The organism is Aquimarina agarilytica ZC1 (genome assembly GCF_000255455.1).
Taxonomy (GTDB): Bacteria; Bacteroidota; Bacteroidia; order Flavobacteriales; family Flavobacteriaceae; genus Aquimarina; species Aquimarina agarilytica.
On record NZ_JH621246.1, the window covers coordinates 1 to 56,286 of the forward strand.

Consider the following 56,286-nt stretch of genomic DNA (forward strand, 5'->3'; position numbering starts at 1 on the left):
CAAATTTTGGATTTTTTATGTATAATTTATGAGAATTAGGCTATTCTCTGAATGCGCCTTTTTAGAAGCTAAAAGCGAGAATAAACCTAACCAATTATCATTAGCTTATGCTATTACAAAAAAAAGAGTGCTTATAGCAATTTGCTATAAGCACTCTTTTTTTTACTTATCCGATGCTGTATTTAAAATAAGCTTTTTATAATAGTTTCCATACTTACGCCTTCGGCTTCAGCCTTATAATTTTTTAATATACGATGTCTCAAAATTCCTATGGCTACTGCTTGTACATTTTCTATATCTGGCGAAAATTTACCTTGAATAGCTGCATGAGCTTTAGCTGCTAAAATTAAATTTTGTGATGCTCTTGGCCCCGCTCCCCAGTCTACATATTTTGCAATCATTTCGGTTGCAGCATCTGTATTTGGTCTGGTTTTGGCTACTAAACCAACAGCATACTCAATCACATTATCAGCCACAGGAATACGTCGTATTAATTGTTGCATTTCAATAATTTCTGCTGCTGTAAATAAAGCTTGCAGTTGTTCAACTTGTACTCCTGTCGTACTTTTCACTACAGTTACTTCCTCTGCAAATGAAGGATAATCTAATTGAATAGCAAACATAAAACGGTCCAACTGAGCTTCTGGTAACGGATATGTCCCTTCTTGCTCAATAGGATTTTGAGTAGCCAACACATAATAAGGTTTTGACAATTCGTAACGCTTTCCCGATACGGTAACCGATTTTTCCTGCATAGCCTCTAATAAAGCTGCTTGTGTTTTAGGTGGTGTTCGGTTAATTTCATCGGCCAAAACAATATTCGAAAAAACAGGCCCTTTAATAAACTTAAACTGACGTGAATCATCTAAAATCTCACTTCCTAAAATATCACTTGGCATCAAATCGGGTGTAAATTGAATACGTTTAAAATCCAAGCCTAACACTTCCGAAATAGTATTTACCATAAGTGTTTTTGCTAAACCCGGCACTCCTATTAACAACGCATGACCTCCTGCAAAAACAGAAAGCAGTATCTGATCGATAACTGCTTCCTGGCCTATAATAACTTTTGAAATTTCTTTTTTTAATTGAGCGTGTTTCTCTACAAGTTGCTCAACAGATTTTACGTCTGACATTCAGTTTATTTTTTTACCCAATCACTATTATAATCGCAATCAAGGTAAGGTTCGTTAATTTTAACGTAAGTATCTACAATTTTTTCGTCTTGCCATTTCTTTACTGCCTTTAATTGTTTTTCTTTTAAAGCCAATTCTTTTATTTTCAAATAATCCTTAGCATAATCAGCCTCATGCTCAGGGTATTTCTTAGAAACAGTTACAATTTTAAAAAATTTACCTCCAGTTCTATTTCGATCTTCAATCACATTCGAAACTTCACCTTCCTTTAAATTAGACACTTGCCCGTACAATATAGGATCAATTTTTGTAAGTTCAAAACGCGTATCTTGAGTTACTGGATTAATCAGCTTTCCGCCATCAGATTTTGTCTCCTTTTCATCACTATATAGCTTAGCAGCCTCATCAAATTTTATTTTCCCCTCAGCTATTCGTATACGAACGCTATCTGCATGAGCCTCGTATTTTTCCAAATCTTTACTACTCACCTCTGGTATCAATAAAATATGACGTACATCTACTTGCTGTCCTTTTATTTTATCAACGGTAACAATATGATAACCAAAATCTGTTTTAAAAGGCTTACTCACCTCTCCTACTTGCAAACTAAATGCAGCATCTTTAAATTCTTTTGCAAAAGGATCCGTTCTTGAAATCGTATATTTCCCTCCATTAGAACGTGAACCAGGATCTTGAGAATACAATACAGCTTTTGTTGCAAAACTTGATCCATTTTCCAGCACATCAGTTCTAAATTGATTTAAACGATCTAGAGTTGCTTTAATTTCGGTTGCAGAAGGCTGAGGCTTTATAACAATTTGAGAAATTTCTATTTCCGTATCGATCAATGGTCTTTCGGTTTCTGGTATGGTATTAAAAAACTGTTTAACCTCATCTGGAGTTACCGCTACCTCTTCCACCACTTTCTGCTGCATTAACTGCGACAAACGTTGGTTTTTACCCAAATCAAATAATTCCTTTTTAAAATCAACTATATTATCCTTACGGTAAAACTTCAACACCTTTTCCTCATTCCCCAGCTGTTTTTTCATATAGTCTAACTGCTGCTCTACTTGTTGTTGGATTTGCTGATCAGATACTGGGATACTATCCTGTATAGCATGGTGCGTATACAACTTTGTTTCCAACAAACTACCTACTAATTCGCAACGGCTAATTTCGGCAATGGAAACCCCTTGATTTTTAAGATCAATATAAGCTTTATCTACATCGCTATCCAACACTATAAAATCACCTACAACAGCAGCTATACCGTCAATTTTTTGACGTCTAGTTGCCACTTCCTCCTTATCCTTTTTGACTCCCTCACTCGGCGACTCAATCACAATTGTTTTCTCCTCTGCTGGTATTCCCTCTTTTTTCTCCTTTGCCGCTTCACTTGGTGATTCAATCACAATTTCTTGTGCAAAAGTTGAAAACCCAAAACAAAGACCTACAAATAAGGCTGTGTTATTCAAAAATTGTGTAGTCTTTTGTTTGTAATGCATCCTTAACGATTTCTTTTTCAAGTTGTTTTTTTAATTGAAGCTTTCGCTTATTTAATACTATTTGCTTTATAGTTTCTTTTACATATTCCACTGGTGCAGGTTGACCTACCAACAGTACTTCTTTAAACTTTACTAAATATTTACCCTTAGTATCTTTGTACTGAAAAAACTTGTTAGCCACTAAAAACGAACTTTTTTTAAAGTTCCCTACACTAGGAACTGCAGTAAGCAATTCATCAAAAGTACTCCAAGAATTTTCTAAATTTAAATCTACTTTTTTAAAACTTAGTTTAATTTTTTTCAACTCCAGCTTGTCCTCTACTGAAAAACGAGTAAACAACTTTTTTGTGGCAGCAGTATTTGTGTAACTCAATGGTAAATGAATATAGCGCGCTTGCACCAAGTCTTCCTTTAACAAAAAGCTTTGTTGATGCTCCTCATAATATTCATTTATTTCATTATCGGTAATTACTGTATTCAAATTTTTCTGCACATAGCCATTCTCATAATCACTAACAAACAAATCTGTTTTATAATCATCCACAAGCTTATCATATTGAGCTTGCTTTTTTTGTGTCATATTTTGTTTAGACTCATATAACAGTAATTGCTTAGTCGCCCAATTATCAATATACTCGGTTAACAATGCTACACTATCTTTTTCGGTCAAGCCAGAAGGAATATTAAAATCACTTAGCTGATCCTCATACAAAAAAGCATCATGTACTTTTGCTATAACTCGAGCATCCGATTTACTTTCGAACAACTGACATGACGTCATTATCATCGAAACCAAAATCACCAATAAAAATTGAACTTGCTGTCTTTTCACTAAAAAAATTCCTAACTAATTAATCGTACAAAAATAGTAATATTCGTAGGTTTGACAAGTCGAATACAACTTGCATTATACTTAATAAACTTATTTACACCTTAAACTATTACAAACACAGGCATTTTTATGATTAATAATGAATTTTAATCGCAAATAGACCCTGCAAAAAGAAACACTTATGAACAGAAAACTTAAACTAATTTGGGATTTTAGAGGACCTACAGCTAACAAAACCGCACTACACCATGAAATCCACCTTAAAGAATATGCTATTTCCGAAAAGCTTTTACTTCAAATCACAGGAACAGAAACCCTATCTGACATGCATAGTATCGCTTTTTTAGTTGTTGAAGAAAATGAAATGAAACCCGTACGTGACGCACTTAAACCACACAGAGGACAGGTTTATGGAGGTTAAGGCAAACAAGTCTGCAACTTTATTAGTATTGACGTTACCTTATTTTTTTTACGAAATTAGATGAGTGCTATTAATTTATAAGAATTCAATCCTAAACAAACTACAGCTTCTTTAATTGGCAACTTCCGAAATAAATTTGATACGATACAAACGAAGTTCTTCTTCTTCATAATCCCCATCAAATTCCTCTTGAGCCTCTTGTATACTGTCCGTTTCTGCTTCTAAAAAGTAGTCATGTATTTCTTCTTGTTGATCTTCATCCAAAATATCCTCTAACCAATAATCAACATTTAACTTCGTCCCGCTATATACAATAGCCTCCATTTCGGTAATAAAATCCTCCATATTCATGCCTTTTGCATCAGCAATATCTGTTAAAGGCAGCTTACGGTCAACATTTTGAATAATATATAACTTAAGTGCACTATTTACTCCTGTTGTTTTTACCACAAAATCATCTGGGCGCACAATATCATTTTGATCTACGTATTCTGAAATTAATTTTAGAAAATCTTTTCCATATTTTTTTGCTTTCCCTTCACCAACTCCATGAACATTTGACAACTCATCAACGGTAATGGGATACTTTAGGGTCATATCTACTAATGATGGATCCTGAAACACTACAAAAGGTGGCACACTAAGTTTTTTTCCAACCTTTTTTCTTAAGTCCTTAAGCATTTTCAATAAAACCTCGTCGGTACTTACTCCTCCTGACTTTACCGATGTTGAAATCGTAGCATCTTCAAAACAATGATCTTCAGTCATCATAAAACTTTGAGGTTTTTTGATGAATTCGTCTCCTTTGGGTGTAATTTTTAACACCCCATATGTCTCAATATCTTTCTTTAAAAAACCCGCTACTAACACCTGACGAATTAGCGCCATCCAATACTTATCTTCATTTTTCTTACCACTTCCAAAAAAAGGCTGTGTTTGTGTTTTATGCGAAACTATAATCGCATTTTCCTTTCCAATAAGCGTATTTACAACTTCTTTAGATTTATAAATACCGCCTGTTTTTGAAACTACATGCAGTAATTGAGCTACTTGCACTTTAGCTTCAATTTGTTTTTTTGGATTACGAACATTATCATCCATATCTCCTCCATCCCCAGTCACTTCGTCAAATTCTTCTCCAAAATAATGAAGTATAAACTTTCTACGTGATATTGATGTTTCTGCAAAAGCAACTACTTCTTGCAAAAGCGCATTTCCAATTTCCTGCTCGGCCACAGGCTTACCACTCATAAATTTCTCTAACTTTTCTATATCCTTGTAAGCATAATAAGCCAAGCAATGTCCCTCACCACCATCACGTCCCGCTCTTCCAGTTTCCTGATAATAACTTTCGATACTTTTAGGAATATCGTAATGTACCACAAAACGCACATCCGGCTTATCGATTCCCATACCAAAAGCAATGGTAGCCACAACCACATCAACATCTTCCATAAGGAACATATCTTGATGCTTTGCACGTGTTTTAGCATCCAATCCCGCATGATAAGGCACGGCATTTATACCATTCACTTGAAGCGCTTGCGCTAACTCCTCTACTCGCTTCCTACTTAAACAATAAATAATTCCACTTTTTCCAGTATTCTGCTTTACAAAACGAATGATATCTGTTTCAACATTAGCCGTTTTTGGGCGTACTTCATAAAACAAATTAGGTCTATTAAAAGACGCTTTGAATGTATTTGCTCCTGATATTCCTAAATTCTTCAAAATATCCTCCTGTACTTTGGGTGTAGCAGTGGCTGTTAAACCTATGATAGGTATGTTATCCCCTATACTTTGTATAATTCGTCTTAAATTACGGTATTCGGGCCTAAAGTCATGCCCCCATTCACTAATACAATGTGCTTCATCAACAGCTAAAAAAGAAATTGTTTGAGATGCTAAAAATTCTGCATACTCTTCTTTCACCAAAGATTCTGGTGCCACATACAATAATTTGGTAATCCCATTTGAAATGTCCGCCTTAACTGTAGCCACATCTGTTTTATTCAAAGATGAATTCAACACATGTGCTATACCATTTTCTGAAGAAATACTTCTAATTGCATCAACTTGATTTTTCATTAATGCAATTAAAGGCGATACCACTATAGCTGTCCCCTCACTCATTAAAGCAGGCAACTGATAACACAAGGACTTCCCCCCACCAGTTGGCATAATAACAAAAGTATCCTCTTTTTTAAGTAAACTTTTTATTACTTGCTCTTGCAGTCCTCTAAATTGACTGAAACCAAAATATTTTTTTAAAGCCTTCTGTAGTTCGCTCTGATTCACGGTACCTTATATATATTCTTATTTAAAATAATCTTACATCTATTAAAGATAGCAAAAAACTTTTTTAAATTCACAAGCCCCGTCCATAATGAATATCAATTGTTTAACTTTTAATAAGATTTTCACTCATCAACGGCTTCCCAATAAAGCCCTAGCTAAATTTTGACATTTGTTTAACATCAAATTAACAAAAAAAAAATTTAGTATACAAATTATCGAAAAGCCTATCTTTACCCCGTTTTTCAGCCTACAAAATCAATTCATGAAGCAACTAGAGTCCAAAAACCCACAACAAATGTCTTTTTTAGATCATCTTGAAGAGTTAAGATGGCATTTAATAAGAGCCACATTAGGAGTGTTAATTGCTGGAATCATCGCTTTTCTTGCTAAAAGTTTTATTTTTGACACGATTCTTTTTGGTCCTAAAAAAGTAGATTTCTTAACCTATCGCATATTTTGTAACTTATCAAAATCACTTGGTTTTGACGAAAGCTTTTGCTTAGACAAACTCCCTTTCATTATACAAAGTCGAACTATGGCTGGACAATTTTCGGCACATATTTGGACTGCAATCACAGCAGGTTTTATTATATCATTTCCCTATGTTATTTATGAATTTTGGCGCTTTATTAAGCCTGCTATGCATAGCCACGAACAAAAAACTGCTAAAGGTTTCATTTTTATTTCGTCACTTTTATTCTTTTTAGGCGTCCTTTTTGGGTATTACATTATTACTCCTTTATCTATAAATTTTTTAGGAAGTTACAATGTTAGTAATGAAGTTTTAAATGAATTTGACCTTTCGAGTTACATATCACTTATTAGAGCATCTGTACTGGCGTGTGGGTTGGTTTTTGAGCTTCCTATTATTATTTATTTTTTATCAAGAGTTGGAATTGTAACCCCTGAAATATTGAGAAAATACAGAAAATTCGCCTTGGTAATTGTACTTATTTTGGCAGCTGTAATAACTCCACCAGATATTGCTAGTCAAGTTATTGTCACTATACCTATTTTAATTTTATATGAAATAAGTATTTTTATATCAAAGTCTGTACTAAAGAAACAAGAAAATTTAAAGTAATTTCACCCCATTAAGCAACGCATTATGAAACTACGAGCCGAAAATTTAATGAAGTCCTATAAAGGGCGAAAAGTAGTAAAGGGAATTTCTTTAGAGGTAAACCAAGGGGAAATTGTAGGCCTACTTGGACCTAATGGAGCAGGAAAAACTACCTCTTTTTATATGATTGTTGGTTTTGTTAAGCCTAATGGAGGTAATATTTATTTAGAAAACACAAACATTACCAATTATGCCATGTACAAACGAGCTCAAAATGGAATTGGCTACTTGGCGCAAGAGGCATCGGTTTTTAGAAAATTGAGCATTGAAGAAAACATTCTTAGCGTATTGCAATTAACTAAACTTTCAAAAAAAGAGCAGCACTTAAAAATGGAATCTCTTATTGATGAATTTAGTTTAGGTCATATCCGAAAAAACCGTGGTGATTTATTAAGTGGTGGTGAACGACGTAGAACCGAAATTGCTCGCGCCTTAGCAACAAGTCCAAATTTTATTTTACTCGACGAACCTTTTGCGGGTGTTGACCCCGTTGCCGTAGAAGATATTCAACGTATTGTTGCTCGCTTGAAAGATAAAAATATTGGCATTTTAATTACTGATCATAACGTACAAGAAACACTTGCTATTACCGACAAAACCTATTTAATGTTCGAAGGTAGTATTTTGAAATCTGGTGTCCCCGAAGAATTGGCTGAAGATGAAACTGTGCGTAGGGTATATTTAGGTCAAAACTTTGAATTGCGTAAAAAGAAATTAGAGTTTTAACATTTATGCATAACTATGAAACACTTTATTTTGTTAACCAATTAAACAACTAACATTTAAATTACGTTTTTTTTACTCAATACAACATAATTCATTTTTTATTGAAAAACAACTCAATATAATGTTCCTGTAACAATCGCTTTTCTATAAAGTTTTAATTAGTAAATTCGCTCAACTAAATTTAGCTAATTTTATGAAAGCTTTTGATTTCAAAAAATGGAACATCATCATTGGATGGATTGTATTCATTATTGCATTCACCACATATAGCCTTACTGTAGAACCTACTGCTAGTTTTTGGGACGCTGGAGAATACATTTCCACTTCATCAAAATTACAAGTAGGACACCCACCTGGGGCCCCTTTATACCAAATGCTTGGTGCCTTTTTTTCTGTTTTTAGCCCAGACAAAGCAAACATTGCTTTAATGGTAAACATGATGTCCGTATTTGCTTCGGCATTTACCATTCTTTTTATGTTTTGGTCTATCACTTATTTATTAAAAAAATTAGTTTCTCAGATTTCAAAAAAAGAAGATACACGTGCTGAACAATTCATGATTTTAGGAAGTGCTGCCATAGGAGCATTAACCTTTACTTTTACAGATAGCTTTTGGTTTAATGCCGTGGAAGCCGAAGTTTATGCTATGGCATCCTGCATTATGTCCATTCTGTTTTACCTAGGCTTACGTTGGGAGAACGATATGAATACTCCTAGAGGCAATAAATGGCTCGTATTACTTGCTTTTGTTATCGGATTATCCTTTGGTGTACACTTTATGGGATTACTTACCATACCTGCCATTGGTTTTCTGTATTATTTTAAAAACTACAAAGTCACATTAAAAAGCTTTTTAATAGCAAACGTAGCTGTGGTTTCTGTTTTAATGTTTATTTTCAAATTACTACTCCCGTACAGTCTTTCATTTTTTGGTGTGGCCGAAGTATTTTTTGTAAACACCATCGGTCTTCCTTTTAACTCTGGAACCATCATTGTGGGATTACTTGCAATTACTCTTTTCTATTTCGGATTAAAATTCACCCGTGCTAAGGGCTACTTCCAAATAAACACACTCATCCTATGTATTGTTTTTATTTTTATCGGCTTCTCTAGTTGGCTAATGCTTCCTATTAGAGCCAATGCAGGAACAGTGATTAATGAAAACAACCCCAATAATGCTCGAGAACTACTTGCTTACTACAACCGTGAACAATATCAAGAAACTCATTTGTTTTATGGACCTCAGTTTACTGAAATTTATGGTGGTCTAGATCCCGTAAACCCCTACTATGATGGCAAGCCCAAATATGAAAAGGACTTAAAAAAAGGCAAATACATTATTGTAAATAAATATAAAAACGCCCAACAAAACTTTGAAGACAAACACAAAGCGATTCTTCCCAGAATGTGGAGCAGTGAAAATGCCGAAAATTACTTGCGCTTTACCGGTCCTTTAAAATTTACTATTAAAAAAGAATATGCGAAGGATAAAGATTTAAAACGTGTTGTTGGCGAATTCAAGAAAGATTTTAACAGCAAACGTATTGGGTTGGAAGAATATTCCAAGTTCTTAAGTCAATTTAGCGACTATATTAATGTTGAAAAACCTTCACTATTTGCCAATCTTGGATATATGTTTGAATACCAATTCGGGTATATGTACTGGCGCTATTTTATGTGGAACTTTGTAGGAAGACAAAATGACAACCAAGGTAAATATACAGATACCGACGGGAACTGGATTAGTGGTATCCAAGCCATTGACACCATGCGACTAGGAAATCAAGAATTTTTAACTACCGATGACTTAAAAAATAAAGGAAGAAATACTTATTATTTTATCCCGCTATTAATTGGGTTATTTGGTTTCATTTTCCAACTTCAAAATGATAAGAAAAACTTTTGGGTATTATTACTTTTCTTTTTATACACTGGATTAGCCTTAAAAATATACTTAAATGAGCGCCCTTTTGAACCTAGAGAGCGCGATTATGCCTTAGTAGGTTCCTTTTATGTGTTTGCCATATGGATTGGGTTTGGTGCCTATGCTATTTTTGATAATATTAAAAAATACATTTCTGCAAAAGCTGCAGTTCCTGCTGTGTTTGCCATTACACTACTAGGTTCACCTGTATTACTAGCCTCGCAGAACTGGGATGACCATGATCGATCTGACCGATATACAGCTCAAGCTATGGCAAAAATGTATTTAGATTCTTGCCAGAAAAACGCCATTTTATATACCATTGGTGATAATGACACTTTTGCCCTTTGGTACGCACAAGATATAGAAGAATACCGCACCGATGTGCGAACTATTAATACAAGTTTATTTGCTACCGATTGGTATATTGACCAGATGAAGCGCGCTGCTTACAAGAGTGCTCCAATCCCTTCTCAGCTCCCACACAAATTTTACCGTTGGGGAAACAATGATGTGATCTTTTTTAGACAAGCCACAGAGGATACTCTTGATATAAAAACTTGGTTAGATTTTATTGAAAGTGATGACAAACGTACACAGGCAGAATTACAAAGTGGTGCTTTTACAAATACGTTTCCTTCGAAACATATCCGTATTCCCGTTGATAAAGAAAAAGTGCTTAGAAATGGCATAGTCGCGCCAGAAGATGCCCACTTAATTGTTGATCATATTGACATTACTATTAAGGATGAGATTCTAACTAAAAACAGGCTACTTATGCTTGATTTATTAGCGAATAACGACTGGGAACGCCCTATCTACTTTACTGGAGGTAGTTTTGGAGATGATGATTACTTGTGGATGAAAGACTATTTACAGCTTACTGGTCTCACCTATAAGTTAGTCCCTATAAAAACTCCTTTGGACAAAAACAATCCTTTTGATATGGGCCGTATTAACACCGATCAATTGTATGATATTGTAATGAAATGGGATTGGGGTAATGGTGATAGTCCAGACATTTATCACGACCCAGAAACACGTAAAAATGCCATTACTTACCGTAGTACTTTAGCACGATTGTTTGAAAACTTAATTAAAGAAGGCAAAAAAGGCAAAGCCAAAGATATTATTGAATTAGGGGTTACCAAACTACCTATTGAATATTATGAATATTACACCCTTGTTGAGCCCTATGTAAGTGGCTACTACCAAGTAGGCGAAAAAGAAAAAGCACGTGTACTTTGGCAAAAATTAGCCCAAAAATACCAAGAAAAATTAGCCTACTATGCAAGTTTAGATATTGAAAGACAATATAAAAATGCCGAAGATATTATAACTCAAGTAGAACGCTATAGAGCTGTTGTTGACTTACTATTGATCAACGATGATACCGAAATATTAAAAGAAAAAGCAGCTGAATTTAATAGCTTTTTAGAGTTGTTTTCTAATTTTTACGACAAAGACGAAGCCTATAACGCGGATAAAAAAGAAGCAGGTGCCTTACCAGATAGCTTACTTAATATTGATAATAACGAGGAAGCTACACCAACTCCATAAAAATGGCCCCTAGCAGCTAAACAAAAAATGCTTGAGACTAGAATCTCAAGCATTTTTTGTTTATTATTATTTTATTTGTGTGCTGCTACTAATACCTAGCGAGTCAAGACATTTTTAATATGGCTGCTCCATTAGTATTAAAAGAACTATTTTTCACAATACACCAGCGTAGCGTTACACATATTCTATCATTAAAGCAATAAGCGTATTAGCATCCTGTTCTCCATTTTGACGCCATACCATTTCCCCATTTTTGTAAATCATTAATGTAGGCACTCCATTAACACGTAAGGCACTGGCTAAATCTTCATTCTTGTCTACATTAATTTTTATCACCTTACCTTTATCTCCTATGGCAGCTGCCACATCCCTTAATACAGGATGCATTGCTTTGGAGGCCTCACTCCAATCGGTAAAAAAATCAAGCAATACTGGCGATGTAATATCTATTAAATCTCCAAATTTTGACATTTGTATCGTATTAATTTAATTAATGTTGTAAATATAAGTTTTTTTTGTAATGCAGTAATAAGCCATTCTTTAGCCTTATTTTGCCCAAAAATATTCTACTAACAACGAAATATCTACAAAAATAGTATGATTTAACGTTATATTATGACTAAACCTTCCGTTTCAGCTCCAAAATGCTTATTTCCGGCCAGATCCCTACCCTTCCTGGAAAAGCATGAAATCCAAATCCCCTATTGACATTAATGTAGCGATCAGCATGAGCATATATACCTGCCCATTGTTTGTACACGTATTGTATAGGACTCCACTTGAAAATACCTGGAATTTCAATTCCGAACTGCAATCCATGTGTATGCCCACTCAGCGTTAATTGATAATTCATTGGATGCGCTTTAACCTCATATTCCCAATGTGAAGGATCATGACTCATTAACACTTTAAAATCATTTTGAACAAGCCCTTCTGATGCTAGCTTTAAATCACCCGCTTTTTTAAAGTTCTTTCCCCAATTTTCAACACCTATCAATTGTATTTGAGCTTCTCCTTTTTTTATAGTTCTATTTTCGTTACACAATAAATCAAAATTTACTTGTTTGTGTAATCCTTTTATGCTTTCAAAATTATCTTGTTTTGCTTTGTCTGAAGGCCAGGTTACATATTCCCCATAATCATGATTCCCTAATACGGAAAATTTTCCATGTGGAAATTCTTTTAACTTATTAAAAGTAGTAAGCCACGGGTGAAATTCTTCGGCTTTTGTATTTACAATATCTCCAGTAAACAGGAACAAATCTGCCTCTTGTTTGTTTATTAAATCTATGGCGTACTTAATTTTATCAGCATCATCAAAACTACCTGAATGTAAATCTGAAATTTGTAGAATTTTAAAACCATCAAAAGCCTTGGGCAAATCTGCAAAAAAAAGTTGCTTTTTAATTACTTTAAAATTATACTTCCCTTTCCATAAACCATGAATAATTCCTACTAATGGCAGCGCAGCAATACCCAAACCTAACTTTCCTATAAATTTACGTCTACCTTGTATTACTTCTGCGGAAGCGTTAACATTAACAACCAACATCACTAAATAACTTACTATCAAAAATAGTATCACTATTAATTTAGGTACCACATGGAGCACCATAAAACCAACTCCCCAATAAAAACTATGACTTGGACCTATTGACCTATCATAGGAAAACACTTGAAAAACAAAAAATAAATAAGCAAAAAAACTATAACTTAATATCCCCCAAAACAAAAAAGAAGGCAACTTAAATACCTTTACTGCTAAAACAAAAAAAATAAGCTCAAGCACCAAAAAAACACTCCCAAAAACCAACAAAAATTTAATCATAAAAAATTAATCATTTTTACATACTATTTACACAATAGAACAAGCTTTATGGAGTTATAGTACACAAATCTATTTAAGTCTGCTAAAAAAAGACAATTTTTAAATAAAAACACTAAAAATGTTAAATAAAGTAGTATATTTAACATGCTTTTTGAGAATATAATAGTTTCACAACTACAACGATATATAAAGCATTGATAACTAGTTGTTATCAATTTTATTTTGGGGCGAAATGCTGTCATTTATGGCAGCATTTCTTTTTTTAATGTATCTTCAATCCCTTAAAGTTAACTCCTGTATTTTTTTAAGATGGATTCCAATAAAAAACTGTTTTTACTAGACGCTTTTGCACTTATATTTAGAGGTTACTATGCCCTTATAAAAAACCCACGAATTACAAGTAAAGGAATGGATGTTTCGGCCATAATGGGCTTTACTAATTCACTTTTAGATGTAATTAGACGGGAACGCCCAGACTACCTTGCCGTAGCTTTTGATAAAGGTGGAAGTCAAGCTAGAACAGAAATTTTCCCAGAATATAAGGCAAATAGAGACGAAACACCTGAGGCGATTAAAATTGCGGTACCCTATATCCAAGAAATTTTAAAAGCCATGCACATTCCTATTATTGAGCAAATGGGAGTTGAGGCGGACGACCTTATTGGAACCCTAGCCAAACAAGCCGAAAAGGAAGGTTTTCAAACCTATATGGTCACTCCCGATAAAGATTATGCACAATTAGTATCGGAAAACATTTTTATGTATAAACCGGCCCGTATGGGTAATGGTATTGAAATTTGGGGAATACCCGAAGTACAGAAAAAATTTGAAGTAGCACACCCCGAACAAGTCATTGATTATTTAGGAATGATGGGAGATGCTGTTGATAATATACCAGGACTACCCGGTGTTGGCGACAAAACTGCTAAAAAATTTATTGCAGCATACGGTAGTATGGAAGGTTTATTTGAAAACCTACATGAATTAAAAGGAAAAATGAAAGAAAAAGTTACCGCTAATGCGGAACTTGGACTACTATCAAAACAATTAGCTACTATTAAAATTGATTGTGATGTCACCTTTGATGCTGAATCTTATAAACTATCGGCTCCAGATGCAGAAAAAGTAACTACTATTTTTGAAGACCTAGAGTTTAGAAGAATGAAAGATCAATTTTTCAAACTTTTTGATGCCGATGGTAATCCAGCAACCAAAGAAACTGTAAAACCATCTCAAGTAAAAACAAACACCACTGCTGGTGCTGGGCAATTTTCACTTTTTGATGCTGCTGGGGATACGGAAAACGCTTCTAAAACCACATCAAGACAAACTATAAATAGTACCGAACATCATTATCAAAGCATTCAAAATACGGGCTTAGGCTTACAATTGTTTTTACAAAATTTAAACCAACAAACTAGCGTCTGCTTTGATACAGAAACTACCAGTCTTGACCCGCTACTTGCTGAACTGGTCGGTATTGCTTTTAGTTGGGAAAAATCACATGGGTTTTATTTACCTTTTCCCGAAGATCAACAAGAGGCTCAAAGCTTAATTGCTCAACTTTTTCCTTTTTTTGAAAATGAATCTATTACAAAAATTGGACAGAACTTAAAATATGATATTAAAGTATTAGACAAATATGGGGTAACTGTACAAGGACCTTTATTTGATACCATGATCGCTCATTATTTGATTAATCCAGATATGCGCCATAATATGGATGTTTTGGCCGAAACTTATTTAAATTACACACCGGTTTCTATCACCGAACTTATTGGTAAAAAAGGAAAAAACCAACTGAGCATGCGTCAAGTTCCTGTTGATAAACAAACGGAATATGCCGTAGAAGATGCTGACATTACATTACAACTTGCCGCTCACTTTACTCCAGAACTTAAGGAAGCAAAAACACTTGAATTATTCAACAATATCGAATTGCCTTTGGTTAAAGTACTATCGGCTATGGAAATTGAAGGAATTAATTTAGATATCGATTTTTTAAATAGTCTTTCCGAAGAATTAAACCTAGATATCTCCAAACTAGAAGATAGCATTTATGAACAAGCAGGAGAAACCTTTAATATCGGATCTCCTAAACAATTAGGTGTGGTTTTATTTGAAAAAATGAAATTAGTTGACAAACCTAAAAAAACAAAAACTGGACAATATTCCACTGCCGAAGATGTCCTTTCGTCTTTAGCCAAGGAGCATCAAATTATTGCTGACATATTAACTTACCGAGGATTAACTAAATTAAAGAGCACTTATATTGATGCCTTACCCGCACAGGTAAATCCCAATACAAAACGCGTTCATACGGATTACATACAAACTGTAGCTGCGACTGGACGCTTAAGTTCAAACAATCCGAACTTACAAAACATTCCTATCAGAACTGAACGTGGTCGACAAGTACGTAAAGCCTTTGTTCCTCGCGATGAAAATCATGTGCTTGTTGCTGCCGATTATTCGCAAATAGAACTACGTATTATTGCCGCTTTAAGTAATGAAACGGCCATGATGGAAGCCTTTCAAAATGGAGAGGATATTCATGCCACTACTGCCGCTAAAGTTTTCCAAGTTCCCTTAGAAGAAGTTTCTAGAGAACAACGAAGTCATGCTAAAACAGTGAATTTTGGTATTATGTATGGTGTTTCGGCCTTTGGCTTAAGCAATCAAACCAATTTAACACGTGCTGAATCCAAAGAACTTATAGAAGCTTACTACAAAACTTATCCTAAACTAAAAGCTTACATGAGCGAACAAGTAGATTTTGCTCGTGATAATGGCTTTGTACAAACCGTACTTGGACGTCGTAGGTATTTAAAAGACATCAATTCGGCCAACGCCATTGTGCGCGGTGCCGCCGAACGAAATGCCGTAAATGCGCCTATACAAGGTAGCGCTGCTGATATTATTAAAATTGCCATGATTAACATTTACAATAAGCTAAATGAAGGCAATTACCATACTAAAATGCTCTTACAAGTACATGATGAATTGGTATTTGATGTTCCTAAAAATGAATTAGAAACTATTTCAAAACTTATTAAGCACGAAATGGAAAACGCCTTTACACTTGATGTCCCACTTGATGTAGAACTAGGAGTTGGTGATAACTGGTTGGAAGCACATTAAAGAGTTGTGAGTTGTGAGTTGTGAGTTGTGAGTTGTGAGTTAAAATTGAAAAAACACAATAAATACGACCATAGCATTTGCTAATTTTATTTAATAAAAATCAATACTAATGCTATTAAAGCCGGCAAGGCTTGTACAAAAAATATGTTACGTTCGGCAGTTACACTACCATAAATACCTGCTACAGCTACGCAACTTAGAAAAAATATGGAAACATTTGTTTTCCATGTAATATCTTGTATTACAAAGGTCCATAATAGACCTACTGTTAAAAAGGCATTGTACAAACCTTGATTGGCTGCATGGCTTTGGTTTTTGGAAATAAATCTTTTGAAAAACTTTTAAATACTTTTGACCCACGAGATGTCCATGCAAACATTTCAAACCATACGATATATAAATGAATCGCTATAATTAAACCTAATAATATATTGATTACTGTAGCCATAAAATGAGCCCTATTTGAGCTATAAATTACTCTTATTCAAACAGAAAAGCAAATTAAAGAAATCACATCCTATTCTGAATTTAGCAAGTATCCAATTTTACAAATAATACGACTCATCTTACTATTAAAATTAACTTAAAACAACTCATCTTAGCATTTAGCCTATTAATACGATTTACTAACAAAAATTTCGCATATATGCTGTTTCTTTTTCACTATTCTGGCGTTAAAAAAAGCAATCATAACTAAGGCTATGCTTGATTTTTTTGCCTTAGACTAACAAAAAATAATTCAGCATATTTATACGAAATTATTATCAGCAAATCGTATAACTTGCTGTAATACGATTTTCCAACATAGCCTATAACCTAATCCAAACACGATAACCACCTAAACTTCTATTTATATGGAATCAATACATAAAAATGCTATAATCAAAAATGAGCAAGAAATTTTGAATGCTATGAAAAATTCTGATGTATTAAAGTTAGATCAATTATTACATAAAGAGTTACTTTTCAATATCCCCAATGGAGAAACAATTACCAAAACAATCGATTTACAAAACTACAGCTCAGGAAACATGCAAATTAATGAAATTACAGCATCGGAACAGCAAATAAATATTATTGAAAATACCGCAGTTGTTTCTGTAATTACAAACCTAAAAGGACACTATGCCAACCACCCTATTGATGGCAAATACAAAGTTTTAAGAATATGGAAATTGTACAACAAACAATGGAAAGTTATTGCTGGAAATAGCACGCTACTGAAGGAAAATTCATAAAAAAAGCAGTAAAAAAAGATTTTTCACTACTTGAAGCAGAAATGAAGGATTTCTCTATAGGAAATAGTATAGAAAAACTAAATATTACCTAAATACAGAAAGCCTTCATTTTTTCATTATATATTAATAAAAATAATACACACTATTCTTATTCTGTAAAATCTAATTAATTGCTGGACAATTACAGTGGTAACGTTGTTTACGACATCCGAAATTGTACCCTATCGTTATTTGGTGGAATCCATCATTCGAAAAAACAACTTCATTTAATTGTTTTGTGTACGTATAAGCAAATTTCCATTGCCCTAAATCCACTCCAAACAAAGGACTCACATAACTCAATTGTTCTTGAACAATAATATTACGATCATCTTCAAAGGATGAATCATCCAAAGCCCTACGGTATGACACCCCTAAATAGGCTTTTCTGTTATTTTTAAGTGTTCTATACACCTTGATATTCATATCCACAGTAGTTTGCTGTAATGCCTGACGGTATTGCGCCATAAATGAAGGCTCAAATTGCCATGGGCTATTATACTTAGAAATCACTACTCCCATGGATAATAAAAACCTACGTAAATTACTTGTTAACTCTGCATTATTATTAACACCTGCATTTTCAATTAAATTTTTAGCTGTAAAGTGCGTATAAAAATCACGATAAAAATAAGACATCCCAAAGTCCATATTGAAATAAGAAGCACTATTTGTACTACCCCCCACTAACATATCACCACCAGCTATAAAACTAGTTTGATCCAATTGGTACTGCAATACACCTGCACTTAATCCAAATGACAACATATTTAAATCCACTTCATCACGAGAGAACATAAGGTGGTGCGCATAAGTTCCATATACTCCATTTTGTTTATGGAATCCATTAACATCTGCAAACGCATTCACACCCAAACCAGAGCTACGACCAATACGTCCATTAATGCTTAAAGTTTGTAAACCTGGCGCATCACTTTGCCCCAACCATGATCTACGAGCAGTTAACCTTACCTGTGAGCAATTTGACGCCCCTGCCATTGATGGGTGAATCAAATAATAATTATCGGTTAAATAATCAGAATACACTGGTAAACCCTCTTGAGAATAGTTTACAAAGGCTGAAAAAAGTAATGCAATCAAGACAACAATTGACTTGAATTTAAATTTTATTGCGTAGGTCATTAGTTATAATGTAGTATAGTTAGTTAAATTTAGGTGCTTATCTAAGTAATGCAAAGTGTCCACGATATTCCTCTCCATCATCTGTTTTTGCATAATACCAGTAGTCATCAGCTGGCATATGTAGGTCATTATAGGTTCCGTTCCAGCCACGAGATTCGGGATTAAAACTTGCCATTAATCTTCCATATCGATCGTAAATGCTAATTAAAATCTTTTTATCTCCAGGACTCCCTTTCACATTCCATAATTCATTATCCGTATCACCGTTAGGAGAGAAAAATTCTGGAAAACCGAAAACAGAAACATCCGCAGATAAAGAGTTACATTGATTTGAAACAGTAGCTAAGTATTCTCCAGGAGGAACTCCTCTAAATACATTTCCTACTTGGGTAACCAAATAATTATTATCGACACCAATTAACGTATATGTTAAATCATCCCCTTTGGTAACAAATAATTCAACGGTATTTAAACCTGCTTTAAAGGTTAAATTTTCTGGGGATTCAATTGGCGAAATAGTTGTCGTCCTCGAATCACTACAACCTGCAGTGGTTTTACTAGAAAATTCAATAGTATAATCTCCAATTTTTGTTGCTTCAATTTCAGGGTTAGTTTCACCTGCTAAATCCACTCCATTCAATAACCATTGCAAATCATAATCCGCAGTATTTAATGAAGTCGAGATAGTAATTGGATCCACATTCCCATCAGGATCAATACAACCATCTCCTCCTATTAAATCAAATTGAGGTAAATTTTCGATCGTTATCTTGAAAGGAATCTCTCCTTTACAGCCATTCGCATTTTCTTCAATTAAAAACAAATCACTTGTCGATGTTAATACTTGACCGGCACTAAGATCTACTATAACATTTGGATCTGTAGCTAGTGAAATAGTAGAATAAAATTGATTCGCAGGCAAACTTGGCAACGTAAAGGTTTCACATTGTGTAGCCACAGGTAATGTAGCTGGTAGTGTTGGTGTGGGTAAATCTTCAATAGTTATTTCTACTTTGTTTGAACTTGTACAAGTAGTATTACTTATACTGTAAACAAAGGTATAACTACCTGCTCCTAATGTACTAGGATCTATTTCATAACTACCATCACCTAAAACAGTTGTTGTATCGGTTTCGTTCACCCAAGTTCCATTATCGGTTGGACTTCCTCCCAATCCATTAATCAAGGTTACAGAACCACTATTTACACACAAATCAAGCTGCCCATCTGAGCCTGTATTACCATCTAATTCTTGGATGGTAATCAAAAATGACACTTCTGCACTACAATTTTTATCAGTAGTTTCTCTTATAAAAACCACTTGAGTTAATGTGATTTCTCCATTAGCAGTTCCTGGTATTAATTCGTCTCCACCGCCACTTGGTGCTGTAAAATATTGCTGATTGGCTGCTAATGCTGGGAGTTCATACTTTCCACACTCAACCACATCCATTGGGGCTGTTAATACCGGTATTGGATTTACAATAATTTCATATTCTTCTTCTGCTGGACATACTGTACTTCCAGATGTACTTTCAGCATAAATATACAATGTCCCTGATACCATTACTACATCTCCTCCTCTACCATCATATTTTGTACCTTTCCCTTCTTTTTCGGTATAGTAATCACCAACAGGCAATGGCTCTAAAACAAATTCCCCACAAGCTTCTCTTTTACTTGGTACCGTAATTACTGGTGTATTTACTCTGGTAACTATTACATTCACCGCATCACTTTCACAATCTGTTTTTATATCAACAGCTGTTACTGTAAAAACATTTTCTCCTTCTTTTAAATCTGCTTTCACAGGCGTATAGGTTAATGTGCTTTCTGCTCCAACAATTGGACTACCATTAGGGGCATACCAACGTGCTGTAAAATCAGTAGGATCATCAACAGTTACTCTTAATTCTGGAGCATCTTGTGTATCACAAAACGTAATATTAGCAATGGGCACTCCTGGCTTTTTTAAATCATCGGGACAATCACAATCTTTCTTTATAACATCCAAATCAAAATCACAAGTCCCGTTGGTTGCTGTTAATACGATATCCTGATCTTTGGGAATATCCGTAACTGTACCTGTTCCTGTCACTGTATCAAAAGTAACATTAGCTGTTGCTATATTACTAACTATAGCTACAGCATTAGTAAATGTAAAATCTATATTGTATACCGTTGCCGTTGGACCTGTAGCATCACATTTTTTTGTTGTAACGGATATCGTTGGAATTTCGTTTATTACAACTTCAACAATAACATTATCACTTGCACAAGTAGGGTTTGATGGATCGGTTACCGTATAGGTATAATTTCCTGATGTAAAAGCTAAATCAGAAGGAATTAAATTCCCATCAAATGTCGTACTATCGGGTCTAGTCCATACACCACCTGTTTGTGGTGAACCTGTTAATAACGCAAATAAATCTATAGCTGTTGTATTATCCCTACACTCAGTAATAGTACTTGGTGCAATACCTGCATTTGCTCCACCAACTGTGACTGTCACTGTTGCTGTATCTTCGGTACAACTAGCCGATGAACTATCCGTAACAGTATAGGTGTAAGTAAATGTACCCGCCATACCTGGTGTAAACGATCCTTTATCATCGGTTCCAAAAACCGTAGTAGTTGTTCCAACTGTCCATACACCGCCTGTATTTGGAGTAGTTCCATCTCCTCTATCTCCTAATTCATCAAATAAATCAAATGTCGCATCTGAAGTACATTTTGACACCGTAAGATTATCTTCCCCAGCAAAAATATCAATAATAACAACTTCCACATCTACTTCATCATCCGGACATGTAGCATCTGAAGAAGTCACTTTATAATTATACGTCCCCGATATAAATTTAACATCCGATGGCGTTATCACCCCATTAAATGTTGTAGTTCCACCTGGAACCGGCATAGTCCAAGTTCCAGTAGTTTCAGGACCTCCTGTTAATTCACTAAATAAATCTATAGTTGTTGTGTCATTCCTACACAAAATTAATGGATCAGCTGGAGCTACACCTGCATTTGCCCCTCCTATTGTTATTGTCACTGTTGCTGTATCAACTCCACAACCTGCTCCACCACTTACCGTGTAAGTATATACCCCAAAAGCATCCTTACTTGGATCAAACGCTCCTTTGTCATCGGTTCCAAAAGTAACTGCGGCACCTCCAACTGTTGTAGCTGCTATTGTCCATTCACCACCTGTACTGGGTTTAGTCCCATCCATTTTATCTCCTAACTCATCAAATAAATTGAATCCTCCATCTGAGGTACACTTAGGAACAGTTTTATTTTCTCCTGCAAATGGCACAGGCATTACCTCCACGGGGAGCGTATATTTTCTTTCTGGACAAGATCCTATTAACGGTAGCGTATACACATAATCTAATTCTTTCATTTCAGTGGCAGGGTCCAATGTTCCTAAATGTCCACCTGTTAATGCAATCCCCCCTCCTGTAGGCACTGTCCATGTTCCTGTTGTGGCCAATCCAGCTGGTAACTGATCAAACAAATTAACAGGAGTTCCCCCTGCACATGTTTCAAACTTTGTTAATGGAGCTGCAGAAAATTCAAATTCTTGTCTCCAATCACGATCCCCACCTGGGTTATGTACATCGGGAAACAAACTTGGTTCTTGTCCGTCATTTGTTCCATTGGTATCTTTTGTCAATCTTCCAAGAACTACCGTATCGTAATCATCATCAAAACCATCATTATCAGCATCATTAAATGCCGCATTCAATATATCAGACACCCCATCCTGATTTAGATCATAAGCTTCAACAGTATCATCCAAACAATCATCATCTGAGTTATCATCCAAGTAATCTGGTGTTCCATCTGCATCTGCATCTGAAAGAACAATAGGTGTTCCATTGGTATCATAACTATCATCTACCCCATTAAAATTCCCATCAACTCCACTAGGACCAATATAACTAGCCGTTTCCATAGCTTCTACATGGTCAATAATACCATCATTATCCGAGTCAACATCTAAATAATCTGGATTACTATCACCATCACTATTAACAATAGTTGTAATGCTACCAGAATCCGCTTGATTATCTACGCGACCATCACTATCAGCATCCTTTGCTCCTTCGTTATTTTCAACTATATCATAAATACCATCGTTATCACTATCTAAATCCTCAGAGTTTGGAATCCCATCGCGGTCAAAATCACATTGTAAACGAGAAAGAAATATATTATCAATTCCTACGTCATTTCCGTTTCCAGATGTTAATTGCTGATTTGTTACCACAACCGTTACGGTTGTTACTCCAGCAGCTGGAATAAATTTAGCCTCCTTAAGAACCCATTCATCATTATTGTATGGTATTGTTCCCGAACCTGCATCAGCTATTAAATTACCTGTAGCCTGGTCTAAAACCTCTATTCTTAAATTAGGAAGTGTCCCTCCATTTCCATTCAAATTAGCCACCCTCATACTAAAATCATATTCTATTCCTGGAGTTACAGGTAAGTCTTTAACCTGAAATATTGGCTTTGACAAAAAAGAACTTGTCAACATATTTATAGCCATAAACCTACCATCGGTATCACCATTTGCATCTCCATGTCCATTCGCTTCTGATGATATATATAATGCACTTTCATTATTAAAATTAAAAATATGTAATGAGGTTGCTATGTTATACTCTCCGTCATTTCCATTAATATCTTGAGGGATACCTGGATTAAATGTTAAACCAGTCCCTTCCACAAATTTACTTCTGGTAGGCCCTCCAAAACCAAAATCTTCTTCCAAAACAAAGGTCGGCGTTAAACTGGCTGGTGTACAAAAACCATCCTCTACTGTATCAGGGATACCATCATTATCATCATCGTTATCTACATCATTCAAATCACCGTCATTATCGCTATCATTGAAACCACAAGGTCGCACAGTGACTGTTGCAGATTGCACTGGACAAGCCCCTCCCTTATCAACTGTATATGTAAACACTCCCCCTTTAGTATTTGTAATATCATAGGTTCCATTTCCAGGATTCCATACCCCTCCTGTTTCCGGTGCACCGTCTAATTCGGAAAACAAATCTATATCACTTGTTTTTCCGCACAAAAAAATAGAAGCACTTATACCTGGGTTAGGAGCTTTATCAACATTTATAATAATTTCTTGTGTTGTCCCGCCAATACGAACCCCATACAAGGTTGTCACTCTTGGATTCACTCTAATAAATGTATTTTCACCATTAGGACCTTCAGTACCTCTAACATCAACAGTACTCCCGTCTGCTAAAATCCTTTTAACATTATTCCTTCTACCGTTTTCAGGTCCTTCTTGAGGTATTTCCCACCAATCGTACTGATAAGCTGAATTCAACTCACTAGGAACTGCTTTCAATTGCACCAACGAACCTTCACATGATGGATTAGTACCAAATTCAATATCAATAGTAATTGAAGTAGGTTGCTGTCCATATACATTTATAATCCCGAAGAGAACGCTTACAAAAAAGAGTAATTTTTGCATAATAGATAATAATTAGCATGATAGTTTAACAACTGAAATAACGCTAATATTTTCAAAGTAATATATTTGCAAAACCCCTTTTCGATATGATACAAATAACACCGTTTTTAAAAAGCAACAAAACCAAAAAAACAAGACAAAAATTTCTTACAAAAAAACCAGTAACTCCTGAAAACATGAGTGTTACAAATTTTACAAATTGTAAGATTTAACCTTCTTAAAAAATACACTGTAATTCTTTTTTACATTTGTAAGATTTAACCTAACAACAACTCTACAAAACCAACATATATAACGATCAACCTACAATTTTCAATAAAAAAAACTTCACAAAAAACCTCTTTTCTTACACCATTTACTTATAAAACAACGCACATTATCCAGACTCAAAATCACCTCATACTACTACCCGTATAACCCAACTAAATCCAACATCAAAAAACATATATAATTAACAAACAACAACCAATAACATATAAGGTAAAAATCACCAAAAAGCAACCATAATTAACTAAAAAACAAAACAAGCTTTGCTATCTGGAAATATAGTTATACATTTGCACCCCTGTTTTATGCAGGGAAATGGAATGTTTAATAATCAGTAAAATTAATTAGTGTGGACACATTAAGTTACAAAACAGTATCTGCCAACAAAGCAACTGCTAACAAAGAGTGGTTATTGGTAGACGCTGAAGGACAAACTTTAGGTCGCCTTTCTTCTAAAGTTGCAAAACTATTAAGAGGAAAACACAAGCCTTGTTTTACACCGCATGCTGACTGTGGAGATAACATAATTGTTATTAACGCAGAAAAAATTCAGCTTACGGGTAATAAATGGAGTGAGAAATCTTACATCCGTCACACAGGGTATCCAGGTGGACAAAGAAGCCTAACGGCACAAGAATTATTCGGCAAAGGACCTGAGCGCCTTGTTGAAAAAGCAGTAAAAGGAATGTTACCTAAAAACAAATTAGGTGCTGAACTTTTTCGCAATTTAAAAGTGGTTAACGGTGCAAGTCATAAGTACGAAGCGCAACAGCCTAAAACTATTAACTTAAACGAATTTAAGTAATGGAAGTTATTCACAAAATTGGTCGTAGAAAGACCTCTGTTGCTCGTGTATACTTATCTGAAGGTTCAGGTAAAGTAACGGTAAACAAAAAAGACTTAAGTGACTACTTAACAACTGCAACTTTACAATACAAAGTAAAACAACCTTTCATTTTAACTGAAAATGAAGACAAATACGATGTAAAAGTAAATGTATACGGTGGTGGTATCACAGGACAAGCTGAAGCGATCCGTTTAGCTATCTCTAGAGCCTTATGCGAAATTGATGCTGAACACAGATTAGTACTTAAACCAGAAGGTTTATTAACTAGAGATCCTCGTATGGTTGAACGTAAGAAATTCGGTCAGAAGAAAGCGCGTAAAAAATTCCAATTCTCGAAACGTTAAACACTTGGTGTTTTTCCTTTTTCGATTGGAAGTATTAGAAAAATTAAAAACATGTTGTCGTTACTTGTTTATTCTTTTTTAAATAAAAGACGTAACAAGATTTGGTTTAGCATCTAAACACTAAGTATAGTGTTGCTAATTTAAAGTAAACGGAACGTAAACTATTACAAAAATGGCAAACAACATTGAAGTAAAAGAATTACTAGACGCGGGAGTTCATTTTGGACACCTGACTAGAAGATGGGATCCTAACATGGCGCCATACATTTACATGGAGCGTAATGGGATTCACATTATAAACTTATACAAAACAGCTGCAAAGATTGACGAAGCTTCTGAAGCTTTGAAAAAAATTGCTGCTTCTGGTAGAAAAATCCTTTTTGTTGCAACTAAAAAGCAAGCAAAAGAGATTGTAGCAGAAAAAGCTGCTAAAGCAAACCAACCTTACATTACTGAAAGATGGCCAGGTGGTATGCTAACTAACTTTGTTACTATCCGTAAAGCGATTAAAAAAATGGCTACGATTGATAGAATGAAGAAGGATGGTACTTTTAACACACTTTCAAAGAAAGAGCGTTTACAAGTAGACCGTTTACGTGCTAAGTTGGAAAAAAACTTAGGATCAATTGTTGATATGACTCGTTTACCAGGTGCACTTTTTATTGTTGATATAACAAGAGAACACATTGCTGTAAAAGAAGCTCAAAAATTAAACATTCCAATTTTTGCAATGGTGGATACCAACTCTGACCCACGTCAGGTTGACTATATTATCCCTGCAAATGATGATGCTTCTAAATCTATTGACAAGGTAATGGGATACGTAAGTGATGCTATTATTGAAGGCTTAAATGAGCGTAAAGCTGCTAAAGAAAGTAAAGCTGCTGCACCAAAAGCTGAAGCTAAACCAGCAGCACCAGCTGCTCCTGAAGCTCCAGCTACAGAAGAAGCAAAAGCTGAATAATTCAGTCTAAGACTGTTTTTACAAAATTGAAATCTTAGGGTTTCAGGTTAACTTAAAGTTAACAATACTAAAATAAGTCGTTTAGGAGGTTTCTTTGCATTCACTAAACGACTTATTTATTTAAATTTAAACTCATAATTTAAAACATATAGTTATGTCTAAAATAAGCGCTGCAGATGTAGGTAAGTTAAGAAAGACTACCGGAGCAGGTATGATGGATTGTAAAAAAGCCTTAGTTGAAGCTGAAGGTGATTTTGACAAAGCAATTGACATTTTACGTAAAAAAGGGCAAAAAATCGCTGAAAAAAGAGCCGACAGAGACTCTAGTGAAGGTGCTGTTGTTTCTAAAATTAATGCTGACTCAACAAGAGGTGTTGTATTATCTTTGAATTGCGAAACTGATTTCGTAGCAAAGAATGACACTTACGTAACTATGGCAAATAAAATGGCCGAAGTTGCATTAAACCACAACACAAAGGAAGAATTTTTAGCTGCCGAATATGAAGGCGGGCTAACTGTTCAAGAAAAGCTTATTGAGCAAACTGGTGTTATTGGTGAAAAAATTGAAATAGGTGGCTATAAAGTTTTAGAAGCTCCATTCATTGGATCATACATTCACGGTAACAAAATTGGAGCACTAGTTGGTTTATCTGCAGCCATTGATGGTGCTGGTGAATTAGCAAAAAGCATTTCAATGCAAGTAGCCTCAATGGGTGCAACTACTTTATCTTATAAAGATTTTGACCCAGAATATGTAGCTTCAGAAACCGAAGCGCGTATTGCTGCTATTGAAAAAGACAATATCGAGTTAGGTCGCTTAGGTAAAACGCTTAAAAACGTTCCTTTATTCATTTCTCGTTCTCAATTAAATGATGAAATTTTAGCTAAAGCTGAAGAAACTATCAAAGAAGAATTGAAAGCTGAAGGTAAGCCAGAAAAAATATGGGACCGTATTTTACCTGGTAAATTAGAGCGTTTTATTTCTGACAACACGACGTTAGACCACGAAAAATGTTTATTAGACCAACGTTTTATTATGGACGAATCTAAAAACGTTGCTGAATTCGTTGCATCTAAAGGTGATGTTGAAGTAGTAAGCTTCGAAAGAGTTTCATTGGTTTAATCCAATTAAACATACAACAAATAAAACCACTTGTGATGCAAGTGGTTTTTTTATGATAATCCAAAAACACAAAGTAACTAACCTAACCGCACCCCTTTGCAATAAGCAAAAACAAAACACAAAAAAAAGGGCTATTCGAAAACAACCCTTTAACTATATATTTAAAAGAAAGAACTACTTCTTAATTAATTCAAACGAATCAACCAAAACATCATTACTAACACCTTTTACAATTACATAAATCATTTCTTTTTTCCCAGTATGAAATTTTAATTTACTGTATGTCCATTCTCCATTAGAAACTACTTTTTTACCTATTGGATAATTAAACACCTCAACAGTAGCACCTGCTCCTTTTTTACCACCTGTTTTCCAACTTAATTCATAACTCTTCCCAGGCTCTACAGCTATTTTTTGAATTACAGAAGCTCCCTGAGCAAGTTTTAAAGCATAAATCTCACTATCGTTATCCTCAATATTAGCACTTACAGTTGCCCCTTTTGTCCAAAACCAGCTTGTTAAACTTGGATCATTAAACGATCCATTCTTTAACAATCCTTCATCATCTTTGGCTGCTACTGGCCTATAAGTACGCACATAATCCACCAAATAATCCCTAGAAGCATCCGAAAGTTCTCTATCTGTTGCTTTGTTACCTGCGTTTGATCTCCAATCATGATCTTCCAAATCTATAATCATAAACGAATCCCTATCCATTCCCAAGCCTTCTGGATCATTAATTCCAGATTTACGTAGTTCATGAACTATTTTTCCATCATAATAAAAATCTACCGTAAAGGGATCTTTCCAATATGCTCCAAAACGATGCCAATCATTTCTCCAAGGCTCCTCATTTGGCAATGTATGGTGGTGCTGCTTATTTAAATCTTCAATAATAGCATTTCCTTCTTCTTCACGAACAAAAACATGATAATTAGTTGATGGTCTTGCCGCAAACCATTTATGATCATCTCGATCACTTCCATAAATTTCCAACACATCAATCTCCCTTTTATCATCGGGACTTAGAAACCAAAAATTCGAAGAAAGCACATGATTAGCCACCTTAGCTCTAACTTCAGAATATATAGGATATTTAATTTGCTTTTTAGATGTTATTACTCCACAATTCACTTTATCGGTTCCTTGCTTTCTGGAAGCCATCACAATCAAGTTCCCATCTTTAACATCCGTGTTTTTGGAATTCCAATACGTTAATCCAGGACCGGTCCATGCATTAAAATAAGTATCCTTCCAATTTTTCTTAAACTCAGTCCCTTTTCCCGAATAATTAAATTCATCTGAGTGCGTACCTACAACTTCCCAGGCCATTCCAAGCGGAGGATTACCTACTGACTTTGGCAATTTATAATTCCCATTCTTAAATGCTCCTGTTACAGGTGACGCCGACCCATTTCTTTCAGTTTCATAAGACTTACCAATATCCTTACCTTTTTTGTTACTTTGAGCAACAATACCAGCTGACATCATGGTTACACATGCCAAAATTGATACTACTTTTTTATTCATAATTTATATGTTTAAAACAACCCCATACGAATTTTCGACAGAGCACACAATCCACCTCACACTACCGAATACCTCAACCTATTCCAAAAAGCAATCTGTTTTTTAAGAATTAACCAAGTAAATTACTATTCGATTTTTTTCAATTTAAATGAATCAACTAATACTTTTGAATCACTTACATTTTCTGCAGTAATGTAAATTGTTTTATTATTCCCAGAATTAAACGAAAGTGTTTCATACTTCCAGCCTTCATTTGATTCCACTTTTTCTTCATCAATACTATAAACCCCTACTAAAACAGCACCTCCATTAGCACCTTTAACTTTATATGACAGCTTATACAACGTATTTTTTTCAACCTCAACTTCCTGGATTATTTTAGCCCCTTTACCGGCTAAATTAACCGAAAAAACCTCACCACTATTCTCATTTAAATCAGCACTCAACCGCACCTTTTTATTCCAATACCACTGATTTAAATCTGGCTCATCAAACGAACCATTTTGAATCAAACCTCCCTCTAATCTAAAACTACGAGCAGGTCTGTAAGTTCTCACATAATCCACTAAATATTTATTTTTAGATGCATCATTTAACTCCTCATCAGTTGGAAAAAACCCTTGATTTGATCGCCAATCATGATCCTCTAGATCAATAATTAAAAATGAATCTCTATCCATTCCTAAACCTTCTGGATCTTTCACTTTTTCCTTTATCAATTTTCGTACCACTTTTCCATCATAATAAAAATCAACTGTAAAAGGATCAATCCAATGCGCTCCAAAACGATGCCATCCCTCACGCCACGGCTCATCATTTGGTAATGTATGATGATTTTGATCATTTAAATCTTCTAGAATACGATTTCCATTATCCCTCACAAAGACATGATAATTTGTCGAAGGACGTGCTGCAAACCATTTATGATCTTCTCGATCACTCCCATAAATTTCCAAAACATCAATTTCTCTTTTATCATCGGGACTCAAAAACCAAAAATTTGACGAAAGTACTTGATTGGCTACTTTAGCTTTTACCTCAGAATATATGGGATATTTAATTTGTTTTTTTGAAGAAATTACTCCACAATAAACTTTATCCGTCCCAGGTTTTCTTGAAGCTTTCAACACCAAATTACCGCCTATCACATTCGTATTCTCGGGGTTCCACTCCGTCAAACCAGGACCTAACCATTGATTAAAATAAGTATCCTTCCATTTTTTATAAAATTCGGCATTCTTACCCGTATAATTAAATTCATCGGTTAAATCATCAATTGCTTCCCATGTTCCTTTAAAAGGCGGCACTCCCAAGTATGAAGTAATTTTAAAACTTCCTTTAGTAAAATCACCCGTAATAGGAGACTCTTCCTTTAGTAAAAAACTTTTATTTTTCTGTTTACTTTTTTTTGATTTTTTCTTCTCCCCTTCTCCTCCATTAGCATAAATAGAATTAAACACAAAAAAAGAACTTAAAATTACTAATGCACTTTTCGTCACAAATGATCTCATCAAACTCTGTCGTAATATTTTACAAAAATTAAACTTATAAATTTTATTTCCCTTAAAACAATATCTTACACTATGCAAAAGACACACTTATCATAAAGATATGCATTAAAATAAATAAAGTAGCAAATATAATATTTAGCAAAGCATTAATAAACTCAATCCCTAAAAAAACACTCTAACGATATTGCACAAAAAAAAATAGTATAAAAATTAAAAATTACACCTAAAAATTCATCCAAATCAAATAGAGAATATGTTTATATTTGTACAATCTTTCTAAAACACAGCATGAAATACAAAAGAATACTACTTAAACTTTCTGGCGAAGCCCTAATGGGAAATTTACAATACGGTATTGACCCTAATCGCTTAGCTGAATATGCAAAACAAGTCAAACAAATTACTGATAAAGGTGTTGAAGTTGCCATAGTTATTGGTGGTGGAAATATATTTAGAGGAGTTGCGGGAGCAAGCAAAGGAATGGATCGTGTTCAAGGCGATCACATGGGAATGCTTGCCACTGTGATTAACGGATTAGCTTTGCAGGGTGCTTTGGAAGATGAAAATGTGGATACCCGATTACAATCTGCTATTGAAATTAATGAAGTTGCAGAACCTTTTATTAGACGAAGAGCCATGCGTCACCTTGAAAAAGGACGTGTTGTTATTTTTGGCGGAGGCACAGGTAACCCTTACTTTACTACAGATTCTGCTGCCGTTTTACGTGCCATCGAAATTAAAGCTGATGTAATTTTAAAAGGAACGCGTGTTGATGGTATTTACACCGCTGATCCTGAAAAAGACAAAACAGCTACTAAATATGACACTATTAGTTTTGACGAAGTACTTAAAAAAGGACTAAAAGTGATGGACACGACTGCCTTCACATTAAGTCAAGAAAATGAATTACCAATTATAGTTTTTGACATGAACACCAAAGGAAATTTATTAAAATTAATTTCAGGTGAAAATGTGGGAACTACAGTAAACGTATAACCAATATTTGTATTTGATTTAGCTTACATCATTCAAAAACTAAATCTCAAATTCAAAACGAATAACCCGATTGTAAAATGACTGAAGAAGTAAATTTCATATTAGACAGCACTAAAGAATCCATGGGTAATGCGCTAAAGCATTTGGAAAAACAATTTTCAAATATTAGAGCCGGTAAAGCCTCACCTGCTATGCTAGGAAGTGTAACTGTTGACTATTACGGATCGCAAACACCATTAGGACAAGTTGGAAATATTAATACACCCGATGCCCGAACCATTACTATTCAACCCTATGAAAAATCAATGATTCAAGAAATTGAAAAAGGGATTATGATAGCTAATTTAGGATTTAACCCTATGAACAATGGCGAAAGTGTTATTATAAGTGTCCCTCCCCTTACGGAAGAAAGAAGACGCGAGCTAGTTAAACAAGCTAAAGCAGAGGCTGAAGATGCTAAAGTTGGTGTTCGAAATGACAGAAAAAGCGCCAATAATGAAATTAAAAAATTAGAAAAAGACGGACTTTCTGAAGATATTGCCAAAAATGCCGAAGTAGATATTCAAGAACTTACCAATAGTCATATTGCTAAAATTGATGATTTACTTGTTCTAAAAGAAAAAGAAATAATGACGGTTTAACACACCTAAATAACCCACAAAAAAGCAACGGAACAACTTCCGTTGCTTTTTTTGTAACACTTTATATCCTTGTCGATATAACTAGTAAAACCCCAAACTAAATTAATGAGTGCCTCAAAACGAAAAATCAATTATTTTTGGAATGGACTTGCTCAAGCTATTTTGAGCAACCGTATTATTGTATCACTCATTATTATATTTACAACCATTGGGCTCATGAGTCAATGGAGTAATATTCAGTTTTCATTTACCGAAACAAATTTATTACCCGATGATCACCCTGTAAACATAGAGTACAATAAATTTTTCGAAAAATTTGGCGAAGAAGGGGTTGTAATTGTAATGGCAGTGAATGATTCTACCATTTTTAATAAAAATAAATTTAACAGTTGGGTTAGACTAAATGAAAAACTACAAGAATATGAAGAGGTTGATTTTGTAGTATCTTTTTCCGAAATAAAAGAGCTAACCAAAACTGAAAACCCAAAATCATTTACATTAACACCTGTATCCAATGCCAAAGTATTTACTGAAGCTGATATAGCACACTACAAACAAAAACTATTCAATGAGCTCCCTTTTTACGAAGGTTTAATATACAGTAGCTCAAAAAAAACAATTCAATCGGCGCTTTACATTAGACAGGATGTGGTAAACACCAGAGCGCGCAGAGATTTTATTTTAAAAAAATTAAATCCCGTACTCGAGCAATTTGAAAAAGATAACAATATTGATTTAAAAATTTCGGGCATGCCGTATATACGGACTATGAATTCTCAAAATATTTTTGATGAGATGAAGCTCTTTTTAGGAGCTGCCCTACTTGTTACCTCATTGTTGTTCTTTTTCTTTTTTAGATCTGCCAGAGCCACATTAATTTCTATAATCACTGTTGTTATCGGTGTATTATGGGCCTTTGGATTTATTGGTTTATTTCACTTTCAAATTACGGTACTTACCGCAATAATACCGCCGTTAGTTATTGTTATAGGAATTCCAAATTGTATTTTTTTAATAAACAAATACCAACAGGAAATAAAAAAACAATCCAATAAAAACGATGCACTTGTTCAAATGATTAGCAAAGTAGGCTATGCTACTTTAATGACCAATGTAACCACTGCGGCAGGTTTTGCTACTTTTATATTAACCTCTAGCGAATTACTTGTTCAATTCGGAATGGTCTCTTCTGTATGTATTTTAGGGCTGTTTGTACTGTGCATTTTAGTGATCCCTTTACTGTACAGCATTATGCCTTTACCAAAAGATCGCCATTTGAAGCATTTAGAAAAACGCTGGGTCGATGGTTTTGTAAACTGGATGGTAAGTATTGTTTCCTTTAAAAGAAACTATATTTATGCCGTAACATTAGTGATCCTTGTTTTGAGCATTATAGGCATGAACAAAATAAAAGTTTCGGGAAGCCTTTTAGAAGAAATGTCACAAGAATTGCAGTTTTTTCATGATATTAAGTTTTTTGAAAATGAATTTGACGGCATTATGCCCTTAGAAATCCTTGTAGATACTAAAAAACCTAAAGGAGTTTTAAAACTAAGCACTTTAAAACGTATCGAAAAATTGAGTGCTGAAATAGAAAAATTTCCTGAATTATCACCTACCAAGTCGGTAGTAAATATTGTAAAATTTGCCAAACAAGCTTTTTACAATGGAGATCCAAAGTTTTATTCACTTCCTACTAGACAGGAGCGCAATTTTATGCTTCCCTATGCAAAGTCACTAGAAGAAAACAAAAGTATGCTCTCATCTTACGTAGATTCAACAGGGCAATATGCACGCGTTTCTACCTATATGAAAGATGTGGGCACCGAAAAAATGGAAGAAATTGAAACCACACTAAAACCTATTATTGAGAAAATTTTCCCAAAGGATCGCTATAGTGTTTCGTTTACTGGTCGCGCTCTAATTTTCCAAAAGGGAACTGGCTATTTAGTAACTAATTTAATGCAATCGCTTTTAATTGCCATTGGATTAATTATCCTAATTATGGGATATATGTTTAAATCGGTTCGAATGATTTTAATTTCATTGATCCCTAACTTACTTCCTTTATTAATCACTGGTGGACTTATGGGCTATTTTGGAGTACCTATAAAACCATCGACCATTTTAGTTTTTAGTATTGCTTTTGGAATTTCGGTTGATGATACTATTCACTTTTTGGCCAAGTACCGACAAGAATTACTCACCTCAAACAGAAATGTAACCGCAGCTACCTTTTCTGCAATTCGAGAAACGGGTGTAAGTATGTTTTACACCTCAACGGTATTATTTTTTGGTTTTGCTGTCTTCCTTATTTCAAGTTTTGGAGGAACAAAAGCCCTAGGAGGATTAATCTCTGCCACATTACTTTTTGCTATGCTTTGCAATTTAGTATTACTCCCTGCACTACTCTTGAGCGTAAATAGTAAAAAATCAACATCCAAAGCTTAATCCTAAATTTATATAAGGTTTCTTCGAGGAATCTATGTATTTTTATTTATCGTTTCCTTTAAAGGATCTTTTTTAGATTTCTAGCAAATAAACTATGAAGCATTTAAAAATAGTAGCTGTTTTAAAAGAAGAAAAACTACTACAAGAAATAAGCGTTAACGGGTGGGTACGCTCATTTAGAAACAATCGATTTATAGCCTTAAATGATGGCTCTACAATTAACAATCTTCAATGTGTAATTGAGGACAACACTATTGATGATTCTATTATTGACAGAATACACACTGGAGCCTCATTACGGATTACGGGTGTTTTAAAAGAAAGTGAAGGGAGAGGTCAACGTGTTGAATTAACTATTACTTCGCTTAAAATAGAAGGTGATGCGCATCCCGAAGAAGTAAAAACCACTATTCTTTCTCCCAAAAAACATAGTTTAGAATTATTGCGTGAACAAGCGCATTTACGCATTCGCACCAATACCTTTGGAGCCATAATGCGAGTACGCTCTAAGCTTTCATTTGCAGTACACCAATATTTTCAGGAACGTGACTTTTTTTATGTACATACGCCAATTATTACATCAAGTGATGCCGAAGGTGCTGGCGAAACTTTTAAAGTAACTCATTTAGATTTTGATCAGTTGCCCAAAGGAGAAGATGGCAACACCGATTTTAAAAAGGATTTTTTTGGCAAAGAAACCAATCTTACCGTTTCTGGCCAATTAGAAGGGGAAACCTATGCCATGGGATTAGGAAACATTTATACTTTTGGACCTACTTTTAGAGCCGAAAATTCAAATACCTCACGTCATTTAGCAGAATTTTGGATGATTGAGCCCGAAATGGCTTTCTGTAATTTGGACCAAAATATGGATGTTGCCGAAGATTTTATTAAATACGTGATAAAATATGTATTAGATCATTGTCAAGATGATTTAGCCTTTTTGGAGCAGCGCTTATTAACCGAAGAAAAACAAAAACCTTTAGAACAGCGTAGTGAAATGCCACTTCGCGAAAAGCTTGAGTTTATTTTAAACAACAACTTTAAACGCGTAAGTTACACCGAAGCCGTTGAAATTCTTAAGGAATCAAAGCCAAATAAAAAGAAAAAATTCAAGTACCCAGTCAATGAATGGGGCGTTGATTTACAAAGTGAGCACGAACGTTACTTGGTTGAAAAACATTTTAAATGTCCTGTTATATTATTTAACTATCCTGCTAAAATTAAAGCTTTTTATATGCGTTTAAATGAAGACGGAAATACTGTTCGCGCCATGGATATATTATTCCCTGGTATAGGCGAAATTGTAGGGGGATCGCAACGAGAAGAGCGTTTGGATGTTTTAAAAGAAAAAATGGATAACCTTGGCGTAAGTCAAGAAGAGTTATATTGGTACCTAGATACACGTAGATTTGGAACATGTACCCACAGTGGGTTTGGTTTAGGCTTTGAACGTTTAGTTCTTTTTGTTACCGGAATGACCAATGTTCGTGATGTAATACCTTATCCTAGAACACCTATGAATGCTGATTTTTAAATTCATTGCTGTTTGAATCACAATGAAATTTGACAAATTTCATTTTTAAACGTTCCTTGGTATTTTCAGTAACTTAGCTTAAGTCAAACCTAAGAATAACATCCCCTTTGGCGGTGCCAATAAAAAAAATTATCTTTAAAAAGTATTTAAATTATCAGTAAGAAATCACGTTAAATGTTAAAACAACAATTCAATTTAAAATTATCGCAAAAGCTATCGCCACAGCAAATTCAGTTAATGAAACTGATTCAACTGCCAACGCAAGCTTTTGAGCAACGTTTAAAACAAGAAATTGAAGAAAACCCGGCATTAGATACTGGTAAAGAAAAAGATCAAAATCCTGATGATGAATTTTCTAATGAAAATCAGGAAGAAGAATACAATGATGACACTAATGATGTTGACATCAATATTGATGAATATTTAAGTGACGATGAAGTTCCAGCTTATCGCCTACAAGCAAATAACTACAGTGCCGATGATGATGATAAATCCGTTCCTTATGCCAGTGGAACTTCGTTTAATCAGCACTTAAAATCACAATTAAACACCTACCGTTTAAATGAAAACGATTACCTAATTGCCGAATTTTTAATTGGGAGTATTGATGAGAGTGGCTACATTAGACGTTCGCTTGATGATATTGCCGATGATTTAGCTTTTACTCAAAATATATACACCGATAAACCCCAAGTTGAAAAAGTACTAAAACTAGTACATCAACTAGACCCGGCAGGTGTAGGCGCTCGTAATTTACAGGAATGCTTACATATTCAATTACAACGAAAGGAATTGACACCAACTATGGTTCTGGCTCAAAGAATTATTGAACACTCTTTTGAGCATTTCACAAAAAAACATTACAAAAAATTACTATCTAAATACGGTGTTTCCGAACAACAACTTAAAGACGCCATTGAGGAAATTGAACACTTAAACCCCAAACCTGGCGGTAGTTTTGCAGGAAATACGCGAATGGTTGAACACGTGGTTCCCGATTTTACCATTCGTATAGTTGAAGGGGAATTAGAACTAAACCTTAATGGACGAAATGCCCCTGAACTTCATGTTTCTGGAGCTTATAACGACATGTTAAGAGGCTATAAGGAAACTAAAAAGAAAACAAAATCTCAAAAAGATGCTGTTCAATTTATAAAACAAAAATTGGATGCCGCTAAATGGTTTATTGAAGCTGTTAGACAACGACAACAAACACTTATGATTACCATGAGTGCCATTATGCATTATCAAAAAGAGTACTTTTTATCGGGTGATGAACGCCATTTAAAACCAATGATTTTAAAGGATATTGCCGATGAAATTGAAATGGATGTAAGTACAATTTCACGTGTTGCCAATAGTAAATATGTGGATACTCCTTACGGAACTAAATTAATTAAAGAGTTCTTTTCGGAATCCATGACCAATGATCAAGGAGAAGAAGTTTCCACAAGAGAAATCAAAAAAATACTGGAAATAACTATTGAAGCCGAAGACAAGAAAAAACCTTTAACCGATGAGAAATTAGCCGCTATTCTTAAAGAAAAAGGTTATCCTATTGCCCGAAGGACTGTTGCTAAATACAGAGAACAACTAGATTTCCCTGTAGCTAGGTTAAGGAAAAAAATATAGTTTGGATTTCAATTAGCACATAAAACGATGTACTAGAAACCCTATTCGCCATATTTCTAAAAAAATCATTTTATCAAAAATCTCTAGTAATCACACTCCAAAATCCCGAATTAATGATACTCCATTAACTATTTGTGATATATATTTCTCCAACTGAATCTTTTTTTTAGTTAATTCTCAATAAATTACAGTCATTATAGCAATTAGTATTAAAAAGGCTTGACTTTATGAAATTTTATTGGAGAGTGCCATTTATTTTTTTTATCCTATATAGTTTAATTTCTTTACAGGCTTGTAAAAAAAGCGTTCCTAAAAATTGGAAGTGGGAAAGCCTTGAAACAAATGGACAACCAACGGCTAGGCACGAAGCTGGTTTTGTTGCTTATAAATCAAAAGCCTATTTAATAGGCGGACGTCGTATTAATCCAACTTCAGAATTTGATCCAGCTACTAATACTTGGACTGAAAAGTCCCCTACTCCTATTGAAATACATCATTTTCAGCCTGTAGTTTTTGAAAATGCCATATATATAATTGGCGCTATGACTGGTCAATGGCCAAACGAAAAACCTTTGGATAAAATAATTATTTATTACCCCGAACGTGATACATACGTTTATGGTGATTCTATTCCCAAACACCGTCGACGTGGAGGTGCCGGCTCCGTTGTGTATAACAATCAAATTTATCTGGTTGGCGGAATCACTAATGGACATATGAATGGTTACCAACCTTGGCTTGATGTTTACAATCCAAAAACAGGGGCATGGAAAACACTTGATGATGCACCTAATGCCCGTGATCATTTTCAGGCTGTAGTTAACAATAACAAACTGTATACATTTGCCGGTCGAAGGACTTCTAAAGCTACTGATCAAGATATGGCTTTAACCGTTCCTCATGGAAATTGCTATAATTTACTCACTAAAAAATGGGAACAAGTAACAAACAACATGCTTATTCCTACCGAAAGAGCTGGAAACGCTGCTTTTACATGGAATAACCACATCATTATTAGCGGAGGCGAAAGTATAACTCAAAAAAAAGCTCATTCCGAAGTTGAAGCTTTTAATATTACAACAAATTCCTGGAGCATATGGCCTTCTTTAAACAGTGGTAGACATGGCACAGGCGTAGCCATTATTGGTAATTATGCTTATACTGCTTCGGGCTGTGGAAACCGAGGCGGCAATCCCGAATTGACAACTATTGAAAGATTGCCACTGCCTAAAGGAAACCCGAAACCCATTACCAATAGGCTTGACACTACAAAAATACACATGCAATGGCATACTGTAACACTTGAATTCAAAGGCCCTAAAACATCAGAAACTGCTTCCTTAAACCCTTTTTTAAATTATAGACTGCTGGTAAACTTTACACATGAGCATACCAAACAAACTATTCGTGGGTTTTATGCTGCTGACGGAAATGCTGCCGAAACCAGCGCTACTTCGGGCAACATATGGAAGGTACATTTTACTCCCGACAAAATTGGCAAATGGTCATATACAGCCAAACTTCATCAAGGGGATAGTATTGCCTTATCCAACAATTCTTCCAAAGGCAAATTCATACCAATTAGTAATGCTAAAGGAGCTTTTACTGTAATTCCTTCTGATAAAAACGGCTCTGATTTTAGAACTCATGGTCGCTTAGAAGCTCATAATGGGTATTTTAAATTTAAAAACACCTCTAACTATTGGTTAAAAGCAGGCACAAATAGTCCCGAAAATTTATTGGGTTATATTGATTTCGACAATACTTTTCGCATGAAAGCCGAAGCACGAGAAGGTGAAGCTGCAGCTCCTACAAACATACATTCCTTTACACCACACCTCAAAGACTGGAAAACCGGTGACCCCTTCTGGAAAAAAAATAAGGGAAAAGCCATCATCGGTGCCGTTAATTACCTCGCCTCAAAAGGAATGAATTCCGCTTATTTTTTAACCCTAAATATTTTAGGTGATGGCAAAGATGTTTGGCCCTATATAAATCCAAATGATTTTTCTCGTTTTGATGTAAGCAAATTAGCGCAATGGGAAATTTTATTTAGCCACATGCAACACAAAGGAATCCTTCTTCACCTTGTTTTGCAAGAAACAGAAAATGAAACCCTACTTGATAATGGTGATATGGGAGCTTTACGTCAACTCTATTTTAAAGAACTTATAGCTCGATTTGGTCATCATTTGGCGTTGATTTGGAATTTAGGCGAAGAAAATGGCCCGGCACCTTGGTCTCCTATTGGTCAAAATGATGCCCAACGAAAGAGTATGGCTCAATTTCTTAAAGAAAATGACCCCTACAATCATCCGGTACTGCTCCACACACATTCTGAGGATCCTTTACGAGAAACTATCCTAAATGATATTTTAGGTTTTAAATACCTTGATGGATTATCATTACAACAAGCCAATCGTAAGGAAGCTGCTGCTGTTGTAGAAAAATGGCGAACAACCTCTAAAAAAACCAACCAAAACTGGATAATAACCATGGACGAAATAGGACTATGGCATACCGCAGCATTACCGGATAACCAAGACCCAAATCACAATAGCCTTAGGCAATATGCCTTGTGGGGTACTTTATTTTCTGGAGCTGCTGGTGTGGAATGGTATTTTGGTGCCAAACACCCTCATAATGACTTAACTTCCGAAGATTGGAGGCAACGAAATCAACTCTGGGAAATTACAAATCATGCCAAAACGTTTTTTGACACTTATATTCCCTACTGGGAAATGCAACCTAATCACAAATTAATAAACACAAAAGGAGCTTATTGTTTACAAAAACCAGGAGAGGTCTATGCCATTTACCTTCCTGAAGTAATTAACAGTACTATAAATCTAAGTAATATAAAAGCTAACTTTGATGTCCTTTGGTATCATCCCCTAACTGGAGGCAACCTACAACAAGGAAGCATAAAAAAAATTACTGGAGGTACTATTCGTAAAATAGGAACTCCTCCAAAAAAATTAAATTCAACATCCAATAAGGATTGGGTCGTACTTTTAAACAGGGTTGCGCAATAGAAAATCTATTTCAGCATTCAGATTAAAAAAAAGTAACCGAATCTAACTAAACCACCACTTCATTCTTTCAAAAAATACCAATAATCTGATTTAAATTACATTTTAACGATCTAGTTAAGTTTCTAAATAAAAAAAGCAGAAATAAAGTAGGGTAAAAGCTATACAACCTGTTGTACATATAGAAAACAATAGTATAAACTTTAAAAAATGTAATTATGAAAAATCAATTCAATTTATCCACTAAAGGAAGCTTTAAAAAAATCATCAACTTTATTAAAAGCTTAAACTTACCAGCTGCATGTGCTTATGCAATTCGTCGTTAAACTAATGTATATTTTGTTATTAAAATTATTAAATTATGAAAGAGCGCAACTTAATAATTACCAGCCAAAAATGTTTTGTTGAACAGCAAAACCTAAAAACAAAATTATTATGCAATTATGCAACAAGGAGCCTTATGCTTTGGATAAAACCACAAATTATTCTATAGGCATAATCGGTAGTTAAATTTGGAAAAATTACTAGGATCAAAGAAAATTTAGTGTTACTACTATAAGATGTAAAATAGTAACCCAAGTTTAACTACCGAAAATCCTCCTAATTGATTTTCGATTTGCACAGACTTATCAAAAAAACTATTTAGACTGTAATAAATATGAAAATTAAATGTATTCCACCCAAAACTCACAGTAGTCCCTAAACGTAAGCGTTCTAAACCATCTGGTTTTTTCTCCTTAAACGCTACTCCATCAACATTTTTAAATGTTGATTTAAAATAATGCATATATCCCAAACGAACTCCCGCATAAATTCGCCAAAACTTATAGGATTCCGGAGTTGAAGTGCGCCAACGAAACTCTACAGGCATTTCAACCAAGTGTGTTGTAAAACGACTACTATCAATGGCATTTTGATCCGTTATGGCACTAAACCTAGTGTTCTCATTAGCAGCCTCGGCAGGAATAACAATTAAATTATGATTATACGTATTTAATGAATAGCCTAACCCGATCCCCATACCAAAATTTCTACGCTTATTAAATGGAATATCTCGTATTGCTCCAAAATGAAGTCCTCCGGAAAAACCAGATTGGGTAATCCCAGCAGGGCGATCACCTATAGCATTAAATGTGATTCCAATATAAAGCTGATCCTCTTTATATAATGAATCAATTTCTGGAAACGCTAAACGCTTTTCCTCTTGAGCCATTCCCAAAAGGCTACATAAATTAATTAATAAAAGTAAACTATACTTCATCTTGTAAATATAGCATTCTCTTTATTTATTATTGAATGATTTTACGCTGTTCTATATGTATCCTACAAAATAGTTAGTATTTTTGGTTTCAAAATTTGCAAAAGCTTATTCCTATGACACCAGTACCTTTGTACAACCAACAATCGGTAACTATTTACAATTCCTTATCGGGAAAAAAAGAAACCTTTACTCCTATTGTTGAAGGCGCTATTGGAATGTATGTTTGTGGCCCTACCGTGTATAGCAATGTGCACTTGGGTAATTGTCGTACTTTTATTTCATTCGACTTAATTTTCCGCTACCTAAAGCATTTAGGTTACAAAATAAGATATGTCCGCAATATTACCGATGCGGGACACTTAGAAAATGATGCCGATGAAGGTGAAGATAAAATCACTAAAAAAGCACGCTTAGAGCAAATTGAACCTATGGAAGTAGTACAACGCTACACGTTGGATTTCCATAACATATTACAACAATTTAACAATTTACCCCCTAGCATTGAACCTACTGCAACAGGTCATATTGTAGAACAAATAGAAATTATTAAAACCATTATTAATAATGGGTTTGCCTACGAGGTAAATGGTTCTGTTTATTTTGATGTGGTTAAATTTAACGAAACTAATGATTACGGTAAACTTAGTGGCCGTAATTTAGAGGATATGATTAACAACTCACGCGAATTGGCAGGTCAAAGTGAAAAACGAAATCCTCAAGATTTCGCGCTTTGGAAAAAAGCCGAACCGGTACATATTATGCGTTGGCCAAGTCCGTGGAGTGATGGTTTTCCGGGGTGGCACTTAGAGTGCACTGTAATGAGCACTAAATATTTAGGCGAAGAATTTGACATTCATGGAGGTGGAATGGATTTAAAGTTTCCGCATCACGAATGTGAAATTGCTCAAGGTGAAGCTGCTTGTGGCAAAACACCTGTAAATTATTGGATGCATGCCAATATGCTTACACTTAACGGCAAAAAAATGTCGAAAAGTACAGGTAACACCATATTACCTCATGAAATTTTTTCTGGTGATAATACTATTTTAAGCAAGCCTTTTAAACCATCGGTAGTTCGATTTTTTATGTTACAAGCACACTATCGTAGTATTATGGACTTTTCAAATGATGCTTTAGAAGCTTCGGAAAAAGGTTTTTCTAAGTTAATGGAAGCTATTCAACATTTAAATTCCCTTACGGTAGAAAAGGAAACCACAAACTTTGATGTTAACTCCTGGAAACAACGCTGCTATGATGCTATGAATGATGACTTTAATAGTCCTATTTTGATTTCATATTTATTTGAAGCAGTAAAATTCATCAATCAAGTTAAAGAAGGAAAGTCTAACGTTTCACAAGCTGATCTAACTATTCTTTCTGCTACATTAACTAATTTCACCTTTGATGTATTAGGATTACAAGCTTCTGCAGAAGCCTCAAATGACGTTACCTCTAAATTAGATGCTGCTATCGAATTACTTATCGAACTCCGTAAAGAAGCAAGAATAAACAAAAATTTTGCTTTAAGTGACAAAATTAGAGATGAGCTTGCAGAAAAAGGAGTACAATTAAAAGATGGACGAGAAGGCACAACATTTACCTATTAATGTTCAAAAAAATACTAATAGCGCCCTTTTTATTGCTGATTTTTATTTATAAAAATCTAATTTCACCTTTTACCCCAGCCACCTGCAGGTACCAGCCAACATGCTCGCAATACACTAAAGATGCATTACTTAAACATGGACTTTTTAAAGGAAGTGTATTAGGTTTAAAACGTATTTTTAGTTGCCACCCTTGGGGAGGAAGTGGTTATGACCCTGTTCCTTGAGGCTAAGTTGAAGTTGACAAAATTAACCACAGCCACAGCTCCCTGTTCCACAGTCATTAACTTTAGTCTTTTTTGCCGCTGGTTTCCAAAAAAACTTTGTAACCAAAAAATATAATGCTCCTAAAAACAACACTAAAACTCCTATATTTTGTACAAATTGATTCATTTAATATACTAGTCGAAATTCATTAGACAACTTACTTTATTTCAATATTTGATAAGCAATTAAGGCTGTAGTATAAGCCAGACCACTCATAAAAAATAACTGAAGTAATGGCCATCGCCAGCCATTTGTTTCTTTTTTCACAATAGCTATAGTACTCATACATTGCATGGCAAAAGCATAAAACAATAACAAAGATACTCCTGTTGCCAAATTAAACAACGGCGCCCCAGAAACTGGATTAATTTCTGCAGCCATTCGATTTTTTATGGTCTCTTCCTCTTCACTCCCTACACTATAAATAGTAGCCAAAGTCCCTACAAAAACCTCACGTGCAGCAAAAGAACTAATTAAAGCTATTCCTATTTTCCAATCATACCCCAAAGGAGCTACCAAAGGCTCAATAGCTTTCCCCATATAACCTATGTATGAATGTTCTAATTTATGACTTGCAATAGCTTGTTCTAAATGTGCTTCTGGATCCTTTTCAAAATTTTCTTCTAATTGACTTGTTACTATAGTTTCTGCTTTTGAAAACTCCTCATTAGGACCATAACTTGCCAATACCCATAGTACAATTGATATTGCTAAAATTATTTTTCCTGCTCCTGTAATAAACGCCTTTGTTTTTTCTATAACATTAATCGCCACATTTTTAAACAATGGCCATTTGTAATTAGGCATTTCAACTACAAAAAAGCTTTTATTTGGCATTTTTAAAAACTTACTCAACAACCACGAAGAGCCTAAAGCCGTCACAAACCCAAGTAAATAAAGCAGCATTAAGCTTAAACTTTGATACCCAAAAATCCATGCCACACGCTCATTGGGTATGACTAATGATATAATTATTAAATACACTGGTAAGCGAGCCGAACAGGTAGTAAAAGGCACTACTAGAATAGTAATTAGGCGTTCTTTCCAGTTTTCTATATTTCGAGTCGCCATTACTGCTGGTATGGCACAAGCCGTTCCAGATATTAAAGGCACAATACTTTTTCCACTTAAACCAAATCTTCGCATTAAGCGATCCATCAAAAACACTACCCTACTCATATAACCAGATTCTTCCAAAATGGATATAAATAAAAACAAGAAAGCGATTTGCGGTATAAAAATTACGATACCTCCTAAACCAGGAATAATCCCTTCGGTAATCAAACTTGTTAATGCTCCGTTAGGCAACTGTGTTTTAACAGATTCACTTAACCAAGCAAAGCCTTCATCAATCAAATCCATTGGGTAAGTTGACCAATCATATATTGCCTGAAAAATAAACAATAAAATAGCAAAGAAAATCAAATATCCCCACACTTTATGTACTAGTAACTGATCCAATTTTGCACGCAAACCAGAAGCTGATCCTATATCGATTGTTTGCGTTTGCTTAAGAGTTTCGTTAATAAACTGATACCTTTTTATCGTTTCTTTTTGCTGTAAGCGTTTTAAATCACTTTTCTTTTTGGTATGAAATTCAGAAGCATCAGCAATGGTATTCCTATTGATATTTGCAAAATTAACATCCTGCGTAATCACTAACCATAACTTATACAAAGACTGATTAGGGAAAGCACGTTGTAAACCTTCAAAATACTCCTTATCTATTACTGAAGCATTCACACAAGGTTCAATTGATAACTTTTTATAATTAGCTATCAATTGTTTTAGCTCCTCTACTCCTTGTTTTTTACGTGCACTCATTAACACCACCTTGGTCTTTAATGTTTTTTCTAGCGCAGGAATATCTAAACTAATTCCTTTACGTTTCATACGATCAGCCATATTAATGACTAATATGGTAGGAATATCAAGGTCTTTAATTTGTGTAAATAATAACAGATTCCTTTTTAAATTTTCGACATCACTAACAACTACGGCAACGTCGGGATAATCTTTATCTTTTTTATTAAGCAATACTTCAATCACCACGTTTTCATCCAGTGATGAAGCATTTAAACTATACGTCCCCGGCAGATCCAAGATATGCGCCTTTACTCCTCTTGGCAGCTTGCAAACTCCCGCCTTACGTTCTACTGTAATCCCTGGATAATTTCCTACTTGCTGGTTTAATCCGGTGAGTAAGTTGAATACTGAAGTTTTACCTGTATTTGGATTACCAATTAACGAAACATTGATGTGTTTTGCCATAGTTTAACGCCTGAGGTGCGGTGCTTAAATTAATTCAATTTCAATCTGCTTAGCCACTTCTTTCCGAATAGCTAAATGCGATCCATTTATATTTAAATACATAGGGCATGAAAATGGCGCCACCTGCAATAAAGTAACTTCATTACCTGGCAAACATCCCATTTCAAGTAATTTTAAAGGAATTTCATCTGTTTCAAACATTGTAATAACTGCCGACTGCCCCCTCTTTAATTCTGCTAACGTTGTTTTCAAAGTTTATTTAGATTGAATTGAAACAACAAAAATACAATATAATTACGACCTACAAAATTAGTTATAAAAAGATATGCTGATAACTGCAGAATTACTTTTCTAAAAAATCATTCTTTTTCTAATAACAAATCAATATCAGCTAATAATTGCTCCATTGCTTTTGTATCTGTCCCATCATAATACCCACGAATACGTCTTTTTTGATCCACTAATACAAAATTTTCGGTATGTATTAAATCGTATTTTGAAAATGGAGCTGCTTTTGCTACCAAATATGATTTACGAGCCAAATCATATAATTCCTTTTTTGTTCCTGTAACCAGATTCCACTTCGTTTTATCTACTCCTTTTTTAACCGCATATTTTTTTAATTGAGGAACAGAATCCACTTCGGGCATGACCGTATGAGATAACAACAATACTTGCTGCTCATTTTTAAGCTTTTGCTGGAGCACGCCCATATTTTGTGTCATTTTAGGGCAAATTGTTTGACAGGTCGTAAAAAAGAAGTCTGCTACATATATTTTATCCTTATAATGCTGCTCAGTAATAGTATCCCCGTGTTGATTGACCAATTTAAAATCTGCTATTTTATGGTATTTTCGTATTTCTTGCATGGTCGAATCAACCAATTCAACATTCACCTGTTCGGGCTCATAAATACGAAGCACCCGTTTTGGTTTCAAAGCATTATAAATTAGTGTAATTATAATTACCGAAAGTACGAAAAGGAATATTCCAAACTTTTTATAAGGCGCAAAAAAACGAACTATACTCAACTTCTATTATTTTGTACAAAAATAACACCTATTATCTGATAACGACTATTAAACCCTAATTGTGTTTTAAAAAATCTTTTACCTATCGAAATCCCTGCGAAAATCAAAAGTTTTGCTGTATTTTTTGATTTAACCATAACGCTACTGTGCTGAAATCAAGAAAATACTCGATTTTATTATGCTTTCAATACGAATAACGAATTTTTAAAACACAATGCGGGTTGGAAATCATTTAAAAGTCTTACTTTTTTTAGTCCCTTTTTGCTAACCTTAAAAAAGTAAGTTTCCTTATTTTTGTTCAAATTTATTTTTGAATGGAACTTCTTTTTAGAATTGGACAAGTTATTTTAATGTTGTCCATTTTAGTAATACTACATGAGTTTGGACATTATACTCCAGCTAAACTTTTTAAAATTAGAGTAGAAAAATTCTTTTTATTTTTCGATGCTAAATTTGCACTTTTTAAAACCAAAATAGGCGAAACCGTATGGGGTATTGGGTGGCTTCCACTGGGTGGTTACGTAAAAATTGCCGGGATGATTGACGAAAGTATGGATCGTGAACAAATGGCTCTTCCTCCAAAACCCTGGGAATTTCGCTCAAAACCTGCTTGGCAACGCTTAATTGTTATGGCTGGTGGTGTCATTGTTAATTTTTTATTGGCTTGGTTTGTTTTCTCTTGTTTACTTGTTAACAATGGAGATAGCTACATTCCTACCGAAAAATTAAAGTATGGTATCCAAGTCAATGAAATTGGTGAAACTCTTGGATTTAAAAATGGCGATAAAATTTTAAGTGTCGATGGCAAGGCCGTTAAAAAAATGAGTACTGCCGTACTTGAAATTATTCTTGGTAAACAAGTTACTGTACTAAGAGATGGGCAAAAAAAACAAATTCAAATCACCGATGAAAATAAAGAATTATTATTTTCAAACTTACAAACACCTTTTATAACGGCGCGTTATAAAACTATTTTAGGCTTTATTGGCGAAAAAACAATTGCCAAAAGCATAGGTTTGGCCGTTGGAGATGTAATTCACACCGCCAATAACAAACCCGCTACCTATTGGTCAGAGTTTGCCGATCAAATAAAAGCAAGTCGTGGAGATACCTTAAAAATTGGATACACTAGAAACAATCAACACTTTTCTAAAAAAATATTTATTCCTAAAGACAGTATTTTAGGTGTTAGCCCCGAAAGAATGGACTTGATTATTACCGATGAACACACGATTGCTAGTGCCATTCCTGCTGGTTTTACAAAAACTATACAATCACTAACGGATCAAGTACGTCAATTTAAGGTGATTTTAAACAAAAAAACGGGCGCCTACAAACAGGTTAAAGGCCCTATTGGCTTAGTAGAACAAATGCCAAATAAATGGAACAACACTTATTTTTGGACTATTTTAGCCACTTTATCGGTTTGGTTAGCCTTTGTTAACCTTTTACCTATTCCAGCCCTAGACGGGGGACATATAATGTTTTTACTTTATGAAATTATATCTGGCAAAAAGCCAAGTCAACGTATTTTAGAAATGGGACAGATGATTGGCTTTTTTATCATTCTAACACTAATGGTATTTATTTTTGGAAATGATATTTGGAATTTAATCAAAGGCTAAAATTTTAACAAACAACCAGTTAAAAAACAACCAGAAATAAATTTAAAAAAAAGTCTAAAAATATTTTGCAGAAACCTTAATCCGTTATATATTTGCACCCGCAACGACATAAAAATAATCTTTTAAATAGTTGTTCAAAAGTTAAATGCTACGTGAAAGCTGATAATTTTCACACTTTGAAATACAGTTCTATATGAACATTCCTCCTTAGCTCAGTTGGTTAGAGCATCTGACTGTTAATCAGAGGGTCCTTGGTTCGAGCCCAAGAGGGGGAGCTTAATAAAGACAAGCCATTCAAGAAATTGAGTGGCTTTCTTTTTTTATACAGGTCAAACATAGGTCAAACATTTCATATTTTTGGTTTTATGAAAAGTACAGCAGAATATCCTTTCTTGTTTTTAGACAACTATTTCGAAAATCAAATTCAAAAGGACTTAAAGGAATTTTATACTAATATCACAGAAGAACTTTACTTTAACAATATTGAAGAAATAGATAAAGTACGTCATATTATCAAAGTCCCCAATCTTCATCATAAAGAAGAAACCCAAGCTAACTATATTACCTTTTCTTTTGAAGGAACTATAAAAACAAAACTTAGAACAGAAATAAACATAACTAAGCGATTTATTGAAAGTGAATTTCAAAAACGTTTTGCAGATAAAAAAGAAACTACAGGTTATGCTGATTTTTTAAGAATTAAACTTAAACAATACTACACTGATAGAAATATAGAAGAGTTTCCTTTCTTAACAAAGTATTTTGATGAAATTACTTCTTTGATTGACCAATATTCAAAACAGGTAATCGCAGCCCAAAATGAATATAATCTTTCCTTTAATCTTCTTGCAGATACCACAGAAGAACAATTAACCAAAGTAGAAAAATTACATCTTTTGTTGACTGAAATCCCAGCTGTTATAAAATGTAATAAAACAGATTTTATAAATGCTTTCACAGGAAAGGAAATAAAAGAAGGTATTTACTGGTTGATTACTGGCAAAAATAAATTTACAAGTAAAATATCCCTATTCTATTTTATAGAAGAGCTTATAAAAAAACGATATCTAAAAAGTAATATAATAACCGACCTTAGTAGATATATAAAATATGTTTTTAGGGATAATCTTGGAAATGAACTAAAAAACCTGAAACAATCAAAATCTACATACTCTAAAAACGTAACTCAAAAAGAAAGAATTGACACTATAATTTCTTCTCTCTAAATATACCTTTACCATACAGTCAAGGTATAGTAAAAGTATATACCTGTACTTCTAAGGTTTCTTTGTCTCAGTATTAATCAGGATAAGCGCTTATCCATAACAATTATAGTTATGGAAAATATCCAAACTGAGATAGAGGAAATAAAAAGACTTCTTCAACTTAATAATTTAAACACTAAAGAAATATTTAGTGTTGATGATGCTACACAGTATCTACAACTATCAAAATCTTGTTTACACAAGATGACCAGTAATAAGGAAATCCCTTTTTATAAACCTGGTGGCAAAAAAATCTACTTCAAGAAATCAGAGCTTGATGCATGGGTTTTTAACGGTAAGATTACATCTAATAATGAATTGGAATGTGATGTTGAAAACTACCTAAGTAGAACTAATAAAAATCTAGCATTATGATAGATTTTATTAGGATGAACTACAAGGACAAAAGTGAAGTGGAATCTTTTATATGTGATTCTAAAAACTTTGAGGAATTGAGAGTTGTTTTGGAAAAACACTCAGGAGAAATAGAATATCCATACAAAACCAATTTAGGTTCAATGGAAATAAATATTACTGAGAAAAAAATTTGTGTGATGAACTCTTTGCATAAGTTTTATAATCAACTAAACAAAAAAGGATATAGAAATCATAATGACTTCACCTACTCACAACTAACAGAAAGCATTGATTTATTAAATAATGGCTTAATCAAGCTTGAAAATGCCAGATTATCAAAACTGGAATTTGGATTAAATATTGAATTGGATTTTCCTGCTGAATTTATTGTAAAAGACAATATAATGATGCATAAATATCAAACTCATAATCATAACAAGAAGTTTAATGGTAAAGGAGAATTTAAACAATTTGACCATTCACAATATGACTTTAAAATATATGACAAAGCAAAACAATATAGTTTAAAAAATAATGTACTAAGAATTGAAATTAAATACAAATGTAGCCGAAGTATTAATAAACATGGAGTTTTCAACATAAACGACTTAACATCTAAAGATAATCTTCAAAGTTTATTTGAAAACTTGATGATAAGATTTGAAGAGTTGACCATAATAGATAACTACAAAAATAGCAGCTCCATTCCTGAAGAAGCAAAAAAGAAGATAGGCGTATACACAAGCTATAATCATTGGGAATCATTGAAATCAACATCTTACTTAAGAAATAAGGCTATGGCACAAAAAGTAGAGTTCAAACAATTATTAGAAGATAACAACTTACTTAATACTAAGAATCTACTGCGTGATAAGCTGAATACAAAATTCCAATACTTAATCAATAATTAAAAACATGACAAAATCTTTAATCTCTATATATGGATTTTGTCACACTCAAAATATAAATATCATGGCAAGCATAACAATAAATTTAAGAAACAAACCTAACAAACAGGGAGAATACCCCGTAATACTAAGAATTGTAAAGGACAGAAAATCAAAGCTAATTTCCTTGGGAATGTCTTGTAAAAAGCAAGATTGGGATACTAAGAAAAATGAGTTTAAAAGAACCTACCCCAATGCATCTCAAAGAAATAGAGTGTTATTAAAACTACAAGAAAAGGCATTAAAAATAATAGACGAATTTTCACTAGAAGATATAGACTTTACACTTAATCAATTTGAACAAAGATTTAGAGGTAAAAAACAAAATGCTATAACTGTTTCTGAATTTTGGAAAGAGAAGATAGATGACCTTAACAAATCTGGAAGAACAGGAAATGCAAGAGCTTATAAAGATGTATATAATTCATTCTTTAAGTTTCATAAAAACAAAAATCTTGTATTTAGAGAAATCACTCCCAATTTATTAGACAAGTATGAAACTTATCTAAGAAGTAAAAATAATACTGATGGCGGTATAGGTGTTAAAATGAGAGAGATTAGAGCATTGTTTAATGATGCTATTAAAAAAGACGTTGTACAAGAGAAATACTATCCATTTAAAACCTACAAAGTTTCAAAACTAAAAGGCAGAAATATTAAAAAAGCACTAACTAGGAGTGAAATGAGGTTAATGGAAGCTATTGATACAGATAAATACCCTCATCTTTTAGACACCAAAAACTACATGATTTTCAGCTATTATATGGGAGGAATGAATTTTGTAGATATGATGAAATTAAAATGGGAGAATATTAAGGGAGATAGAATTTTATATATCCGTTCTAAAACTAAGGGTAGATTTTCGGTTAAAATGCTACAGCCTATACTAGAAATTACCAACCATTATAAAACACAAAATAGATTTACTGATTATGTATTCCCAATTTTATTAAAAGATAACTTAACCCCTCTTCAAATTGAGAACAGGAAACATAAAACTTTAAGGAAATTCAATAAGCAATTAAAGGAGATAGCTAAAATACAAAGGGTAAACCAAAATGTAACTTCTTATGTAATTAGACACAGTTTTGCTACGAATTTAAAATTTGCTGGTATTTCAACTGATTTAATTGGTGAATCTATGGGGCATCATGATGTTAGTGTAACAAAAGCTTACTTAAAAGAATTTGAAGATAAAGTAATTGATGATGCTATGCAGAAACTCTTAGAAGAGCCTCAATTAAAATATGCTTCTTAATACCATTACAAAGGCTCTCCATTTTAAGAGTCTTTTTCATTTATAAATGAAACAATTCAGTTTAATATTAAAAAAAACAGCAGTATGCAATTAAAACAGAGTAAACGTAGCAATGTAAAGCTACGCATAGGAATTTCTGGACCTAGTGGGTTTGGAAAAACAACAAGTGCCTTATTATTGGCACATGGTTTAACAAATGACTGGTCTAAAATAGCTGTAATAGATACAGAAAACTCATCAGCTTCATTATACAGTCATTTAGGAAATTATAATGTATTGGATTTACAAGCTCCATTTTCTCCTGAAAGGTATATTGAAGCAATAGAAGTTTGTGAAAAAGCAGGAATAAAAGTTTGTATTTTGGATTCCATTACACATGAATGGTCTGGTACTGGTGGTTGTTTACAAATACAGGAACAATTAGGTGGTAGATTTCAAGATTGGGCAAAGGTTACTCCAAGACATCAAGCATTTATTGATAAGATACTACAATCAAGTTGCCATATAATTACCACTACAAGAAGAAAGATTGATTACTCTTTAGATGTAGGTTCTAATGGCAGAACTAAAGTTGTAAAACATGGAACTAAAGAAATCACTAGGGAGGGTTTTGAGTATGAGCTGACAGTTAACTTTGAGCTTCTTAATGATAAGCATTTAGTTAAAACATCAAAAGACAGAACAGGCTTGTTTAATGGGAAACCAGAGTTTATAATATCTTCTGCTACAGGTAAAAAACTATTGCAGTGGAGTAATATTGAACCTGTAAATAATAAACCTATATCAGATAGGATTAGTGAATGTCTTTCAGTAAACAAGCTGATGGAATTGTACAAGCAAAACCCTCAATTTCAGCAGTCTCATCAAGAAGAATTTAGAACTAAAAAGCAACAACTTGAAAGTTTGATAAATCCTCAAAATTTCAGTTCAAATGGAGTGCATAGACCTTCTACTAATTAATAAAAATCAAATATTATGGAACTTATACCAGTATCTAAGGATATACCCATCCTAAACAAAGTACCTGTAGTAAAAAGAGTTAATAACAATAGCTCCTCTTTAATACAGGTATCAAATGAACCTTTACAATTTCAGCAAAATCCTTTTATAGAGGCTAACACAAAAGAGGTTAGCCTTTCTTGTTTAAAGCAGGACTGTGTAATCCCTGTCTTTGCAAAGGACAACGAAAAAACCATAGCACACCAAGAGTTTATTGATATTACAAATGAGTGTGTACATTCAACATTTAATAGGCATCAAATTAGTAAACCTGAAATTAGAATTAGCCATCAAATTAAAGGTAGAACTCCTGAAGCTATACATAAATCGGCTAAAGATTTATTAGACCATGAAAGGACACAGTATTTTGAAAGAATGGCTTTTATTATTAGAATACCTAGTATAACCGAAACTATTAATGGTAATCAATTATCCTTAATAGTTGGAGGAGTTAGAAGCTATAATAGAGAAAACTTGTACAGTAAAAAATCATTTGAAAAGTTTCAAGTGTTTATAGGTTTTCAAAATATGGTATGCTGTAATTTATGTGTTTCTACAGATGGTTTTTCTGCTGAAATAAAAGTATCAAGCTATGCAGAATTAAAAGCCAAAATTTTAGAGTTGTTCCAGTCTTACAAAATGGAGCATCATTTTAAATCAATGCAAAATTTAACCCAATGCCAACTTTCAGAAAAACAATTTGCTCAATTAGTTGGTAGAGCTAAACTATATCAATTCTTACCTAAGCAAGAGAAGTTAAAAATACCTCAATTACTTATTAATGATGGACAAATTTCTACTATTGCTAAGGATTACTACCAAGATGAAAGGTTTTGTAAAAATGAAGATGGAAACATCAATCTTTGGAATATGTACAACTTATTTACCTCAGCCAATAAGAGTAGCTATATTGATAGCTTTTTAAATCGTAATGTCAATGCATTTGATTTTACTAAAAGTCTTTCAAAAGCTATCAATGATGGTTCTTATCATTGGTTTTTAAGTTGATGTTTACCCAATCTCTATTTTAGAGGTTGGGTTTCTTTTTCAAGTACCTCAACCTTAAAATTTGAATTATAAATAAGCAAGTTAAACCAATTAACAGTAAAGGATACAGAATAACAAAAATGAAGGTATTTACTTCATAATAAGATACCCCTAAAATGTTAGCCATATTGATTACAAAATCTGTACAATAAGCATAGACAAAATTCACTATATCCATCAATCTACCCATTCTTTAGCTTTTTGATTTTTCTTTGAATGGTTATGTTTTTTATTAAAAGCACATAGATTAATGCAGGAAATAAAATCACTAAAAAAATAATATTGGCTAAACCATAATCTCCTGCATTATGTAGTGAGTTTATAATGCCAAAATAAAAAGGGTCTATTTTAGAAGTATGATTTTTTAGTAAATGAGTATGATGTTTTTTACAGTAACCAGTATCTGTATGGCAATACCAACTACATTTTTTAGGTGTTTTTATACTTGGATTTATAGTTGTAACCCCTTTTCTAACAAAGCTTTTGTCAGTTGTAGTAAGTCTTGAATATTCGTTTACTAGGATTACAAATAATAATGGTAGTATTAGAATTAAAGAAAATTGCACTATTATATTCTTCATTAAGTTGTAAACGAAATAATTAAGGGATTTAGTGCCTTAAAGTAAAGAGTCAATTTTAACACTATTTTTACAATAGTAACAACACTCTAAACCAAATTGTTCTAAGGTAACTTTATCAAAATTTTTATCTTTTATATTGTAATTCCATTTTAAATAATCAAGAAGTAGGACAATGATTTTATTAGTATGCTTTTTTGATAAACTGAAATATTCTTTGAATTTAACTACTTCAAAATTAGTAACAAATAATGGAGAAAACACATCAGTCATAACTTGTATTATTTCATCGTCAGTTTTAGATTCTAAATGTTTCCATTTCCCTATAATTCTTGAATTTTTGCATTGGAAGCTATTTTGCCATTGCCTTTTTGCTTCTTCTAGGTCAGACTTAAATTTATCTATATTAAACTCATCTTTTATTACTGTATGTTTAGAATTTTTTGCTTCAATAACCAAAGTGTTAGAGTGCTCT

44 protein-coding genes and 1 tRNA gene are annotated in these 56,286 nt (G+C 33.9%); 26 read left to right on the forward strand and 19 right to left on the reverse strand.

The annotated features are described in order from the left end of the window. Positions 1 to 182: 182 nt before the first annotated feature. The 3 genes from KQA_RS0200010 to KQA_RS0200020 are packed head-to-tail and all read right to left on the reverse strand — an operon-like array spanning position 183 to position 3,476. Complete coding sequence (locus tag KQA_RS0200010; RefSeq protein WP_010177106.1) at positions 183 to 1,136, reverse strand: AAA family ATPase; 954 nt, start codon at positions 1,134 to 1,136, stop codon at positions 183 to 185. 5 nt (positions 1,137 to 1,141) lie between these two features. Further along, on the reverse strand, positions 1,142 to 2,644 hold the full coding sequence (locus KQA_RS0200015) for a peptidylprolyl isomerase (protein WP_010177107.1): 1,503 nt from the start codon (positions 2,642 to 2,644) through the stop codon (positions 1,142 to 1,144). Further along, entirely contained in the window at positions 2,607 to 3,476 is an 870-nt protein-coding gene (locus KQA_RS0200020; RefSeq protein ID WP_232285826.1) for a hypothetical protein, read from the reverse strand. The genes KQA_RS0200015 and KQA_RS0200020 overlap by 38 nt, the downstream gene beginning before the upstream one ends. Before the next feature lie 181 nt (positions 3,477 to 3,657). Between KQA_RS0200020 and KQA_RS0200025 the strand changes: the two genes are divergently transcribed. After that, the gene (locus KQA_RS0200025) at positions 3,658 to 3,897 is read left to right on the forward strand and encodes a hypothetical protein (RefSeq protein ID WP_010177109.1); all 240 of its coding nucleotides are present in this window, start codon (positions 3,658 to 3,660) and stop codon (positions 3,895 to 3,897) included. Positions 3,898 to 4,008: 111 nt separating this feature from the next. On the opposite strand, the gene recQ is transcribed toward KQA_RS0200025, so the two are convergent. Further along, positions 4,009 to 6,195, reverse strand: a complete 2,187-nt coding sequence (recQ, locus tag KQA_RS0200030) for a DNA helicase RecQ (RefSeq protein ID WP_010177110.1) — start codon at positions 6,193 to 6,195, stop codon at positions 4,009 to 4,011. A gap of 262 nt (positions 6,196 to 6,457) precedes the next feature. Here recQ and tatC point away from each other — a divergent pair, with 262 nt between their 5' ends. The 3 genes from tatC (at position 6,458) to KQA_RS0200045 (ending at position 11,528) form a co-directional block, all read left to right on the forward strand. After that, positions 6,458 to 7,279 carry a twin-arginine translocase subunit TatC gene (gene tatC, locus KQA_RS0200035; RefSeq protein ID WP_010177112.1) on the forward strand — a complete coding sequence of 274 codons (822 nt, stop codon included), beginning with the start codon at positions 6,458 to 6,460 and terminating at the stop codon, positions 7,277 to 7,279. A 24-nt stretch (positions 7,280 to 7,303) separates the two neighbouring features. Further along, positions 7,304 to 8,044, forward strand: a complete 741-nt coding sequence (lptB, locus tag KQA_RS0200040; RefSeq protein WP_010177113.1) for an LPS export ABC transporter ATP-binding protein — start codon at positions 7,304 to 7,306, stop codon at positions 8,042 to 8,044. Between the two features lie 193 nt (positions 8,045 to 8,237). Next, a complete protein-coding gene (locus tag KQA_RS0200045; protein WP_010177114.1) occupies positions 8,238 to 11,528 on the forward strand; it encodes a DUF2723 domain-containing protein in 3,291 nt (1,096 codons plus the stop codon). Positions 11,529 to 11,702: 174 nt separating this feature from the next. Here KQA_RS0200045 and KQA_RS0200050 read toward each other — a convergent pair whose 3' ends face one another. Next, a complete protein-coding gene (locus KQA_RS0200050; RefSeq protein WP_010177115.1) occupies positions 11,703 to 11,999 on the reverse strand; it encodes a thioredoxin family protein in 297 nt (98 codons plus the stop codon). 148 nt (positions 12,000 to 12,147) lie between these two features. Further along, positions 12,148 to 13,356 (reverse strand): metallophosphoesterase, encoded by a 1,209-nt coding sequence (locus KQA_RS0200055; protein WP_010177116.1) that lies wholly within the window; start codon positions 13,354 to 13,356, stop codon positions 12,148 to 12,150. A gap of 309 nt (positions 13,357 to 13,665) precedes the next feature. Here KQA_RS0200055 and polA point away from each other — a divergent pair, with 309 nt between their 5' ends. Then, positions 13,666 to 16,497 (forward strand): DNA polymerase I, encoded by a 2,832-nt coding sequence (gene polA, locus KQA_RS0200060; protein ID WP_010177117.1) that lies wholly within the window; start codon positions 13,666 to 13,668, stop codon positions 16,495 to 16,497. A gap of 86 nt (positions 16,498 to 16,583) precedes the next feature. Here the strand turns inward: polA and KQA_RS20940 are convergent, their stop codons facing one another. Both KQA_RS20940 and KQA_RS20945 read right to left on the reverse strand, forming a co-directional pair. After that, positions 16,584 to 16,784 carry a DUF1304 domain-containing protein gene (locus KQA_RS20940; RefSeq protein ID WP_010177118.1) on the reverse strand — a complete coding sequence of 67 codons (201 nt, stop codon included), beginning with the start codon at positions 16,782 to 16,784 and terminating at the stop codon, positions 16,584 to 16,586. Then, complete coding sequence (locus KQA_RS20945) at positions 16,766 to 16,945, reverse strand: DUF1304 family protein (protein ID WP_010177119.1); 180 nt, start codon at positions 16,943 to 16,945, stop codon at positions 16,766 to 16,768. Before KQA_RS20945 ends, KQA_RS20940 begins: the two co-directional genes overlap by 19 nt. A 406-nt stretch (positions 16,946 to 17,351) precedes the next feature. Here KQA_RS20945 and KQA_RS0200070 point away from each other — a divergent pair, with 406 nt between their 5' ends. After that, positions 17,352 to 17,735: a nuclear transport factor 2 family protein gene (locus KQA_RS0200070; RefSeq protein WP_010177120.1), complete on the forward strand. Its 384-nt coding sequence runs from the start codon at positions 17,352 to 17,354 to the stop codon at positions 17,733 to 17,735. Positions 17,736 to 17,897: 162 nt separating this feature from the next. Here KQA_RS0200070 and KQA_RS0200075 read toward each other — a convergent pair whose 3' ends face one another. Beyond that, the gene (locus tag KQA_RS0200075) at positions 17,898 to 18,917 is read right to left on the reverse strand and encodes a PorP/SprF family type IX secretion system membrane protein (protein WP_010177121.1); all 1,020 of its coding nucleotides are present in this window, start codon (positions 18,915 to 18,917) and stop codon (positions 17,898 to 17,900) included. A 37-nt stretch (positions 18,918 to 18,954) separates the two neighbouring features. Then, positions 18,955 to 24,426 carry a T9SS type B sorting domain-containing protein gene (locus KQA_RS0200080; RefSeq protein ID WP_010177122.1) on the reverse strand — a complete coding sequence of 1,824 codons (5,472 nt, stop codon included), beginning with the start codon at positions 24,424 to 24,426 and terminating at the stop codon, positions 18,955 to 18,957. Positions 24,427 to 25,042: 616 nt separating this feature from the next. Here KQA_RS0200080 and rplM point away from each other — a divergent pair. The 4 genes from rplM (at position 25,043) to tsf (ending at position 27,971) form a co-directional block, all read left to right on the forward strand. Continuing rightward, the gene (gene rplM / locus KQA_RS0200085; RefSeq protein WP_010177123.1) at positions 25,043 to 25,498 is read left to right on the forward strand and encodes a 50S ribosomal protein L13; all 456 of its coding nucleotides are present in this window, start codon (positions 25,043 to 25,045) and stop codon (positions 25,496 to 25,498) included. Then, complete coding sequence (gene rpsI / locus KQA_RS0200090; RefSeq protein WP_010177124.1) at positions 25,498 to 25,884, forward strand: 30S ribosomal protein S9; 387 nt, start codon at positions 25,498 to 25,500, stop codon at positions 25,882 to 25,884. The genes rplM and rpsI overlap by 1 nt, the downstream gene beginning before the upstream one ends. A 172-nt stretch (positions 25,885 to 26,056) precedes the next feature. Next, positions 26,057 to 26,848 (forward strand): 30S ribosomal protein S2, encoded by a 792-nt coding sequence (rpsB, locus tag KQA_RS0200095; RefSeq protein ID WP_010177125.1) that lies wholly within the window; start codon positions 26,057 to 26,059, stop codon positions 26,846 to 26,848. Positions 26,849 to 27,002: 154 nt separating this feature from the next. Continuing rightward, complete coding sequence (tsf, locus tag KQA_RS0200100) at positions 27,003 to 27,971, forward strand: translation elongation factor Ts (RefSeq protein ID WP_010177126.1); 969 nt, start codon at positions 27,003 to 27,005, stop codon at positions 27,969 to 27,971. A gap of 174 nt (positions 27,972 to 28,145) precedes the next feature. On the opposite strand, the gene KQA_RS0200105 is transcribed toward tsf, so the two are convergent. Both KQA_RS0200105 and KQA_RS0200110 read right to left on the reverse strand, forming a co-directional pair. Then, positions 28,146 to 29,501: a beta-agarase gene (locus KQA_RS0200105; protein ID WP_010177127.1), complete on the reverse strand. Its 1,356-nt coding sequence runs from the start codon at positions 29,499 to 29,501 to the stop codon at positions 28,146 to 28,148. Positions 29,502 to 29,626: 125 nt separating this feature from the next. Continuing rightward, positions 29,627 to 31,012 carry a beta-agarase gene (locus tag KQA_RS0200110; RefSeq protein WP_010177128.1) on the reverse strand — a complete coding sequence of 462 codons (1,386 nt, stop codon included), beginning with the start codon at positions 31,010 to 31,012 and terminating at the stop codon, positions 29,627 to 29,629. A gap of 288 nt (positions 31,013 to 31,300) precedes the next feature. Between KQA_RS0200110 and pyrH the strand changes: the two genes are divergently transcribed. From pyrH to KQA_RS20115, 6 genes are all read left to right on the forward strand, one after another. Beyond that, positions 31,301 to 32,008: a UMP kinase gene (gene pyrH, locus KQA_RS0200115; RefSeq protein WP_010177129.1), complete on the forward strand. Its 708-nt coding sequence runs from the start codon at positions 31,301 to 31,303 to the stop codon at positions 32,006 to 32,008. Positions 32,009 to 32,085: 77 nt separating this feature from the next. Beyond that, complete coding sequence (frr, locus tag KQA_RS0200120) at positions 32,086 to 32,649, forward strand: ribosome recycling factor (RefSeq protein WP_010177130.1); 564 nt, start codon at positions 32,086 to 32,088, stop codon at positions 32,647 to 32,649. A 105-nt stretch (positions 32,650 to 32,754) separates the two neighbouring features. Continuing rightward, positions 32,755 to 35,100: an efflux RND transporter permease subunit gene (locus KQA_RS0200125; RefSeq protein ID WP_010177131.1), complete on the forward strand. Its 2,346-nt coding sequence runs from the start codon at positions 32,755 to 32,757 to the stop codon at positions 35,098 to 35,100. 94 nt (positions 35,101 to 35,194) lie between these two features. Beyond that, positions 35,195 to 36,637: an asparagine--tRNA ligase gene (gene asnS / locus KQA_RS0200130; RefSeq protein WP_010177133.1), complete on the forward strand. Its 1,443-nt coding sequence runs from the start codon at positions 35,195 to 35,197 to the stop codon at positions 36,635 to 36,637. A 174-nt stretch (positions 36,638 to 36,811) separates the two neighbouring features. After that, complete coding sequence (gene rpoN / locus KQA_RS0200135) at positions 36,812 to 38,269, forward strand: RNA polymerase factor sigma-54 (protein WP_010177134.1); 1,458 nt, start codon at positions 36,812 to 36,814, stop codon at positions 38,267 to 38,269. Between the two features lie 227 nt (positions 38,270 to 38,496). After that, positions 38,497 to 41,304 (forward strand): Kelch repeat-containing protein, encoded by a 2,808-nt coding sequence (locus tag KQA_RS20115; protein WP_010177135.1) that lies wholly within the window; start codon positions 38,497 to 38,499, stop codon positions 41,302 to 41,304. A 550-nt stretch (positions 41,305 to 41,854) separates the two neighbouring features. On the opposite strand, the gene KQA_RS0200150 is transcribed toward KQA_RS20115, so the two are convergent. Further along, positions 41,855 to 42,562, reverse strand: a complete 708-nt coding sequence (locus tag KQA_RS0200150; RefSeq protein WP_010177137.1) for a porin family protein — start codon at positions 42,560 to 42,562, stop codon at positions 41,855 to 41,857. 113 nt (positions 42,563 to 42,675) lie between these two features. Between KQA_RS0200150 and cysS the strand changes: the two genes are divergently transcribed. Continuing rightward, on the forward strand, positions 42,676 to 44,169 hold the full coding sequence (gene cysS, locus KQA_RS0200155) for a cysteine--tRNA ligase (protein ID WP_010177138.1): 1,494 nt from the start codon (positions 42,676 to 42,678) through the stop codon (positions 44,167 to 44,169). After that, positions 44,169 to 44,393, forward strand: a complete 225-nt coding sequence (gene yidD, locus KQA_RS0200160) for a membrane protein insertion efficiency factor YidD (protein WP_010177139.1) — start codon at positions 44,169 to 44,171, stop codon at positions 44,391 to 44,393. Before cysS ends, yidD begins: the two co-directional genes overlap by 1 nt. A gap of 22 nt (positions 44,394 to 44,415) precedes the next feature. On the opposite strand, the gene KQA_RS20045 is transcribed toward yidD, so the two are convergent. From KQA_RS20045 to KQA_RS0200180, 4 genes are all read right to left on the reverse strand, one after another. Then, entirely contained in the window at positions 44,416 to 44,559 is a 144-nt protein-coding gene (locus KQA_RS20045) for a FeoB-associated Cys-rich membrane protein (protein ID WP_085938374.1), read from the reverse strand. Positions 44,560 to 44,595: 36 nt separating this feature from the next. Further along, positions 44,596 to 46,704 carry a ferrous iron transport protein B gene (gene feoB, locus KQA_RS0200170; RefSeq protein ID WP_010177140.1) on the reverse strand — a complete coding sequence of 703 codons (2,109 nt, stop codon included), beginning with the start codon at positions 46,702 to 46,704 and terminating at the stop codon, positions 44,596 to 44,598. A 24-nt stretch (positions 46,705 to 46,728) separates the two neighbouring features. Beyond that, complete coding sequence (locus tag KQA_RS0200175) at positions 46,729 to 46,956, reverse strand: FeoA family protein (protein ID WP_010177141.1); 228 nt, start codon at positions 46,954 to 46,956, stop codon at positions 46,729 to 46,731. A gap of 107 nt (positions 46,957 to 47,063) precedes the next feature. Further along, positions 47,064 to 47,729 carry an SCO family protein gene (locus KQA_RS0200180; RefSeq protein ID WP_040395939.1) on the reverse strand — a complete coding sequence of 222 codons (666 nt, stop codon included), beginning with the start codon at positions 47,727 to 47,729 and terminating at the stop codon, positions 47,064 to 47,066. A 320-nt stretch (positions 47,730 to 48,049) separates the two neighbouring features. On the opposite strand from KQA_RS0200180, the gene rseP reads away from it, so the two are divergent. From rseP to KQA_RS0200225, 8 genes are all read left to right on the forward strand, one after another. After that, a complete protein-coding gene (rseP, locus tag KQA_RS0200190; protein WP_010177144.1) occupies positions 48,050 to 49,360 on the forward strand; it encodes an RIP metalloprotease RseP in 1,311 nt (436 codons plus the stop codon). 201 nt (positions 49,361 to 49,561) lie between these two features. Next, a tRNA-Asn gene (locus KQA_RS0200195) sits at positions 49,562 to 49,635 on the forward strand. A gap of 90 nt (positions 49,636 to 49,725) precedes the next feature. Continuing rightward, positions 49,726 to 50,586, forward strand: coding sequence for a hypothetical protein (locus tag KQA_RS19750; protein WP_010177145.1), 861 nt, complete (start codon positions 49,726 to 49,728; stop codon positions 50,584 to 50,586). A 111-nt stretch (positions 50,587 to 50,697) separates the two neighbouring features. Beyond that, positions 50,698 to 51,000, forward strand: a complete 303-nt coding sequence (locus tag KQA_RS0200205) for a helix-turn-helix domain-containing protein (protein WP_010177146.1) — start codon at positions 50,698 to 50,700, stop codon at positions 50,998 to 51,000. Beyond that, the gene (locus KQA_RS0200210; RefSeq protein ID WP_010177147.1) at positions 50,997 to 51,893 is read left to right on the forward strand and encodes a hypothetical protein; all 897 of its coding nucleotides are present in this window, start codon (positions 50,997 to 50,999) and stop codon (positions 51,891 to 51,893) included. Before KQA_RS0200205 ends, KQA_RS0200210 begins: the two co-directional genes overlap by 4 nt. Positions 51,894 to 51,897: 4 nt before the next feature. Then, complete coding sequence (locus KQA_RS0200215; RefSeq protein ID WP_232285827.1) at positions 51,898 to 53,187, forward strand: site-specific integrase; 1,290 nt, start codon at positions 51,898 to 51,900, stop codon at positions 53,185 to 53,187. A gap of 84 nt (positions 53,188 to 53,271) precedes the next feature. Continuing rightward, positions 53,272 to 54,147, forward strand: a complete 876-nt coding sequence (locus tag KQA_RS0200220; protein ID WP_010177149.1) for an AAA family ATPase — start codon at positions 53,272 to 53,274, stop codon at positions 54,145 to 54,147. 15 nt (positions 54,148 to 54,162) lie between these two features. Continuing rightward, complete coding sequence (locus KQA_RS0200225) at positions 54,163 to 55,194, forward strand: DUF3871 family protein (protein ID WP_010177150.1); 1,032 nt, start codon at positions 54,163 to 54,165, stop codon at positions 55,192 to 55,194. 221 nt (positions 55,195 to 55,415) lie between these two features. Here the strand turns inward: KQA_RS0200225 and KQA_RS0200230 are convergent, their stop codons facing one another. After that, entirely contained in the window at positions 55,416 to 55,814 is a 399-nt protein-coding gene (locus tag KQA_RS0200230) for a hypothetical protein (RefSeq protein ID WP_010177152.1), read from the reverse strand. Positions 55,815 to 55,850: 36 nt separating this feature from the next. Next, the coding region (locus KQA_RS20415; RefSeq protein WP_010177153.1) for a hypothetical protein at positions 55,851 to 56,286 on the reverse strand (436 nt) is incomplete at its 5' end.

Coding starts and splice junctions, on each gene's coding strand:
- KQA_RS0200230 (WP_010177152.1), bottom strand. CDS start 55,814: ATGAAGAATATAATAGTGCAATTTTCTTTAATTCTAATACTACCATTA.
- KQA_RS20115 (WP_010177135.1), top strand. CDS start 38,497: ATGAAATTTTATTGGAGAGTGCCATTTATTTTTTTTATCCTATATAGT.
- KQA_RS20045 (WP_085938374.1), bottom strand. CDS start 44,559: ATGAATCAATTTGTACAAAATATAGGAGTTTTAGTGTTGTTTTTAGGA.
- KQA_RS0200215 (WP_232285827.1), top strand. CDS start 51,898: ATGACAAAATCTTTAATCTCTATATATGGATTTTGTCACACTCAAAAT.
- KQA_RS0200105 (WP_010177127.1), bottom strand. CDS start 29,501: ATGAATAAAAAAGTAGTATCAATTTTGGCATGTGTAACCATGATGTCA.
- KQA_RS0200025 (WP_010177109.1), top strand. CDS start 3,658: ATGAACAGAAAACTTAAACTAATTTGGGATTTTAGAGGACCTACAGCT.
- feoB (WP_010177140.1), bottom strand. CDS start 46,704: ATGGCAAAACACATCAATGTTTCGTTAATTGGTAATCCAAATACAGGT.
- rpoN (WP_010177134.1), top strand. CDS start 36,812: ATGTTAAAACAACAATTCAATTTAAAATTATCGCAAAAGCTATCGCCA.
- yidD (WP_010177139.1), top strand. CDS start 44,169: ATGTTCAAAAAAATACTAATAGCGCCCTTTTTATTGCTGATTTTTATT.
- KQA_RS0200070 (WP_010177120.1), top strand. CDS start 17,352: ATGGAATCAATACATAAAAATGCTATAATCAAAAATGAGCAAGAAATT.
- tsf (WP_010177126.1), top strand. CDS start 27,003: ATGTCTAAAATAAGCGCTGCAGATGTAGGTAAGTTAAGAAAGACTACC.
- KQA_RS0200205 (WP_010177146.1), top strand. CDS start 50,698: ATGGAAAATATCCAAACTGAGATAGAGGAAATAAAAAGACTTCTTCAA.
- KQA_RS0200225 (WP_010177150.1), top strand. CDS start 54,163: ATGGAACTTATACCAGTATCTAAGGATATACCCATCCTAAACAAAGTA.
- asnS (WP_010177133.1), top strand. CDS start 35,195: ATGAAGCATTTAAAAATAGTAGCTGTTTTAAAAGAAGAAAAACTACTA.
- KQA_RS0200015 (WP_010177107.1), bottom strand. CDS start 2,644: ATGCATTACAAACAAAAGACTACACAATTTTTGAATAACACAGCCTTA.
- cysS (WP_010177138.1), top strand. CDS start 42,676: ATGACACCAGTACCTTTGTACAACCAACAATCGGTAACTATTTACAAT.
- lptB (WP_010177113.1), top strand. CDS start 7,304: ATGAAACTACGAGCCGAAAATTTAATGAAGTCCTATAAAGGGCGAAAA.
- KQA_RS0200110 (WP_010177128.1), bottom strand. CDS start 31,012: ATGAGATCATTTGTGACGAAAAGTGCATTAGTAATTTTAAGTTCTTTT.
- tatC (WP_010177112.1), top strand. CDS start 6,458: ATGAAGCAACTAGAGTCCAAAAACCCACAACAAATGTCTTTTTTAGAT.
- rpsI (WP_010177124.1), top strand. CDS start 25,498: ATGGAAGTTATTCACAAAATTGGTCGTAGAAAGACCTCTGTTGCTCGT.
- polA (WP_010177117.1), top strand. CDS start 13,666: ATGGATTCCAATAAAAAACTGTTTTTACTAGACGCTTTTGCACTTATA.
- KQA_RS0200055 (WP_010177116.1), bottom strand. CDS start 13,356: ATGATTAAATTTTTGTTGGTTTTTGGGAGTGTTTTTTTGGTGCTTGAG.
- KQA_RS0200050 (WP_010177115.1), bottom strand. CDS start 11,999: ATGTCAAAATTTGGAGATTTAATAGATATTACATCGCCAGTATTGCTT.
- KQA_RS0200125 (WP_010177131.1), top strand. CDS start 32,755: ATGAGTGCCTCAAAACGAAAAATCAATTATTTTTGGAATGGACTTGCT.
- KQA_RS0200150 (WP_010177137.1), bottom strand. CDS start 42,562: ATGAAGTATAGTTTACTTTTATTAATTAATTTATGTAGCCTTTTGGGA.
- KQA_RS0200075 (WP_010177121.1), bottom strand. CDS start 18,917: ATGACCTACGCAATAAAATTTAAATTCAAGTCAATTGTTGTCTTGATT.
- KQA_RS0200045 (WP_010177114.1), top strand. CDS start 8,238: ATGAAAGCTTTTGATTTCAAAAAATGGAACATCATCATTGGATGGATT.
- KQA_RS20945 (WP_010177119.1), bottom strand. CDS start 16,945: ATGGCTACAGTAATCAATATATTATTAGGTTTAATTATAGCGATTCAT.
- KQA_RS0200080 (WP_010177122.1), bottom strand. CDS start 24,426: ATGCAAAAATTACTCTTTTTTGTAAGCGTTCTCTTCGGGATTATAAAT.
- KQA_RS0200220 (WP_010177149.1), top strand. CDS start 53,272: ATGCAATTAAAACAGAGTAAACGTAGCAATGTAAAGCTACGCATAGGA.
- KQA_RS0200010 (WP_010177106.1), bottom strand. CDS start 1,136: ATGTCAGACGTAAAATCTGTTGAGCAACTTGTAGAGAAACACGCTCAA.
- rseP (WP_010177144.1), top strand. CDS start 48,050: ATGGAACTTCTTTTTAGAATTGGACAAGTTATTTTAATGTTGTCCATT.
- rpsB (WP_010177125.1), top strand. CDS start 26,057: ATGGCAAACAACATTGAAGTAAAAGAATTACTAGACGCGGGAGTTCAT.
- KQA_RS19750 (WP_010177145.1), top strand. CDS start 49,726: ATGAAAAGTACAGCAGAATATCCTTTCTTGTTTTTAGACAACTATTTC.
- frr (WP_010177130.1), top strand. CDS start 32,086: ATGACTGAAGAAGTAAATTTCATATTAGACAGCACTAAAGAATCCATG.
- KQA_RS0200210 (WP_010177147.1), top strand. CDS start 50,997: ATGATAGATTTTATTAGGATGAACTACAAGGACAAAAGTGAAGTGGAA.
- pyrH (WP_010177129.1), top strand. CDS start 31,301: ATGAAATACAAAAGAATACTACTTAAACTTTCTGGCGAAGCCCTAATG.